Origin of the sequence: Halodesulfovibrio sp. (assembly GCF_025210605.1) — a bacterium.
Classification (GTDB): Bacteria; Desulfobacterota; Desulfovibrionia; order Desulfovibrionales; family Desulfovibrionaceae; genus Halodesulfovibrio.
Genome location: NZ_JAOARI010000002.1, coordinates 115344 through 173014 on the forward strand (window position 1 = coordinate 115344; position 57671 = coordinate 173014).

At 44.1% G+C, this 57671-nt stretch carries 48 protein-coding genes (1 of these 48 only partly in view); 24 read left to right on the top strand and 24 right to left on the bottom strand.

Annotation, left to right across the window (positions count from 1 at the left end; all coding sequences use genetic code 11):
* The 3 genes in view from N4A56_RS00595 to N4A56_RS00605 are tightly spaced (at most 40 nt apart) and all read right to left on the bottom strand, a layout consistent with a single transcriptional unit that may run on beyond the window.
* A protein-coding gene (locus tag N4A56_RS00595) for a TPM domain-containing protein (protein WP_293671238.1) crosses the window boundary here: on the bottom strand, positions 1-243 show its beginning. Its footprint begins 264 nt before the window's first position; only the first 243 of its 507 coding nucleotides appear in the window; its start codon is at positions 241-243; the stop codon falls past the left edge of the window.
* 40 nt (positions 244-283) lie between these two features.
* A complete protein-coding gene (locus N4A56_RS00600) occupies positions 284-2044 on the bottom strand; it encodes an aldehyde ferredoxin oxidoreductase N-terminal domain-containing protein (protein ID WP_295544275.1) in 1761 nt (586 codons plus the stop codon).
* A gap of 9 nt (positions 2045-2053) precedes the next feature.
* Positions 2054-2473 (bottom strand): 4Fe-4S binding protein, encoded by a 420-nt coding sequence (locus N4A56_RS00605; RefSeq protein WP_293671240.1) that lies wholly within the window; start codon positions 2471-2473, stop codon positions 2054-2056.
* A 180-nt stretch (positions 2474-2653) separates the two neighbouring features.
* Between N4A56_RS00605 and hflK the strand changes: the two genes are divergently transcribed.
* The 6 genes from hflK (at position 2654) to N4A56_RS00635 (ending at position 11302) form a co-directional block, all read left to right on the top strand.
* Complete coding sequence (gene hflK, locus N4A56_RS00610; RefSeq protein WP_293671241.1) at positions 2654-3733, top strand: FtsH protease activity modulator HflK; 1080 nt, start codon at positions 2654-2656, stop codon at positions 3731-3733.
* Positions 3733-4581, top strand: coding sequence for a protease modulator HflC (hflC, locus tag N4A56_RS00615; RefSeq protein WP_293671242.1), 849 nt, complete (start codon positions 3733-3735; stop codon positions 4579-4581). Before hflK ends, hflC begins: the two co-directional genes overlap by 1 nt.
* 476 nt (positions 4582-5057) lie before the next feature.
* The gene (locus N4A56_RS00620; RefSeq protein WP_293671243.1) at positions 5058-5765 is read left to right on the top strand and encodes a helix-turn-helix domain-containing protein; all 708 of its coding nucleotides are present in this window, start codon (positions 5058-5060) and stop codon (positions 5763-5765) included.
* 221 nt (positions 5766-5986) lie between these two features.
* Complete coding sequence (locus N4A56_RS00625) at positions 5987-7948, top strand: response regulator (protein ID WP_295544279.1); 1962 nt, start codon at positions 5987-5989, stop codon at positions 7946-7948.
* Positions 7949-7969: 21 nt separating this feature from the next.
* Positions 7970-9838 (top strand): ATP-binding protein, encoded by a 1869-nt coding sequence (locus N4A56_RS00630; RefSeq protein WP_295544281.1) that lies wholly within the window; start codon positions 7970-7972, stop codon positions 9836-9838.
* 9 nt (positions 9839-9847) lie between these two features.
* Positions 9848-11302: a sigma-54 dependent transcriptional regulator gene (locus N4A56_RS00635; RefSeq protein WP_295544283.1), complete on the top strand. Its 1455-nt coding sequence runs from the start codon at positions 9848-9850 to the stop codon at positions 11300-11302.
* A gap of 561 nt (positions 11303-11863) precedes the next feature.
* On the opposite strand, the gene N4A56_RS00640 is transcribed toward N4A56_RS00635, so the two are convergent.
* The 4 genes from N4A56_RS00640 to murI form a co-directional block, all read right to left on the bottom strand.
* Complete coding sequence (locus N4A56_RS00640; protein WP_295544285.1) at positions 11864-12616, bottom strand: PAS domain-containing protein; 753 nt, start codon at positions 12614-12616, stop codon at positions 11864-11866.
* Between the two features lie 148 nt (positions 12617-12764).
* A complete protein-coding gene (locus tag N4A56_RS00645) occupies positions 12765-12923 on the bottom strand; it encodes a rubredoxin (protein ID WP_293671248.1) in 159 nt (52 codons plus the stop codon).
* Positions 12924-13010: 87 nt separating this feature from the next.
* Positions 13011-13835: an arylesterase gene (locus N4A56_RS00650; protein WP_295544288.1), complete on the bottom strand. Its 825-nt coding sequence runs from the start codon at positions 13833-13835 to the stop codon at positions 13011-13013.
* Positions 13836-13973: 138 nt separating this feature from the next.
* Positions 13974-14804 carry a glutamate racemase gene (gene murI / locus N4A56_RS00655; protein WP_295544290.1) on the bottom strand — a complete coding sequence of 277 codons (831 nt, stop codon included), beginning with the start codon at positions 14802-14804 and terminating at the stop codon, positions 13974-13976.
* A gap of 278 nt (positions 14805-15082) precedes the next feature.
* Between murI and N4A56_RS00660 the strand changes: the two genes are divergently transcribed.
* Positions 15083-16750: a FapA family protein gene (locus tag N4A56_RS00660; RefSeq protein ID WP_295544292.1), complete on the top strand. Its 1668-nt coding sequence runs from the start codon at positions 15083-15085 to the stop codon at positions 16748-16750.
* Here N4A56_RS00660 and N4A56_RS00665 read toward each other — a convergent pair.
* A complete protein-coding gene (locus N4A56_RS00665) occupies positions 16747-17700 on the bottom strand; it encodes a DUF362 domain-containing protein (protein WP_295544294.1) in 954 nt (317 codons plus the stop codon). The two genes, N4A56_RS00660 and N4A56_RS00665, sit on opposite strands and share 4 nt — an antisense overlap.
* 169 nt (positions 17701-17869) lie before the next feature.
* Complete coding sequence (locus N4A56_RS00670) at positions 17870-18742, bottom strand: class I SAM-dependent methyltransferase (protein ID WP_295544296.1); 873 nt, start codon at positions 18740-18742, stop codon at positions 17870-17872.
* Positions 18743-18886: 144 nt separating this feature from the next.
* Between N4A56_RS00670 and N4A56_RS00675 the strand changes: the two genes are divergently transcribed.
* The 3 genes from N4A56_RS00675 to N4A56_RS00685 all read left to right on the top strand — a co-directional run bounded on the left by N4A56_RS00675 (position 18887) and on the right by N4A56_RS00685 (position 21472).
* Positions 18887-19780 carry an AraC family transcriptional regulator gene (locus tag N4A56_RS00675; protein WP_295544502.1) on the top strand — a complete coding sequence of 298 codons (894 nt, stop codon included), beginning with the start codon at positions 18887-18889 and terminating at the stop codon, positions 19778-19780.
* Positions 19781-19866: 86 nt separating this feature from the next.
* Positions 19867-20700, top strand: coding sequence for an AraC family transcriptional regulator (locus N4A56_RS00680; RefSeq protein ID WP_295544299.1), 834 nt, complete (start codon positions 19867-19869; stop codon positions 20698-20700).
* Positions 20701-20872: 172 nt separating this feature from the next.
* On the top strand, positions 20873-21472 hold the full coding sequence (locus tag N4A56_RS00685) for an HD domain-containing protein (protein ID WP_295544301.1): 600 nt from the start codon (positions 20873-20875) through the stop codon (positions 21470-21472).
* A 157-nt stretch (positions 21473-21629) separates the two neighbouring features.
* Here N4A56_RS00685 and N4A56_RS00690 read toward each other — a convergent pair whose 3' ends face one another.
* Positions 21630-22658, bottom strand: a complete 1029-nt coding sequence (locus N4A56_RS00690) for an ethylbenzene dehydrogenase-related protein (RefSeq protein ID WP_295544303.1) — start codon at positions 22656-22658, stop codon at positions 21630-21632.
* Positions 22659-23130: 472 nt separating this feature from the next.
* Here N4A56_RS00690 and N4A56_RS00695 point away from each other — a divergent pair, with 472 nt between their 5' ends.
* Positions 23131-23340 carry a rubredoxin gene (locus N4A56_RS00695; protein WP_293669223.1) on the top strand — a complete coding sequence of 70 codons (210 nt, stop codon included), beginning with the start codon at positions 23131-23133 and terminating at the stop codon, positions 23338-23340.
* A 257-nt stretch (positions 23341-23597) separates the two neighbouring features.
* Here N4A56_RS00695 and N4A56_RS00700 read toward each other — a convergent pair whose 3' ends face one another.
* From N4A56_RS00700 to N4A56_RS00725, 6 genes are all read right to left on the bottom strand, one after another.
* On the bottom strand, positions 23598-24356 hold the full coding sequence (locus N4A56_RS00700; RefSeq protein WP_295544307.1) for an ABC transporter ATP-binding protein: 759 nt from the start codon (positions 24354-24356) through the stop codon (positions 23598-23600).
* A 1-nt stretch (position 24357) separates the two neighbouring features.
* Positions 24358-25203, bottom strand: coding sequence for an ABC transporter permease (locus tag N4A56_RS00705; RefSeq protein ID WP_295544310.1), 846 nt, complete (start codon positions 25201-25203; stop codon positions 24358-24360).
* A 69-nt stretch (positions 25204-25272) separates the two neighbouring features.
* Positions 25273-26418, bottom strand: coding sequence for a CmpA/NrtA family ABC transporter substrate-binding protein (locus N4A56_RS00710; RefSeq protein ID WP_295544312.1), 1146 nt, complete (start codon positions 26416-26418; stop codon positions 25273-25275).
* 22 nt (positions 26419-26440) lie between these two features.
* On the bottom strand, positions 26441-27601 hold the full coding sequence (locus tag N4A56_RS00715; protein WP_295544315.1) for a double-cubane-cluster-containing anaerobic reductase: 1161 nt from the start codon (positions 27599-27601) through the stop codon (positions 26441-26443).
* A 540-nt stretch (positions 27602-28141) separates the two neighbouring features.
* Positions 28142-28909 (bottom strand): acyl-CoA dehydratase activase, encoded by a 768-nt coding sequence (locus N4A56_RS00720; RefSeq protein WP_295544317.1) that lies wholly within the window; start codon positions 28907-28909, stop codon positions 28142-28144.
* Positions 28910-28911: 2 nt separating this feature from the next.
* Entirely contained in the window at positions 28912-30189 is a 1278-nt protein-coding gene (locus tag N4A56_RS00725; protein ID WP_295544319.1) for a double-cubane-cluster-containing anaerobic reductase, read from the bottom strand.
* An 826-nt stretch (positions 30190-31015) separates the two neighbouring features.
* Here N4A56_RS00725 and N4A56_RS00730 point away from each other — a divergent pair.
* The 5 genes from N4A56_RS00730 to N4A56_RS00750 all read left to right on the top strand — a co-directional run bounded on the left by N4A56_RS00730 (position 31016) and on the right by N4A56_RS00750 (position 37256).
* On the top strand, positions 31016-32854 hold the full coding sequence (locus tag N4A56_RS00730) for a sigma 54-interacting transcriptional regulator (protein WP_295544321.1): 1839 nt from the start codon (positions 31016-31018) through the stop codon (positions 32852-32854).
* Between the two features lie 231 nt (positions 32855-33085).
* Positions 33086-33427 (top strand): hypothetical protein, encoded by a 342-nt coding sequence (locus tag N4A56_RS00735; RefSeq protein WP_293669208.1) that lies wholly within the window; start codon positions 33086-33088, stop codon positions 33425-33427.
* A gap of 56 nt (positions 33428-33483) precedes the next feature.
* Positions 33484-35055, top strand: coding sequence for a flavocytochrome c (locus N4A56_RS00740; RefSeq protein ID WP_295544323.1), 1572 nt, complete (start codon positions 33484-33486; stop codon positions 35053-35055).
* A 33-nt stretch (positions 35056-35088) separates the two neighbouring features.
* A complete protein-coding gene (locus N4A56_RS00745; protein ID WP_293669204.1) occupies positions 35089-35547 on the top strand; it encodes a cytochrome c3 family protein in 459 nt (152 codons plus the stop codon).
* Positions 35548-35570: 23 nt separating this feature from the next.
* Positions 35571-37256 (top strand): cytochrome b/b6 domain-containing protein, encoded by a 1686-nt coding sequence (locus N4A56_RS00750; protein WP_295544325.1) that lies wholly within the window; start codon positions 35571-35573, stop codon positions 37254-37256.
* 255 nt (positions 37257-37511) lie between these two features.
* Here N4A56_RS00750 and N4A56_RS00755 read toward each other — a convergent pair whose 3' ends face one another.
* Positions 37512-37820 (bottom strand): hypothetical protein, encoded by a 309-nt coding sequence (locus N4A56_RS00755; RefSeq protein ID WP_295544327.1) that lies wholly within the window; start codon positions 37818-37820, stop codon positions 37512-37514.
* 338 nt (positions 37821-38158) lie between these two features.
* Between N4A56_RS00755 and N4A56_RS00760 the strand changes: the two genes are divergently transcribed.
* Both N4A56_RS00760 and cooS read left to right on the top strand, forming a co-directional pair.
* Positions 38159-38722, top strand: a complete 564-nt coding sequence (locus N4A56_RS00760; protein WP_295544329.1) for an Hsp20/alpha crystallin family protein — start codon at positions 38159-38161, stop codon at positions 38720-38722.
* Positions 38723-39355: 633 nt separating this feature from the next.
* The gene (cooS, locus tag N4A56_RS00765) at positions 39356-41371 is read left to right on the top strand and encodes an anaerobic carbon-monoxide dehydrogenase catalytic subunit (RefSeq protein ID WP_295544331.1); all 2016 of its coding nucleotides are present in this window, start codon (positions 39356-39358) and stop codon (positions 41369-41371) included.
* Between the two features lie 98 nt (positions 41372-41469).
* On the opposite strand, the gene N4A56_RS00770 is transcribed toward cooS, so the two are convergent.
* On the bottom strand, positions 41470-41601 hold the full coding sequence (locus N4A56_RS00770) for a hypothetical protein (protein WP_295544333.1): 132 nt from the start codon (positions 41599-41601) through the stop codon (positions 41470-41472).
* A gap of 5 nt (positions 41602-41606) precedes the next feature.
* Here N4A56_RS00770 and N4A56_RS00775 point away from each other — a divergent pair, with 5 nt between their 5' ends.
* Positions 41607-42416 carry an HPP family protein gene (locus N4A56_RS00775; protein WP_293669192.1) on the top strand — a complete coding sequence of 270 codons (810 nt, stop codon included), beginning with the start codon at positions 41607-41609 and terminating at the stop codon, positions 42414-42416.
* Positions 42417-42474: 58 nt separating this feature from the next.
* On the opposite strand, the gene N4A56_RS00780 is transcribed toward N4A56_RS00775, so the two are convergent.
* Positions 42475-44085: a sigma 54-interacting transcriptional regulator gene (locus N4A56_RS00780; RefSeq protein ID WP_295544336.1), complete on the bottom strand. Its 1611-nt coding sequence runs from the start codon at positions 44083-44085 to the stop codon at positions 42475-42477.
* Positions 44086-44567: 482 nt separating this feature from the next.
* On the opposite strand from N4A56_RS00780, the gene N4A56_RS00785 reads away from it, so the two are divergent.
* From N4A56_RS00785 to N4A56_RS00800, 4 genes are read left to right on the top strand one after another with little or no spacing between them, the layout of a single operon-like run.
* Positions 44568-45797: a paraquat-inducible protein A gene (locus tag N4A56_RS00785; RefSeq protein ID WP_295544338.1), complete on the top strand. Its 1230-nt coding sequence runs from the start codon at positions 44568-44570 to the stop codon at positions 45795-45797.
* Between the two features lie 3 nt (positions 45798-45800).
* The gene (locus tag N4A56_RS00790; protein WP_295544340.1) at positions 45801-47399 is read left to right on the top strand and encodes an MlaD family protein; all 1599 of its coding nucleotides are present in this window, start codon (positions 45801-45803) and stop codon (positions 47397-47399) included.
* Complete coding sequence (locus N4A56_RS00795) at positions 47399-48004, top strand: PqiC family protein (protein WP_295544345.1); 606 nt, start codon at positions 47399-47401, stop codon at positions 48002-48004. Before N4A56_RS00790 ends, N4A56_RS00795 begins: the two co-directional genes overlap by 1 nt.
* Positions 48005-48059: 55 nt before the next feature.
* The gene (locus N4A56_RS00800) at positions 48060-48581 is read left to right on the top strand and encodes a hypothetical protein (RefSeq protein WP_295544348.1); all 522 of its coding nucleotides are present in this window, start codon (positions 48060-48062) and stop codon (positions 48579-48581) included.
* A 57-nt stretch (positions 48582-48638) separates the two neighbouring features.
* Here N4A56_RS00800 and N4A56_RS00805 read toward each other — a convergent pair whose 3' ends face one another.
* Positions 48639-49037, bottom strand: a complete 399-nt coding sequence (locus N4A56_RS00805) for a helix-turn-helix domain-containing protein (protein WP_293669181.1) — start codon at positions 49035-49037, stop codon at positions 48639-48641.
* Positions 49038-49197: 160 nt separating this feature from the next.
* On the opposite strand from N4A56_RS00805, the gene N4A56_RS00810 reads away from it, so the two are divergent.
* Positions 49198-49815, top strand: a complete 618-nt coding sequence (locus N4A56_RS00810) for a flavodoxin family protein (protein ID WP_295544350.1) — start codon at positions 49198-49200, stop codon at positions 49813-49815.
* Between the two features lie 117 nt (positions 49816-49932).
* Here N4A56_RS00810 and N4A56_RS00815 read toward each other — a convergent pair whose 3' ends face one another.
* The 4 genes from N4A56_RS00815 to N4A56_RS00830 form a co-directional block, all read right to left on the bottom strand.
* On the bottom strand, positions 49933-51129 hold the full coding sequence (locus N4A56_RS00815) for a phosphoglycerate kinase (protein ID WP_295544352.1): 1197 nt from the start codon (positions 51127-51129) through the stop codon (positions 49933-49935).
* A 105-nt stretch (positions 51130-51234) separates the two neighbouring features.
* Positions 51235-52230, bottom strand: coding sequence for a type I glyceraldehyde-3-phosphate dehydrogenase (gene gap / locus N4A56_RS00820; protein WP_293669175.1), 996 nt, complete (start codon positions 52228-52230; stop codon positions 51235-51237).
* Between the two features lie 1321 nt (positions 52231-53551).
* A complete protein-coding gene (ald, locus tag N4A56_RS00825) occupies positions 53552-54664 on the bottom strand; it encodes an alanine dehydrogenase (RefSeq protein WP_293669173.1) in 1113 nt (370 codons plus the stop codon).
* 1416 nt (positions 54665-56080) lie between these two features.
* The gene (locus N4A56_RS00830; protein ID WP_295544355.1) at positions 56081-57526 is read right to left on the bottom strand and encodes an APC family permease; all 1446 of its coding nucleotides are present in this window, start codon (positions 57524-57526) and stop codon (positions 56081-56083) included.
* Positions 57527-57671 lie beyond the last annotated feature (145 nt).

Below are 57671 nucleotides of genomic sequence, written 5' to 3' on the forward strand. Positions count from 1 at the left end.
ATGGGTTTCACGTAGAGCTGCTGCATAATCACGCAGCGCCGCTTTCTGGGTTTGAGTCAATGTTTCTGTTTGATCGTACACAGTGCCGCGAGATCGAATCTCTTTAAAACTGTGTTCAGTCTGGTACCAAAAGGCGGCAGCTACAGCAACGAATACTGCAATCAACAACATGGCACGCAAAAAGAATTCACCAGAAGATTTGGAGCGAATTAACGGTCCCCGCTTATTTCTAAAAAATCCCATCTGCTCTCCGGTTCTACTGTGGCACTATCAGTGCCGCAGGCTATTCTACTTCTTCACACTGAGCCATCTCTTTAATGGCTAAGGCATAGCGCCTTGCTACTTCGTTCATGTACTCTGTGTCAATTGCACCTTTCCAAGTTACTACTTCTGTAAAGCGTTTCGGAATTTTTACTGCATCTACATCAAACCCTGTTTTGCATTTCAATTGCCAACGCAGATTTTGAACGTATTTACCTGCTGCTTCGAGGTTATCAGCAATGTTGGCAAACCCTGCTGCGGTCAGAGCTTCTTTCAATTTTTCCGCACCGTAAGTCCCACGCGCAAAAAGGCAGCCCATCATTGTATTAATATAGATACGCTCTCGCTCATCTTGAAGCATGAACTCAATAACCTTATCCGCATCTTTTTCAGTAGTATTCTGGTCAAACGCATATCCGCCTGTATCAAGGTGCGAATGCCGGAAGCCATATGCTGATGCAACAAAGAACACTTCGCCTGTGGCATACCCTGCCATCTCCTGTCCTAATACGCAGGCAAAGTCTTCGCCGCCGTACTGTTTTGCCGCTGCCATGGAGCCACGGGAGAGTGCCTGATAGAATTCGTTTTCACCCGAAGAGATGAATTTAAGCCCTTCGATGAACCCTTTCATATCGCCAAATTTAAGATCAACGATGGTTTCATCTTTACTGATTATACCTTTTTCCGTTGCCTCTGCCGCCCATGCGAGTGCAACTCCCGCGCTCATACAATCAAGCCCAAGTTTTTCAGTTTCATCCAACAATGCCAGAACATCGGCAGCATTCGTTATGCCCAGCATGCTGCCTTGCGCAAAAATTGGCTCATAATCGTACGAAACCTGCTTGTAGAGAAATTCATGCTCGCTCGCGAACTGCTGCCGCAATAGACCTATATGGATACAACCGACCGGACACCCAGCACATGCCGCTTGCCTCAATAAAAGCTGATCTGCAAAGGTTTCACCAGAAATATTGTCCACACGGTCATCATGCGTTTTTTGTAGATTATTCCAAGGCAGCGCTTGCAATTCATTCAATGGTATCAAGTTTTGGGGCGTACCTAAGTCATGGTACTTTTTCATCTTACCAGTTTCAGTGATATCCTGATAAATTTCTTTCATCAGATTTGCGTATGCCTTCCCTTCCGGTAAGTCATATGAACCGTCTCCTGAAACTACGATACCTTTGAGATTCTTATACCCCATTGCAGAGCCGGACCCCATTCTACCGAAATGGCGGAAAGAGTCTACGTTGATGCAGGCATACGCGACGCCACGCTCCCCTGCCTGACCTATACGGATTGCTGATCGATGCCCCGCATTTTTTTTATCGAACCGACGCAAAAATTTTCCTGTAGCAAAAACGTCTTTTCCACGAAGGTACGCAACATTTTTAACCTCACAGGAACGGGAACCGATGACGAGCGCACTTAGCTCCTTCGCTTTTCCCGTAATCATCAGTGCATCGTACCCCGCAAAACGGATTGATAGAGCCAACCGCCCACCCGCGTGGCTCTCTGACCATTCATCAGTGTATGGAGACCGGAACCCGCATACAACCTTGCTCATCAGTGGATAAAATCCTGTTAACGGACCTATGGCAAAAATAAGTGGCTGGCGAGGATCATTCGCCGGAGCGTCGTTAACGCCATACTGTTCATATAAGACAGCAGCCAGTCCACTTCCACCAATGTGCATATGGCGGTCTGGAATCATTCGGACTGTACTTTTTTCAGTATTCAAATCTACATGTAATACACGAGAGAAGTCTGGATTTATTTTCATAGCAAGCTCCTAGTCTTCTTCGCGTGCTGGTATTTCACGCAACTCGATACAGTTATGGGGACAAAACGGCACGCATCGCCCGCAATGAATACATAGGTAAGGCAAATCGCTTTCCGTTTCGTAATAGATAGCGTCCACAGGGCAAACCTCAGCACACTTACCGCACTTAATACAGGTATCGTGCTTAACTATAACGCCACCGCCCTTACGCTGTTTGAGGGCTTCAGTAGGGCACACTTCTGCACACGGCGCAGGATTACACGCCACACACAATTGCGCCTCAAAGCCAGTGCTTAACCCACCAGCAGAAGTGATGCGAATTCCAGCTGTGTTCCACGAAAGCTTTTTATGAACAAGCCGCGCACAGGCAAGCGAACAGGAATGACACCCTATGCATTGCTCCATGCGGACTGCTTCAAGTCTTTTCATACTTGCCACCTGTTATTTATCTTCTAATCAAAAAAGGAGTATCTCCGTAATTCATCAGAACCATATTCCCCTATACACGCCCTAACGTGAATCCTATAGTGAAACTTATACAGCAGGTTATCATCGATACGGGGAAAGCAGCTTGACCTATTAAGACAACTGCCCTAGATTTCATATATTATGAATTGGGATTGGGAAAAACTGCAAGAAAAGCGGCAGAGGCAATCGGGTCATGGTCCAAACTGGGGTGGAACACCTCCAGATGGCGATAATCCTGACCCGGTCAGCGAAGGCCTGAAGAAACTTCGGGGATTAAACTTCCCTGCGGGCAAGTTCATTCTTGCCTTACTTTTACTCTTCTGGCTCGCATCCGGCATTTATATCGTGCAACCAGATGAAGAAGGCGTTGTGCTCCGGTTCGGCAAATATGTTGCCACTACAGGTCCGGGTCCACACTACCATCTTCCTTATCCTATTGAGACAGTTTACAAACCTAAAGTGTCTCAAATCCGCCGTATTGAGGTCGGATTCCGCTCAACTGGAAAATCATCATCTTTCCAGCAGGGACAGTCACGTACTGTTAAAGCGGAGTCACTTATGCTTACCGGTGATGAAAACATTGTCGATGTTCAGTTTATTGTTCAGTACCGCATCAGCAATGCTGTAGATTACCTTTTTAATGTCACACAGCAGTCAATCACTGTTAAAAGTGCCGCAGAAGCCGCCATGCGCGAAGTTATCGGGCACAACCAGATTGATAATGCTCTGACTGAAGGTAAATTGCAGATTCAGAACGATTGCCGCACGTTGTTGCAGGATATTCTGAACCGCTACAAAGCGGGTATCCACATTGTTGCAGTACAAATGCAGGACGTACATCCACCACAAGAGGTTGTTGACGCATTTAAAGATGTAGCCAGTGCCCGAGAAGACCGCAGCCGTATTATCAACGAAGCTGAGGCATACAGTAACGATATTTTGCCGAAAGCACGCGGTGCAGCAGCAGAAATCGTCAACGAAGCACAGGCGTACAAAGAATCCACTGTCAACAAAGCTCAGGGTGATGCGTCACGCTTCCTCGCAATCCTTGCTGAATACAATCAGGCAAAATCCATCACCAGAAAACGTATGTACTTAGAAGCTATGGAACATGTTTTCAGCGGTACGGGAGTTAACAAAGTCATTGTGCCAAACAAAGGCGTTTCACCGACTATTCCGTTTTTACCGCTTGGCGACAGCAGCATGAAGGAGAGTAAGTAATGAAAAAGACAACTACTCCTATTCTTATCTTACTTGTCCTTATCATCGCTGTAGTTTTCCAGTCTGCTTTCATTGTTAAGCAGACAGAAAAAGCAATTGTTCTCCAGCTTGGTAAGCCGGACAACAATGTCTATGGTCCCGGTCTGCACTTCAAAATCCCGTTCATCCAGAACGTCATCTATTTTGATGCACGCCTTCTGGAGTATGATGCACAACCAGCTGAAGCCCTCACAAAAGATAAAAAAGCTCTTGTGCTGGACAACTACGCACGTTGGCGCATCATTAACCCGCTCCTCTTCTACCAGACCGTTCGTACCATTCCAGGTGCTCAAGCGCGCCTCGATGACATTGTATACTCCCAGCTCCGTGCAGCGCTTGGTCGCTACACACTTACTGAGATTGTTTCGACAGAACGTGACAACATCATGCAAATGGTTACCAAACGTTCTTCAGACTTAATCAAGGCATACGGTATTGAAATTGTTGATGTACGCATCAAACGCACTGACCTTCCACCGGAAAACCAGCGCGCTATTTTTGGACGCATGCGTGCAGAACGTGAACGTCAGGCAAAACAATACAGATCTGAAGGACAACAACAGTCCATTACTATTAAATCACTTGCAAACAAAGAACGTACAATCATTATTGCAAAAGCAAACAAAGAAGCTGAGATCATTCGTGGTCAAGGCGACGCTATTGCAACGAAGATTTACGCAGAATCGCTTGGGCAAGATGAAGAGTTCTACAATTTCCAGCGATCATTAGAAGCATATAAAGACAGCTTCAAAGATAATACTCGCATCATCGTGACTCCAGAAAACAAGTTTCTGCACGAAATGCAGTAGCCAGCCACCATCAGGGAGCGTAGCTGCATATTCTTTCTATGCCGCTACGCTCTTTTTTACATTTACATTTTTTCTGATGTAATTTTCCCTATTTTACTCTACTGTTCCGCATGAGTTAAAAAGTTATGAACTTTTAGTAGAATAAAGAGTTCATAGAGTTCAATATCAATGCAATTAGGATTTTTTTACAATTTTTCGGCAATATCGAGTCACATCCATATTGACAAAACATTGCGAATCCGTCCAAAAAGAATGGTTGCATCCACTAAAAGTAAAAACTTTTGGTCATCTAAAAACATACGCTTTATGTTTTATGATGTTTTTTTGCATTGGGACATATTCCCAACGTTTCCCTGCTGCCTTACCTGTCCTACACAGGTACGTCGCAGAATTACTCAGACAACCCAGCAATTTTCAACGACAAGACTTATTTTCATAAGCCTATGCTTATTCTAATGTCTTGGCGGGAGAGACACGTGTCCAGCTTTGATGAAGTTTTTGAACGTATTAAGTTAGCTACAAATACGAGAACTCAGGTTGAACTAGCGGAAGTACTAGATATTCGGCAATCCAGCATTTCAGATGCCAAACGTCGAGATTCTGTTCCTTCAGACTGGTTCATGAAGCTATTTGAAAAATTTGGTCTTAATCCAGACTGGCTTAAAAAAGGTGTCGGTCCAATGTACTTACGTACAGAGGAAGAAGGCTACCAACCAGTAGAAGGCCCTGCTGCCGGACGGGTTTTTGAAAACCCTGCAAAATTTGGTGATCCAGATGCCCGCAGCGCTGTTGTAACAATCCATTCCATGCAAAACGTTGAAGTTACTGAAGAAGGTGAAGAGGCTCGCCGCTTTACCAGCATTGGTAAACTTTCCATTCCACAGTCGTTTGCTGGTGCCACAATCCAAGTTTTCCGTGTTGATGCAAGCAGCATGGAACCTCTCATTAAAAAAGGGGCATACGTTGGATTAGACACTGCACAAACCAATATCCTTTCTGGCGAAATCTATGGTGTATACGTTCCGTACGAAGGTATTTCCATTAAACGTATTTTCTTAGATGCTGCCAACCAACGCTTTATCCTGCGTAGCGAAAACCCTGCCCATCCTGAGCAATACCTGCCGATGGATCGCTGCACAGAAGATGTTATAGGTCGTGTTGTCTGGAATCTTCAGACAATGTAGTCCTTCAAATTTCGTTTTTTAAAGGCGGTCATTATGACCGCCTTTTTTTGTATTTCCATCCCGAAATCCCCCCAAAGCACAGCTAGACAACCACATGCTTTTATAGCATATACTTTGAGAGCTTTTTCTATTTATTTTTTGCATATCGGCAGTCTTCTGCTGTTCGAAATCCATACGCCGTTGCACCTAATTAGCCCGCACGCGGCAGACCGGAGAAAAACATGCCTTCTATCAGTATACTTGTGGTTGACGACGAACGTATTGTTGCTCTTGACATAAAAGGTACTCTGGAAACACTCGGCTACTGCGTTTGTGCTGTTGCCAATGCTGCGGAACCTGCTCTTGAGGCTGTGAAGGTGCACTCCCCAGATTTAGTGCTTATGGATATCAATCTTCGAGGAGAAATGGATGGTATAGCCATTGCGCATATCATCAATGCTAAATATTCCACTCCGGTTGTATTTCTTACCGCATATTCAGATAGAGATACCTTTGACCGCGCCAAGTCTGCAAATCCTTACGGATTTATATTAAAACCTTTCGATGCACGAAAACTGCATTCAGCCATTGAAATAGCACTCATCAAACATTCTGAAGAAGCACGGCTGACAAAAGCACGACACAAAGCTGAACTTGAAAACAACGCAAAATCGAGTTTCTTCGCTAACATGAGTCACGAAATCCGAAATTCATTAAACGGAATTGTCGGCATGACAGATTTAGCACTGGAAACAAAGCTTGATGCAGACCAGCAAGAATATATGACAACCGTGCTGGATTCTGCCGAAAATCTTCTCGATATATTGAATGATATCTTAGACTTATCTCGCATTGAAGCACAAAAAATGTCGCTGACACCAAAACGGTTTGATCTGGAAAAACTCATCAATAAAGTGGTGCGGACTCAAATCCCCAAGGCACACAAAAAAAAGCTTACGATTACTTATGACATTCCGGCTTTTGTCCCCAGAATGCTCAAAGGAGACCCCACTCGTGTTTCACAGATCATCACGAATCTTCTTTCCAATGCGATCAAGTTTACTGAGCAAGGTACTATTTCATTAGAAATTGCAGACCTTGCAACGCTTGGAGCCTATGCAGAGCACCAACTGCTACTTCCGACTCCCAAATACCGTATGCTCTTATTTTCTGTACGAGATACAGGCGTAGGTCTTACGGAAGAAGAACAGAACTATATTTTTGAGCCGTACAAACAAGTGCACGCAGAAGAAAAAACGCCAATTCGCGGAACCGGTCTTGGGCTTGCTATCTGCCGAGAACTTGTTGAGCTAATGAACGGTACAATTTGGGTGCGCAGCAAACCCGGAACCGGCAGTACCTTCCATTTTACAGCACAATTTGAACATGGTGAATTGGTTGAAGAAATACCAGAACCGGAAGCAATACCAGAATTTCCTTCCGGACTGCACGTTGCAGTTGTTGACAACAATATAGTCGGTCAAAAACTGCTACATGAATTGCTAGAAAAGAAAGGGTTCAAGTGTCACATTACTTCAAATGGAGCTGAACTGCTTGAACTTCTCGCTTCAGAAACTATTGACCTTGTTGTGACAGAAATAAAACTTCCGTTTCTAACCGGCTTAGAAGCCATGCAGCATATACGCTCTGGAACTATTCCCAATACTCCAAAGAATTTGCCGATTATTGCCGTAACAGCGTTTGCACTTAAGGGTGATAAGGAACGGTTTATTGAAGCAGGAATGGACGGTTATGTTGCAAAGCCAATTCATGCAACCGAGTTCTACAGAGAACTTGCACGAGTTCTGCAACCAGCAGAATTAGCTGCCCAGCCGGAGCAACAAGCTGAAGAAACTGACATGACGCAACTGCTGGATGTAGAAGGAACACTTATGAGGTTAGAAAATGACACCGACCTCATTTGTCGTCTTTACCTGCTCTTTGTAGACGAAGTTGCAGAACGTCTGTATGGGTTGAAACTCTTTTTACAAGAGAATGCTTATGACAAAGCTGCATTACATAGCCAATCGTTTGCAGCATCCGCTTTTAATATCGGAGCCAACAGTCTGGGTAACGCGCTCATGCAGGTGTATACAGCAGCAACGCATAAACAGCCCATTTCTGCCGACCACCTAGCCCAGCTAGAACAATTAAGCATGCTGACCACAACAGAAATCAAGCGCAATATGGAGAAACTCTCTTAATATTGCCATGCCGGAGACACCATGGCGCAGCTACTGCAAGCACCCACTGCATCCTATACTTCTTCCCCGCTACCGGACGCCGTATCCACATTGTTGCGGCAACTCAGCGATACGTGTTCGTCAGATCAAAGTCTTGATCTTGACTATGTACGGGGATTTTTGTCTTCTGCTCTTGGGTGGCCCCGCAAAGATGTGTTGCACTATTTACAGGCGCAACTTCTTGAAACAGACAACCTTACCACCATTTCGCGTCAACTTCAGCTACAGACAGCGGGTAAACTCCATTCATTCCCTCTGCATTTTATAGATATGCATCAGCAGCAGGTAACTGTTTTAGTGCACCCACGCCCGTTACGTTTTGCCGATGGCACCAAAAGGATAAGCAGTACCCTTTCTCTTGAATCGAATTTTCCGGCACAAGAGCGCTGCAATCGCCAACATTTAAACCTGTTGGCTATTCTGGATAAGCTTCCTGAATTTGTCGCGTTGGTTACGCCACAGTTTACACTACGATACATCAACAAGCCCTTTCGTGAGCAAGTACAGCTTACAGAAGGAGATTGTTGCTACGGAGCATTTACGGGGCATACAAAGTCATCCGCAGAGCCAACCCATCCGTACCTGCCACCTTTTGATGTCTTTGAAACAGGTTCACCTTCATTCTCTGCGTGGAAAAGTCCCCGATCAGGTCGTTCATACCGCTTTTTAAGCTACCCTTTCACGGACTCTGACGGTGCTCAGCTTATCTTGCTTATGGGACTTGATATCACGCAGTTAACCCGTTTTCAGGAAAAACTTGCCATTACAGAGCGGCAATACCATCTCATTACAAACAACCTGTCACTTGCCATTGCTGTAATAGATAAACAACGCAACATTACGGCAGCAAACCGGCAGTTCCGCAACTGGTTTGCTATTAATACAGAATCATACCCTGTCAGCTGCCCTGCGGCACTTACAGAGGAAGATGAAAGCGGAGAATGTATTCTTGATAAGACTACAAGTCTCACCATTCAAGACGGCAAAGAACATGAATGCGAATTTTCTACTGTCCGTAACGGAGCGCACATAACATTCAGAATTACGGCATGCCCACTGCACCGGACAAAACTTTTTTCCTCAGCAATTATTCTTCTGGAAGATATTACCGAAAAGAAAAAGATTGCTCAGCGAACCCAGCAAATGCGTAAGCTGGAAGCCATGAGTACTCTAGCAGCAGGCATTGCGCATGAAATTAACCAGCCACTTTCAGCGTTGCGCCTGTATGCAAGCGGACTTGATCTCATGGTGGAACAACGCGGTTCTGTTCCTGTGGATATCCTACAAGAACGTCTTGAATGGATTTTGCGGGAAACGGGCACAATTGAAGATATCATCACGCATATGCGTTCGCTTGTTCGCCATCAAGGCTCTTTTCCTTTGCAACGCTCCGATCTCAATCACGCGGTATCGCAAGCCCTGAACCTGCTGCAAAGTAAGCTTGATACCCGCGCTGTTCGCATCGAAACACAATTGCAACCGGATCTGTCTCCCGTGCTGGCGCTGCCGATTCAACTGGAACAAATTGTGATTAATATTGTAATGAATGCGGCACATGCCCTTGAAAGTATAGAAGAGGAACGACGTATTATCATTACGACCTACGACTCTGAAGATGGGTATGTCCGTCTCAGCATCGAAGATAACGGTCCGGGGTTACAGGGGCTTGGAGAAAAAATTTTCGACCCGTTTTTTACTACCAAAGAATCCGGAAAAAACATGGGGCTTGGACTTGCACTGGTTCACACCTTTGTTACCAGTTGGGAGGGAACAATTACAGCCACCTCCCCTCTCTGCGAAAACAAAGGAACAGTAATAAAAATTTCACTTCCGCAAGCTCCGGCTATTTAAGAGATCTGTATGCGAATACTCATTGTTGATGACAACCCCACCAGTTTGCAAAGCTTAAGTGTTGTTCTAACAGACTTAGGACATCAGCCTACGACATTCAGCGACCCTGTTGCTGCACTCGATCACGCAAAAGAAAATTACTATCCACTTATTATTACAGACATTAAAATGCCTGCACTGGACGGTCTGTCACTGCTTGCCAAACTTAAAGCATGCGATATGTGCCGCCAGAGTGATGTCATCATCATCACTGGTCACGGTGACATGGATACTGCAATCACAGCATTGCGAAACGGCGCATACGATTACCTGAACAAGCCTATCAACGCTCGAGAACTTGCAGCAGCAGTTGAGCGTAGTTCCGAACACCAGACGTTGCTGTTTGAAAATAATGACCTGAAGCAAAATATGGAGCAGCGTGTTGCGGAAGCGAAAGAGTCCTTGCAGGACGATTTAGAAAAAATGCGTTCGCAACTTCGAAAAGTTTCCGGCATTGGGCAAATTATTTCCGGTTCGCCCCGTATGCAGACAATTATCCGTGACGCCACCATTTTTCATCATTCTCCAGATGTACCTGTCCTTATTGAAGGTGAAACCGGCACCGGTAAAGAAGTTATCGCACGGTTGGTGCATCACGGTGACACTCATTGTGACACTCCGTTTGTTGCCCTTAACTGTTCAGCTATTGCAGAATCATTATTCGAAAGTGAACTCTTCGGCTATGAGGCAGGAGCTTATACAGGTTCTCGCGCTGGTGGCTCTGCCGGAAAACTGGAACTGGCAGGAAACGGGACTCTTTTTTTAGATGAGATTGCAGAAATGCCACTGCATTTGCAGCCCAAACTGCTCCGTGTACTGGAAGACAGAACATTCTACAGAGTGGGGGGATTGCAGAAAAAAGAATTTACCGCACGCATTGTCGGTGCTGGTAACAAAAATCTTGAGCAGATGGTTGAAGATGGGCTATTTCGTCGCGACTTATACCACAGGCTTACTGTAGGGCATCTGCGTCTACCGCCATTGCAGGAACGTCAGGAAGATCTCATTGAAATGGCAAAGCTCTTTTTGAAAAAACAGGCAAAGCGTAAGGGCAAACAATTTTCTTCCATTGCGCCAGAAACACTCACTTTGCTATGCGGATACTCTTGGCCGGGTAACGTTCGAGAACTTGAAAACACCATCGAACGTGCAGTGCTCATTCATGACGACACAATACTCAAGCCTGAGCACATTGAATTTATTAATGCCTCTCGCTCTACAAGTGCAACGCCTACGACACCATCACAAGCGCCGTCAGTGACTATCGAAGCGTCAACTATTACGCTACCGGAGCATCCGTTCAAACTGGAAGAGCTGACACAGTCAATTATTCAAGAAGCACTAGCAAAATTTAATGGAAACAAGACAAAGGCAGCTGCCTATCTTGGTATTTCCAGATACGCACTATATAGAAAGTTATCGTAGCACTCTAACCGCTGTGCGTTTTCGCACATTGTGCATTTTCGCACGTTCGATTTCGCACACTATTTTCGATAGCCATGTCATTTTCTTGAACAGGAAAATGACGACTATTTATAACACGCTGTTTTTATAATGTATTTTTTATTTTGTAAAATTTTAACCTTTTGGCACGAACAATGCTATATTGTTTGCGACGGTTGGATTGCCAGCGATTAGGCGTCCCCCCCCCCAACGTACCAACCGTCGTGCTTAGGTTCTGAATACGGTAAAGATTGTAGCTAACTTCCCCCCCTATGGCTGCAATCCGGATACCGAGGCGTAGATTCAGACCAACCTATCTTGCCCCCTGTAATCTCCCCCCGATTACAGGGGGTTATCTTTTGCAAAAACAAAAATAGCAAACACTTAAAAGTAGCTACCTACCTGAACGCCACACGCAAAGAATACCGTTTTTAAAGACAACAACTTGCCAATAAAAAGCAATATTGCGCACATAACGCGTGACAAAATATTATCTCAATTCAGAATAACCACCGCACACCGTCAAAATTATATAGCCCAACGCTATGACTGATATGAGGGTGCAATATTTGTCTTTATGACTTCAGATATATCAAGACGGGATTCAATGGCTGCTGTCAATTCACCGGTTGTATCAAAAACTGGAGAAACACTTACAAGCCATAGTGCCGCAGTGCCATCAGGGTACATGCCCTCTTCAGTCACCACAACAGGCTCTTGAGAAATAAAGACCTTGGCAACGGGGCAGTCTCCACCGGGGAACTCGCGAGTACATACATGGCGACAGGAACGACCTTCTGCAATGGCAAACGTCTCCATAAACGCGTTATTCGCATGAACAATTGTGAAAGAGGTATCTACAACAGAAACATACCCCGGCATCTCTTTAAACAGGGATTCAAAATAGGAACGCCGCTCAGTAGCATTTTGCATACGCCTGCTGAAGACTTCACCAGAGCGCACCAATGCCATCGCAAGCGCATCAAGCTCTAGTTCTTTAGGTATTTCTGTTGGAAGAGGAGCACTGCCAAGCTCTGTGGCAGTATGAGTAAGTGCTTCCAGTGGACGACAGAGAATGGACTTACATAACTTGTTGAAGAGATAATAAAAGCAGGGAACCGTAATTGCCGCACAACACGCCATGAGCCATAGAATGTCCACAGGTGTTAAAGGAGAACTTGCTGCAAGGGTAAGCAGTGCAAAAAGCACCAGCAAGCCGGAGCAACTGAAAAAAATAGCTGCCGCAACAGCAAACTTGGTCGCTATAGAGAATTTGGCATTACGAAAAAATAACAAGACAACTCTCCCCGTGTGTTTATCCACAAGATATAGCACAGCGCCGTACAGGAGCAAAATCAAATTATAATGCCGCAATATCAGCATAATAAAAAAGCGATCTCAGTTGCGTACACAAACTGAAATCGCTTTTTTCTCATAGTATTATTTAGTCGATAGCTTCGAAGTATTCTTTCTCAGCTCCACAGAGCGGGCAAACCCAATCTTCCGGAAGATCTTCAAATGCTGTTTCTGGCGGAATATTGTTATCCATATCACCAAGTTCCGGATCATACACGTATCCACAAGGGCATTCGTACTTTTTCATTTATTCCTCCACAAGGATGTCAGTTAACTATGGAAACACTATGCACATAACAACTCCCCTTAGCAAGCGAATTATCCTTGTACGCTTCTAGTGAGTACTCTTGCAGATAGCTCCCATCAACTTAACAACATAAGGTACAATATTTCGCACAATAACTTTTACCCCTGCTGCATTAGGATGATGCCCATCTTTCTGATTCAACGAATGATTCAGCGCCACCCCTTCTAAAAAAAAGGGATAAAACACCACGTTATATTTCGCAGCAAGGTCAGGAAATACCGCATCAAACTTATCTGCATACCGCTTACCGTAATGAGGAAGAGCATACATGCCAGCAAGCAATACTTTTGCATCTGCATGTTTAATTTTGCGTATCATTGCTGAAAGATTGTTTTTCATCCGAACAGTACTGCGGTGCTGCAACATATCATTCGCACCAAGTTCGACGATCACAATATCAGGACGCGTCATCAAAACCTTAGGCAGGCGAATCCGAGCATCTGCGGTTGTGTTTCCGGCAATCCCATCATTCTCAACTACAACGGAATATCCTAATTCGCGTAGCGTCTGTTGCAATACTGACGGAAACGCATTCAAACCACTGTCCAAGCCATAGCCTGAAGTTAAGCTGTCACCAAACGCGGAGATAAAGAAAATTTTCCCCGGCGGGCATACTATGCCCTGCGCTTCAGGCGTATAGTATTGTAACCCTGTTTTTGGATATATAGCAGAACGCGCTTTTTGGCTGGCATAGCTTGCTTGCGGTGTTGTAAGAGAAGAGGCTTTAGCCGGAACAGCCACTGCAATCATCTGCGAGGCAGATTGCGCACAATATGCTGCGCTACATGCAGTCACTATAAAAAACAATAACACGCCAGCATAGACGTGCCCCAACCGTATATAATGTCTCATCATCTTCTCCATAATGCTATCGTGCTGGTTCACTGTTTCAAACAGTATACACCTGACACTATGAATAAAAATGATATGAACGGAAGTTTTCGCCCTCTATTGTGCTGTTATTTCCATACGGAAAAAACATTCCCCCTGCTATAAATCTACTAATTCCACGTCATCTATTTCAATTGGTAACCCTAAGAACAGACTGCCTGTTCTGGCGAAACGGGAAACATCATCTGTCGTGAGAAACTTTGTTCTGCCGCAGGTTTCTTCGTGACGAACCAGATTGTTTTCCTGAAGGACTTTTTTTACTGCCAGCGCTGTTGTTTCTGCGGAATCGACAATATGAACAGAATCGCCGACCACATTACGAATAGACGCAGCAAGCAGAGGAAAATGTGTACAGCCAAGAACAATGGTATCCGGTGCTTTCTGCTGGGCGGTATCAAGCGGCGAAGCAAAAAGCGGATCAAGATACCGCGCGACGATACCTTCTACAAGCTCCCCATTTGTCCAGCCTTCCTCTGCAAGCGCAACAAACAGCGGACAGGGTACGCCTGTCACCTGTGCATCAGGTTTCAATGCATAAATTTCCCGCTGATATGCGTTACCGCGGATAGTGGACTCTGTTGCAAGCACAACAATGCTGCCGTTCTCTGTTGCAGCACAGCTGGCTGCCGCACCCGGCTTAACAACGCCCAGCACAGGAATATTAGGGAAAGCCTGTTGCAACGGTTCAATGGCAACAGCGCTTGCAGTGTTGCAAGCGATAACAAGCATTTTGACGCCGCGTTCTACTAGCTTTCCAGCAGCCTGCACCGCGTAGCGGACAATGGTTTCCTGACTTTTGGTTCCGTAGGGCAAACGCGCTGTATCCCCAAGATACAAAATTTCTTCGCACGGCAAGGAAGACCGCATTGCTTTGAGCACGGTCAACCCGCCAACACCGGAATCAAACAATCCAATAGGAAGAGTGGTCATTATAGTATCTCCAACATCAATGTATGTATTGATGATTTCATCTTGTCACCCTGTATGGTTGCGCTGAACTTACTCCTGCTATTCAAAAAGGCAAGCGTACCGTAGGCTACCCCAACCACTACACCATGTAGCACTATTTCTTTTATTATCAGTGCATAAGGCTCAAATATATACACGGGATACATAGAACCGAAGAACAAAATAGCGCATACTGAACACATACTACCGACTAGTATTATTGCGTATTTCAGACAAACGCCTGTACGCCGGAGGACAGTATGATGTCTATCAATGAACCCGTTCTTACTGAAGAAGAATCTATTTTTTCACGCTATATTGCTCTCGCGGGAAATCCGCTTCTACCTGTCACACCGGGAACATGTATAGGAAAAGCACTGCGCCTTGGACATTTTCATCTATCTTCGGAAATAGGCGACGAACAGGAAAAGCAAATCCTATCACACAATTATTCTATCGATTTTACCACGAACAAAATTTATGCAACTTCACTCGGTATGCTTCACATCGATAATAACAAAATCGTCGTGCGACCTATTCTATATCCTGCCAATGACGGCATGACCGTCTATGCTGACATCTACCACAAAGACTTTTCGGGAAATTCATTATTACTCAGCCACTATGCATCCGCGTTATGGCAACTGAATGTTAATACACCTATCGATACTGCCCGTTTTACTGCTGCTGCAAACAAAGCAGTCGCAAATGGCAATCCTGTACGCATGGTGCCTATATGCAAAGGTAAACCGCCAATTCATGAAGAACAGCCTGCAATCCTACCGTTATTGCCGGAGCGGGTTCTGCGCACAATGCAATCTCCATCTGACCCGATCAATTTTAAGGACAGAGGCTTTTTTGCAGAAGTTCCAGCGCACACACCTGTTGCGGTTAAAGTGCCTGCACCTGAGCCTTCAAATGGATTTGATGTATACGGCAACGCCCTGCCTGTTATGAGTCCAGATGACACAGAAAATACCACAGCAGAAGAAAAACACCTGCAAATTGGTAAGAACCTATATGGAATCATGCAGCATGGCGGACATACGGTATACTATTCCTCATGCAAAGGGTTATTGAATGTTCGTAACGATATTCTGTCCATCACAGACGTCTTACATATAGATGGCGATGTAAACATGAAGACCGGTAACATCATCGTTCAACGCGGCTCCGTGCATGTTACAGGTTCAATTACAGCTGGCTTCACAGTGGAAGCGCCACAGCATGTCATTGTTGATGGAGATATCGATCAAGGCAGTGTGTCCTGTGGTGGGGATATTTTTGTATCTGGTGCAGTCATTATGAATGAGGCAAGCACAATTACCTCTAAAGGATCAGTCTACGCAAATCACATACACAATGCAGACGTAGTTGCAGCACAAAATATTATCACAACAGGTTCGATAGTAAATTCAGAACTGACCGCCGGTAAAGCAATCCGGACATGCACAGAAAAAGGAACAGTGCTCGGAAGTACGCTTGTAGCGGGAAGCGAAATAAATATCGCAGGGGCAGGAGGAGAACACGGCACACCTCCTATCCTGATTATCACAAATGAAGCTGCCGCACAGCGCGGGGTATCTACAGCTGCGGCAGAAACAGAAGAAGCCTTAACGCAATCTATTTCAAAGCTTGATGACTGGATTAAAAGAAGTCAGGAAAAAGAGCTGACAGGAGCCATGCGTCAGCGTGCTGATACGTTATTACAAAAAGCAAAACGCATACGGAAGTCTATTGCGAACAAGGTCACCCCGCAATTCACTCATCCTGCGCATCGTGTTATTATTCGCGGCACAGTTGCAGCCGGAACGCTTGTAACAATGCATGGACAAACGCTCACTATTGAGCACCCTCTTCCCAAATTAACGATGGAGCTAGAAAACCATAAACGTGCCGTCAGAAGCCAGCAGGCTACGCAGAGCTAAGAGCAAATATAGCGTTTCCAGAACCTTTTGATGCCGCTGCGCATGAGACGGATAGGGTGAAAAGTTTCCGGTGTAAGTTGCGCTGGAAGGATAAATCCGCTCGCATCAAACTCCTGCGGCGTTGCCAAAACATATTCCAACTGCTCTTCAAACGCACCACGTACATTACGCCGTCGAAGCTCACGCCATAGCGGCATTTCATCAGCCTTAGTTCCCAAAAGAGTGTACAGTGCCGTATCAAGCGAAACCGGATCGCCAGCTGCGCCAATCAACCCCAAAGCATACGGATCGCCACCGCTGGGTCCTGTTTTATGCATACACGTAATGCCATCAACAACGCTCACCGATTGCGGCAAAGCCAATGCAACATCCACGAGTAACTCTCTAAATGCATTTGCCTTGTCCCCATGCGTCGAATGCGCAATTGCTTTGCGGACACCGCTCACACATCCAAATAGATTTTTCACAGCAAAAGTCGCACGCATTTGCGTATGTGCTTTAATACGCGGCACATTCAGTAGCAAATCGCACTCAAGCGCATTACGGGATATGCCAATAGCATTCCCGCTTGGAAATTTAACACAAACAGGAGAGTCCAAGGTTATAAGCGGCACACCGAGTCTATCTAACCCTTCCATAAGCCCAATACTTTTTGCAACCGACAGCGCAGAGCCAAACGCAGGCGAATCACCCACGGTAACCGAACAATTTTGCTCTAACAGAACTTCACATACAGCTTCAACAACAGTTGGATTTGTACAACAAAGTCCCGTGCTATCTGCTTTAAGAAAATTCGGTTTAACAAGTACTTTTGTTCCAGCTGATGGAAAAAACTGTATGCCCTGCAAACAATTTCGCACAGCCTTCAATACAATCTCGTATTCGTATTCCGCACAATGAGCCAACGTAACCGGAATTAAGCCGGTCATCTGCTGTTCTGCTTTAGTCAATCACAACCTCGCACTGTACTAAAAATCATACTACTGATTAGCCGTAGCCCACAAAGCACTCCATTAGGATAGAGCATACATATTATTACTCTCCCCTGCCCCCCTTTGTCATCAAAAAAGCACTTACTTCCTTTTAGTTGCCTTCAAACTCATTTCGGAAGCAAATTGACTATTTCACTTTTCTCGCAATTACCGCGATCTCAGGTGATTCAGAAGAAAAAGGTGAGCCTGCAACATCAGAATAGAATTCTTCGACGATAAATCCGTTTTCTTCAAACTCGTTCTTTAACAACTCTTGATTGAAGTATTGAAGCCAATTGTAGACAACACGGCATCTCGTTTCTTCGAGTATTGTGTATTTATCTAAGGTAATTTTCTCGTTGGTATATTTAAACGTGTTCAGGAATGCATAATATTTTTCAGGCGACCAAAAATGATCGTACTGATTTAGCTCATATGTTGTAATTTCCTCTTTTTTATCGAACTCAGTTAAGGAATACACATCTAGTAACACTGCTCCGTCAGGCTTCAACTGCTCACGAAACGTAGCAAGTAACGTTTTCCTTTGGACAGGACTCAATGCACAGTAATCACAGAAAATCATCATGATGAGATCGAACCTTTTTTTCGTTTCAAACTCTAGATAATTTTTCCGGATATACTCAATATTCAGATCTTTTTTATCCGCAACCATTCTAGCATGTGCGATTGATCTCTTTGAAAAGTCAATTCCTGTAACATCAGCGCCATTCTCAGCAAGCAAGGTTGTATACAAACCCGGCCCGCACCCAAAATCAGCAATACTTGTGCCCATATTTATTCCAAAATGAGACACTATCCATTGCACAGAGCGGACAATAAAATCTTTGTTTCGGGACGACAGGTCAACAGAATCGTTTAAGTGGCATTCAAGCATTTTCATCGACGTATGCTCATCAGTCCACAACTCTTCCGCTGTATAGAACTCAAACGGTTCAGGCTTGTTATTAATGTCTTCCAAAAGTTGATATAGATGCGACTGTGCTTCACTACTTTTTGACATGCTACTCTCCAGTACTCTCGATCAAAAAACTAAAATTTTTTGTGACTGACATTATAACTGTAAGATCATACAACAGCTGCATAATTCTTACGACTTTTACGTACGATATTATCAAGTTCAGATAAAAGAGAGTAGGTGCAATTTATGAAGCATACTCAATACATAGACACATTAATCCTTAAACAACTCACTCCAGAAAGACATACCATTGGGGCAATTAAAGACACAAATATTGTGGAAAATGTTGTCTGGCACCAGCATAAGGAAACAGAAATCATTTATATGGAACGTGCGTATGGCACCTTTTTTCTAGGCGACAGTCTGATTTCGTTTAACCCAGAAGATGAATCCAGCATTATCATTTTGCTAGGAAGCTTGCTTGCGCACTCATTCTTCTACCATCCGAATAGAACACTAGACCATTCTGAAGAAAGTAATGTCATCTCAATACTTTTTCATACTGAAACACTAGGTGAAGGCTTTTTCGACTTGCCTGAGATGCAGGCTGCAAAGCAACTTATTGGCAAGGCAAACTGCGCGTACATAGTTACGAAAGATGCAGTGGGGGACATAGCTATTTTAATGGAAGAACTTTGCAAATCAGAAGGAATACATAGGCTGACTTGCTTTCTACAGATACTAGATCTGATTACAAAACAAGATACCATTACCCAACTTACCGGACATACATTAGCAAATGAAAAGATCGGAAATGACCTCCTGACCAATATTATTCAGTACATACACGAGAACTACCAAAAAGAACTTTCTCTACGTGAAACTGCCAGCAGGTATCATATGTCTGTTTCTGCGTTCTGCTCATTCTTCAAAAAATACACAGGTCAAACGTTTGTTGAATTCCTCAATCGACTGAGAATAAGCAAAGCATGTGAAAAAATGTTGACTTGTAATGACGACATCACATCTATTGCTTATACCTGTGGCTTCAACAACTTATCCAATTTCAACCGTCGTTTTAAACAATTTAAGGAAGAGACCCCACGCAGCTATCGATCACGCTACAAGGTATCGGAATAACCACCTCAGTTGACCATCTTGTTTGTACTCTTCATACTACGGATACGACGTATCATTTTACTTCCATTCAGAATTTAAAATAACTAATGAGCACAAACCAAAAAGACTGGGCTAAGCTATGGAAGCCTGTAAAAGAAAGTAGAGTTTCGCTCTATAAAGCGAAATTCCAGACGTTTTCATTCAAAAAGCACAGCCACGAGCATTATGCATTGGGTGTCATAGAAGATGGTGTCCAGCAATTCCGTCTTAAAGGTACCAAATGTGTTGCCCCAGCTTCGGCGATAATTGCTATAAACCCAGATGAAGTTCATGACGGAGAGTCTGCTGTTCCAGCGGGGTGCCGGTACAGAGTCGCATATTTTAATGATGATATGCTCAGTGAAATCCTATTCGGACTATACAAAACCAGACGCTATGCGTCCTACTTTAAGTCTCCAGTGATTGCCGACCAGAATATCTCTTCTGCCTTACTTAATGCTCACCTGTTTATGGAAAAAACAACAGATATTTTGGCAGCTGAAACGTTAATGATGCAGGTAGTCGCAGAATTCTTTTTGCGTCACAGCGACAACCGCCGATCACCACGCCCGATCAGTCGAAACACCTGCGCCGTGAATAACGCTATACAATACATACGCCAGCACGCCGCTGACACTATTTCTCTTGATGACATTGCGTCTGTGGCGGGGCTTTCCCCTTACTATTTTTTACGCCAGTTCAAAGCGATAACAGGGCTTCCACCTCACGCCTATCTTATGCAGTGTCGTGTATATCTGGCGAGGCATGCAATCGACCAAGGATGTTCACTTGTGGACGCCGCTTTTAATGCAGGCTTTGCAGACCAAGCACATTTCTCCCGCAGTTTTAAAGCAATTCATGGCTTTTCCCCAAGCCAATATAAAAAATGCCTACAAGGCTAGCAGATCTTTTTTCTGATCAAAAAAAAAAGCAATTTTATTCAAGAGTATTTTTCATCCAAAGACTATTCACAGGAGCAAGCAATGCCTGCACTCTGCATAACTTCAGATATGGCAGACCAATCTGTGGCATGCAGCAATATACAACTTTGATTTACCATAAGGTTGATTTACGATGAAAAATACTATCGATAGAGAATCTGCAATTGTACTTTTACAAAAATACGTTCGATCTAAAACTGTGTACTTTCACTCCATAGAAAGTGAAGCGATCATGCGCAATGTTGCACAAAAATTACAGGCTACCCACCCCGAAGAAAATATAGACATTGATTTATGGGCGATTACTGCGCTGCTGCACGACTTAGACAGCGAACTCACCACTGAAGACTTAGCCAGACATGGGGTTGAAACAGTCGAATTACTTCAAAAAGAAGGCTATGAAATTCCAGAAATGTTCCAAGCCATTCTGGCTCACACAGAAGCTTTAGGGTTTTCTGAAATAAAACGAACCACCAAGATGGATTATGCGCTTGCGGCTTCTGAAAACATGACTGGTATCATCTCTGCCTACGTCAAAATGCGTCCAACCAAAAAGATTGATGGGCTTAAAGCAAAATCAATCACAAAGAAAATTAAAGACCGCTCATTCGCTGCCTCTGTCAACAGAGAGTTCATTAATGACGTCGACAAACACCTCGGGCTTGACCGAAGTGAGTTTGTCACCCTTTCAATAGACGCCATGACAGAAATAGCAGACCAAATTGGAATGTAGCACTCTGCCCGCACTGCCGGTGTGTAACTCTCCATATTACAACCCCAATGCGCATGGTGCTAAGGCAGAGTAATCGAGCATACATGCCGCGAACTATATTTGATAAAAAAGCAGGTCTCATAATACGTAATGAGACCTGCTTTATATTGCTATCGTATTACTTGAATCGTAATTCTAGCGTATTGTTATGGAACAAGTGGTTAATTTGTGAGTTATCAAAAACGGCGATGCCAAATGGATATGCTTTGGATTTATCGACAAACTGTACATCCTGAGTATCTGCGTTTTCGCCTTCAGTTTTTAATGCGCGCACAACTTCAAGTGTCCACTGACCATCTTTGTACTCAATGCGCGAAAGGATGTCTGCTCTACCGCCTCGCATCGGGGAAATGGAAATCCCGGGAACAACATCTCCTGCTTTAAAGTTATCCACAAATGGTACTTTTTTATCTGGAGTTACGTAGTAACGCTCATCTGCTGTCGGGTTTAAGTTCATGAATGCCGGTGCGGACTTATCCGCGTTATCGTTATTTTTGTAACCGCCCTTTCCGGTATCCCCTTTTCTACCCCAGCTTTTATTCTTTTTCGGATCAGTATTGCTGTCCACGTACTGGTCATCAAACATTCCCATCGGCATAGATCGAACATATTTTGCATGCCACATATCGATGGTTTCCCCCTCAGACGGAGTGAACTTTCTGCCCGCAGACTTGTCCCCTTTGATGTCAAGATGGCAGGAGATCATACACCCTTCATTTTCGAAGCCTTTTGTATTGATATTCCAGTAGATAGAAAACTTATCTTCGTAAAACGTGTTTTCATGTCCAGTTGTATCTTTGTTAGCTAACTTTTTCCAACTTCCATCTTTTTGCTTCACCCAAGGAAAACGAGCAAGGCTTTGGGTCGGGTCTTTATAGGTAATAAGGAAGTAGACATTCTTATCGTCATGCAGCGATTTAATATGAACATCAGCTTCCTGCATCCCCTTATACCCGTTGTTTGGCTCATACACGAGATTATCAACGGTAACCACAATCTCTTTGGCTTTATCCCAAGCCTTTTCAGCCGTTCCATCAAGTACAATTGGCTTATCTGTTCGAGTACTGAAAAGAGTCTGGTCAGCAGCCATAGCTGAAGTACTCAACACAACCAAAGCCGCAGCAAAAAATAGCACTAATTTTTTCATACATTCTCCACCTAATTTATTTCTCAATTCCACCTAGACAGAACGACTCATCTTTTTTTTGAAGAGTTGACCGCCTCATCAAATGATATTGACTTTCAAAATCGAGTGAAGAGCTAGCAAGACTTATTTAGACTTTCAAGCAAAAATATGAACACATCTTCATACATAAAATTAATAGTTCAATTTTATTACCTGTTTTTTTTGTAATCAGTTGAAAAAAAGATGTTAACAAAGAAAGCACTAACTTTAAAACGTTACCGTGAATACAACCTAGCAATGCAAAATCAAAAAAATGTATAAATCTGTAATCATCTTTTATTATTACAAGATTAATGAACGAGATACGCTGAATTAAAGCACTACGAATAATTTGATTACACTTGACCGCTAACAATCTGTTTGTAATAGATAATTAGTGGATTATCCTCAAAGAACATTCGTGTTACAATCCAAGTAAGATAGGAGACTGAACATGGCTGATTTAAAAGATATGTATCAATGTCAGGTAAGTAACTGCGGATACGTATATGACCCTGATAAAGGCGAACCAAAGACAAACACTCCTCCGGGAACAGCATTTAAAGATCTTCCTGCTGATTGGAAATGCCCTTTCTGTGGATCTTCCCCAAAAACATTCAGACCGTTGGCAGGTCCCGGTTCCGTTATTGAAGAAGGCAGTTAACAACTGTCAGTGAGTGGACAAATTTTTTACCTGTTCGATGCTGACACTCCTTCCTAGTCTACCACTCCGCAGCCACTGCAACTTCAGTTTCGCCATGCGATATCTGCACACAGTTTCGATAGACTTCAGTGTACTGACCTCACCTTACTTAGAAGCAATTAACGACAATGCTTCACACTGCACACAAAAAACTCCATCGAAGTTACGATGGAGTTTTTATTTACAATGCCCTAATCGGCTGCCTTGCCCTACCTCTCTTATTCTAAAGCAGACAAAATAGAATCCGTCAGCTTGCCAAACTCTGGCATAGCACGCGAACGAGGACGTGGCATATCGACTGTCAGTACATCACGAATCGTACCGGGGTGATGCGACATTATCACTATCCTATCAGCAAGATACACGGCTTCATCAACACTATGGGTCACAAAAAGAATCGTTTTTTGTGTCACTTCCCAAATCCGCAATAATTCCCGCTGCAAAAGAATACGAGTATGGGCATCCAACGCACCGAAAGGCTCATCCATGAGAAGAACATCCGGATCGTTTGCAAGGGCGCGAGCAATAGCTACACGCTGACGCATGCCGCCTGAAAGTTCATGCGGGTACGCATCTGCAAAATCGGGCATGCCTACTATATCCAGATACTCTTTCGCCTTTTCCCGTCTCTCAGCTTTGGATATACCGGCAAATTCCAACCCTGCGGCAATATTATCAAGAACCGAAAGCCAAGGAAATAGTGAGTATTCCTGAAAAACCATCCCCACTTCTTTCCCCGGTTTAGTCACCGGTTCACCCCGATATTGAACAGTACCGGCGGTTGCCTTTTCCAAACCGGCAATAATGCGGAGTGCGGTGGACTTGCCACAGCCGGACGGTCCTACAATGCACACAAATTCGTTGGCTGAAACATCCAGATCAATGCCATCGACAGCTGTAAGTTGCTCGCCTCGCTCCGTTGTAAATGCTTTCGTCAGCCCTGTAACATGGATAACGCTATTTGCTGTATCACACATACTACTTACCCTGTCTGCGCCATGAATATTTCTTTTTTTCAAATTTCCGGAACATCAAATCCATTACGGCACCGACAACACCAATTGATATCATACCTGCAATAACAATATCTGTAGAAGCCAACGTATACGCATGGGTAATCAAATACCCCACTCCGGATAGTGACCCCGGAAGCATTTCCGCAGACACAAGGCACATCCATGCAATGCCAAGTCCAATGCGCATACCGGTTATTATGGATGGCATAGCCGCTGGAATAAGCACCTTAATAAATATCTGCTGTTCGCTGGCACCAAGGACGCGTGCAGAGTCAATTAACGTCTTATTGACTCCTGTAACACCGTGCAATGTCGCAGTGAGAATAGGATAAAACGCTCCGATAAAAATGATGAACACCATGGAAAACTTGATGTTGTTCAAATAGATGTACGCCTGCCCTGTTTCAACGCCGAGAACGGTTGCGAAGCTGGAAACACCGCACCACGCCATCACCAGCGGAACCCACGCTAACGGCGGAATTGGTCGAAATAGATTAAGGAAGTTATTGAAAAGCTTAAAGGCAATACCATAATACCCCATAACCACCCCCAACGGGATGGCAATCATAGCTGCGACCAAGTACCCAATGACAACGCGCACAAGGCTGACCAAAACATTTTCAGCCAGTGACCCCATGCTGATAACATCCGCCAGCGGCTGCATCAGCAAATCCAACACTTGCTCTACTGATGGCAAAATAACTTGGTTGCTTATCTGTGCTGCTGCCATCATCCAAAGCCCAATAAACAATATGGGGGTAATAAACGGTACTACCTGAGGGATAACAAGCGCTCTGCTCCGCTGCATAATACTGCTTCCTTCAATAAAGAACGGCGGCTCCCGAAAGTGCCGCCGTTCTTTTGTGGTTTCTGAGAATTAGTTCTCGTTCAGTGTCTTTTTAATGAATCTGAAGTCAAACAATGTAGGGGTTGCAGCTGTAAGATCCGCACTTTTTAAAGAGCCTTTCAGCTTTTTCATGCTCTGCAACATGTTGAGGAACATGCCCTCACCTTTGAGCCATTTTTCTGTAGGATTAGCAGAGTACACAATGGTAGATTTTTTCACTGCTTCAACAGGAACACCAATCCAGTTGCCGGAAATTTTCGCGGTTTCAACTTTGTGCTCATTAGCCCATGCACAAGCATGCGCCATCAAATCTGTGATTCCCTGAACAACTTCCGGGTTAGATGCTGTAACTTTTTCGCTGGCTCCCATAACGCAACATGGAAAATCTTCCCACTGTCCTGCTGGAGGAAGCTCACGGGAGTTCAAGCCAATGTGCCCAACATGTTTGTGTTCTGATACTACAGGGTGCGGAGCAGGTCCTACCCAGCAATCAACCTGATTACTTACGAGTGCAGGAATAAGGTTGGATGTAGATTTGAGATCAACAAGAAGGATGTCTGCATCTGCGTCGTTAGCATTCTGGGAAATTTTGTACCCAGCATTGTGGAGCGCACCTTCAAAAGCGATGCGAGGAGCGCTGGTTGGTGAATGGTATCCAATTCGGACTGGTTTCTTAGAGTTTTCGATAAGAGCTTTCACATCATTCCAGCCCTTAATTTTACTACCCTGCGGGAAAACCATGCTCATGCCGTCAACATGTAACGGGCAGAGAATTTTCATTTTGGTACCTTTATCAATGCCGCTCATGAAAGCAGTACTGGATGCCAAACCGAAATCAAGACGTTCCTGAGCAAAAAGAGTGGTTGTTTCAGAACCACTCTTAGAAACAATCAAGTTGATAACAGCAAGTGACTTACCGTCTTTTGAAATAAGTTCGTACTTCTGCTTCGGAACCATTTCTTTAAAATATGCGCCAGATTCTTTGAACGCCTCACCTTTCATTGCCGCAACCATCAGCGGAGTGTGGTGGGTTGTAAAAATATACCCCATGTACAAACGAGGTGTTTTTTTAGTCGCCGCAATGGAATTGTCTGCACTAAACATAAGTGCAGAGCAAAGCACCGCAGCAAGCAGAATAAGCATTTTTCCGCGTTTCAAAAGTGTGTTGCCAAACATACTACTTCTCCGAATGTTAGAGTTAAAGATCGATCAATTCCAAGTAAGCTTCAATACGAGTTCGCAATTGCTCCACATCCGAATCTGAATAGTCCGTTTCAAGATGTAATGAAGGGACTTCCAGAGATTCTTCCACCCATTTTTGAACTGAATACGCTTCAGTATTATAGGTGTGACATCCCAACCATGAGAGGTCGATTACGCCGTCAACCGCATACTGAGTTCCAAGCTCCCTGATGCTCTCCCTGCGACCGGGGTTAGGCGACATACAGGAACAAGGAATACCAAGGTACCGTTCAGCGAGGGCTTCGTAAGGAGATGAATTTTCATCTACGAGCAGATCAAGCCCCTTAGCGCCAGTACAGTTTTCCATACACACAACCCGAGCGCCCAGCTCTTCAGCGATGCGGATAACTTTTTCCGACCCTTTACCCACAGGAACACCAGTAAGCATGATACGAGGACTACGCTTAGGCGCTGGCTGCGGTTGCTCCAAGTACGCACACAGCTTCTGTTCAAGCGCATCCAGCAGTTCAAGATATCTTTCGACATCTACAACAAAGCCCTTGCTCTCCTGAACCGCCAAAAGATCAGCACCACGCAGCGGTGAATGCTCAGCAGCAGCCAGAAGCATCACCTGCGAGAGTTTGGTTCGCATTTGGTTATGGAGTTCGATTTGATGCTGAAGTTCTTTTGGATCAATTGAGCTTGCACCGTGTTCGACGAGGAACGTTTCCAGCTCATGCAACGAATCGACCCAGTAACGACGCACAGCTTCGCCTTCCTGAGTGTGGGGCAGTTGCATTACGTGCATAGGTTTTAACTCACCCATCAACTCGTACATTTTCTTTTTACCGTCACAGGTAGATTCAGCAGCGAGTACATCGGACAAGCTGAAAAATGGGCAGTTGTCGGTGATGGCGTAGCCGTAGCTGGACTTGATAAGCGGGCAAAGGCTGGCTGGAAGGTGGTTTTCCGCTGCCTGAATAGGCGCGTGACGCTTACCGCAAAGCCCTACCGGAATAGCACCAGCAGCGCGAATAAGCTCACTTGGTGCATAGATACAGTAGACTCCGACAACAAGTCCGCCTTGTTCTTTAAAGTCGTCAAACTCAGCGATGCTTTGTTCGGGAATAGATTTGAATCTGTCGATGCATGCGAATAATTCTTCGGTTGTAGACATAGTGTATTTTGCCTTTGATACTAGGGTGTGTTCCTAGATTGTATACACTGAGATACTAGATAACTTTTTTGCCCTTGCAGGGCAGAAGTGAAAAATATGTTGAAGGCGTAGCAAGGCTACTTGCAAACAGATTTATTGCTGATAGCGCAGAGGCAAAAAGGAAGCAGCACACGTTTGCAATTTAGAAACACACCCTGGTAGTCTGGAGGTTTTTTGTCGAATGCAATTGACCAGATAGGGCACCATAAATCAAATACATAGAATTAATAGCAAACACTGAATCGTATTCACCCTTTCTATCCATACCTACTTGTAACATTTGACAATATATCTTTGAGTTGAGCTTACGTATTCTCAATGCGGACATTCCGTAGCGGCCCCTCATTTCAAAAGAAACATGATAATTTTATATTTTTTTACATAACTGTTTTCAATTCTATATGAAAATGCAGGCTGAATCACTTCAGCCTGCACCGTATTGTAAACCCTATCTATGGTTCAGTTGCCACAGTAAACATCATGGCATCTTTGTAAGAGATGTTATGCGGAGTACGCCTGCTCTGCCCAAAGGCTCGCCCCAAAGGCGCCGCACATATCGGGCTGGTCTGCTATGCACACAGGTGCTTCGTCACCAAGTTCCTGTTGCAGCAAAGTGCGGATGCACACATTGTTTGCGACACCGCCAGAAAAGACCAGCGGAGTCTTCAACCCTATGCGTTTCAGCATAGTGCTAGTGCGCCGCACAACTGCCTGATGCAAAGCCAACGCAATATCGGAAGGTGAAACACCTTGCGCCATAAGCGACGTAGCTTCTGTTTCTGCAAACACGGTACACATGCTGTTAATTACAGGCGGGTTAGTTCCCTCCATCGCATAGGTACCAAACGCCTCAACATCCATTTGAAAAACCGTAGCAGTGTATTCCAAAAACTTTCCAGTTCCCGCTGCACACCGGTCATTCATCTCAAATTTAAGCACCTTGCCCTTATCATTGAGTGCGATTGCCTTTGTATCCTGTCCGCCAATGTCGAGAACTGTACGGGCTTCTGGAAAGAATGCGTGAGCACCAATGGCATGGGCTTTTATCTCCGTAATAGTTTGCACTTCATACGGAAGATCAAGATTCTTCACTAACTCGCGACCATAGCCAGTTGCCGCGAGCATTTTGGGTGCGTGCCCGCGCAATATTTTTTGGCATTGCTCAAGTGGTGAAAACGTGGTGGGCATACGAATGCTGTCGATAATTTTCCCATCCTGCTGCATCACCAACTCAATAGAGCGTGAGCCAATATCTATTCCGGCAAACATGGTTAGTCTAACATCTCAACGAAGGCTTCTACGCGAGTTTTCAACTGCTCAACATCTTCCATGCTGTAGTCAGTTTCGATGCTCAACATAGGGATACCCTTTTCTGACAGCACAGTATCAAGTTTAATTGCTTCGTGTGCATATGGCTGACAGAAAGATAAGGCATAGTGAATGACACCATCAGCATTGAGTTCTTTTGCCATGCGCTCCACATTATCCATGCGTTCATTGTTTGGAGTAAAGCATGCACAGTCAATTTTCATGTAGCGCTCAGTGATTGCATCCATCAAGCCATCAAGAGTATCTGGAGACTCATCAACCAAGTCTCTGACGTTACGTGAACCGATGCAAGACTCTTCGCCGACGATTACAGCATTGGAACTTTCCATTACGTATGGCAATTTCCAGTTAGGAACAGCCATTGGACAGCCTGACACTAATAAACGCTTTGTTCCAGCTGGTGCAATGCCTTCATTTTTAGCAATGCGTTCTTCAATCTGATCACAAAGGGTGTTGATTGACTGTGTGAAACGCTCAGGATCATCATAAAAAGATACCTGATTGATAAGCAGTGCGTCGCGTCCTGAAATCGGAGCAGGATCAGCTGCACGCAGGCGGGCAAGACGCTGCAACGCTTTGCGTTTTGCATTCACGATAGCGATTGATTTTTTCAAATTTTCTACGGTTATTTCTGTACCAGTCAGTTCTTCCAGCATTTTTTTGTATCGAAGAACTTCTGATTTAAACAACGCCGTTGCATCTGCGGTTTTTGTCTGCGGCACTTCCATAATATGCATAGGAACATGCTTGCTGAATGCTTCATATGCTTTTTTCTTGCCGTCGCATGTTGTTTCGCCAACAACCACATCACAAGATTCAGTATACGGACAGATACGTGCGAGCTTAAACCCTATGAAAGATTTAATGAGTGCGCAGGTGTTACGCGGAACAAGCTTTTCTGCTTCTTCTGTTCCTGCATCTGCACCAGAGCACAGTCCTACATGCACTGCGTTTGCCGCCAGAGTGAGCTCTTCAGGAACAAATACGCAAAAAGTGCCAATAACTTTTTTACCCGCAGCTTTTGCATCCTGAAGCTCTTTAATACGCAAACCATGTACTTCGGAAAGAACAAAGTCGAGGTACTCCATACCAGTCAATCTATTTTGCTGGGAAAGATAAATATCCCCATAGAATTTCCCCAAAACTTCAAGCAATCCGTCATGGGCAGATATGTCCAGATTCAATTTTTCCCACATGGCTGTGTATGCAGCTTCGCTCATTTTTCCTCCAAGGTAGTAAATGTTCCACCCGCTATACATCCGCAAAACCACTTGAACAAATTGATAAAACAAATAGAAAGTTATTTGTTTTATCAAAAATCATAATGATGAAAACCAGTTATTATGCTTCATAACCAATCAACTACGAAAGCTAACTAAAGCCTTAATCATCTAAAAAGGGGATAAGCGACAACTTTATCTATCCCTTTTTTAGATATTTTTGGTATTGCAACTGTAGACAACCATTATTGACGAGTTCCCCTGTAAAGCTTACGTAGAACCTTTAATTCCTCACGCTACACTACTATCTATAGCCGAATAAACATCATGCTGTGCTAAAAGCATGTTGCTGAAAAAGCACAAAGCTATCGGGTGTACTTCTCTGCCTGCAAATAAAACAAAAAGCGCGACCAATCTTACTCTTAACTAAACGCACCTGCCTCATCTTCTTCTCTGTCATGCAATAGAATAAAGAGGTTCTTAACTCATGCTCAATGCATAATTGTGTTCAACCGTGCATAATATTTCGTAATAATCCTATTTCTCGATATACCAACACAATATTTTTTGCTCTCTATTTCCAACCACTAGTTTTACTACAACAGATTATTAATCAGCATCATACGTAATTGATGCAGCAATATGTTATACCATAGTTTTTTGCAGTACGTATCCATATACCATGTGGTTGTTGTAAAAAATTATGGCCTGCTTTAAGAAGTGCATACGTTCGCTTTATAACTATAGCTTATTAGTAATTGGTACTGACAAGGCCATTTTAGACAAGCAATGAATCACAACATACTAGGACACAGGTTGGCTCTGTATGATTCAACAGGTAACTACTGAAAATTCTTTCGCTGAATACCAAGCGCTTACCGAAAAACTTTCGAAAATCATGCTCTGTCTCGATGAGAGAACGCATTTAGATATCGAAAGTGTCATATTGGATGCGCTGGAACAACTCACCGACCTGCTTGGATGTGAATACGGACGTATGGCGGCTCACGGCAACGATATCAGCACAATCAATCAAGAATATTATTCCGCATCAGACGGCAAGGTACATGCAGCCCCCGAAACTGCAAAAGAAATCGAGCAATCAGCACTCAAACAATTACGTACCTACTCTTTTGTCGCCAACGATATATCTATTACGCTTGAACTTACTGATTGCCCTTCTCATAGGTACACATCAGCAGCTCTTGAAGATTTTTTGCATAAACTGTCACTCCTGCTGAAATACAAACAGCAACAAAAAAGCTTTGCTGCTATCAACAAAGAAATGCAGCGCTATCGACTCAGTATTGAGTCGGCATTTGACAGCATCCCTGATGGTATCGTCATATTCTCACGTAATTATGCAATTACGTACGCAAACAAAGCGTTCCTCCAGCAGACCGGAAAATCATTCGATCAGGTGCAAAACCAAACATTGGAAGAATGCATGGGCGCAGCGGCTATGCCGTTTTTAAGTGTTTCCAGACAGACAATGGAGCTTGGTCGTCCGACAACACATTTTAGAACCACCCTGCTTACACTTCATGGGGAAGAGCGTAAATTTGAGTTAAACGCCGCACCCATTGGGGAAAACGAGCTGAGCGTTGACGGCGTAATTCTTGTAATCAAAGACATTACGCGGCTCGTTGCCTTGGAAGAAAATTTAATCCCGCACTATGAATGCGGGGATATGATCGGAGAAAGCAAGGCGTTCTCCAAAGTCGCAGCTATTATCAACAGACTTAGCGAAACCGACACCACTGTACTTGTCACTGGTGAATCCGGAACCGGTAAAGAACTAGTTACAGAAGCGTTACACTTTAAAGGCCCGCGGGCAGATCACCCTCTTATCAAAGTGAACTGTACAGCACTGTCCGAAGCATTACTGGAAAGTGAACTTTTCGGGCATATTAAAGGAGCCTTTACCGGTGCAATTCGAGAATCTGAAGGACGAATTGCTGCCGCCGAGGGTGGTACACTTTTTCTTGATGAAATTGGTGACATTTCACCTCAAATTCAAATCAAGCTCCTCCGTTTTCTTGAAAACAAGGAATACGAGCGAGTGGGTTGCACTGAAACACGCAAAGCTAACGTTCGAGTTGTAACCGCTACAAATGCCGATCTGCTGGCAAAAGTGCGGGAAGGAACTTTCCGTGAAGATCTTTATTATAGGTTGAATGTATTCCCTATCGAGCTTCCGCCTCTACGTGAACGTAAAGAAGATATCCCGTTATTAGCACACCACTTTTTAGAATATTTCAATGTTGAATTCGGCAGATCAGTTTTATCTATCTGTCCTGAATGTATCCGGTCACTTGTAGAATATTCATGGCCGGGGAACGTACGTGAACTACGCCATGTTATAGAATATGCATTTGTACTGTGCACAGGCAGCACGCTTAACGCAAAGCACTTCCCTCTTCCAATTATTGAGCAGCGAATCGAAGATGTTGTTATAGAAGAGAAGCCAAGCCATACACCAGAACAAATGGTTGTAAAACAACTACTTAGCAGTCCCCCTGCTCAAGTAGAAGAAAAACAGACGCTCAGCATTGAATTGGTGCAACAAGCTCTGGATGCAGCTGGTGGCAAGAAAGCAAAAGCTGCCAGAATGTTAGGTGTCAGCCGAACAACTCTGTATCGTTGGTTACAGAAGCAAGCCTAGCACAACCCCTCGATTTACAAACGAATTCATACAATTTCTTTTTTTGCTTTTTAAAGTGTAACCCCCTGTAACATGTATGTTACAGGGGGTTACACTTTTGAAACACTTTACAGTTACACTTTTGGGACACTTTTAAATCTCACTGTATAACTCGTTAAAAAAAAACAACAAACACTGTCAATTTTTTTGGAATACTCCTTGCTTAAGGTAAGTAATCTTCGGAGGTTGGAAATGTCAGGACAATATTGTCAAAAGCTAACACCCAATCAGTACAGTTCGTTTCTTGAAAAAAATACCGGACTCGTTGTTATTGGCTACCTTTCGACTGACCTGCTCGCCAGTCGTCAAACTCAAATACTAGTCAATACAGCACAGGCGATGGGAGGCAGAGCACGCTTTGCCGTTCTGCACCCTGCTTACAGTGCATATTTTGAAAATGCACTGAAGCTGGAAGGCAGCCCTACCTATCTGCTGTTTTTTTCAGGCGTCGAACAGCGCAGATTCCTTGGCGCAGTAGATTACGAGGACTTACGAGAACTCATCTACGGTCCAGCGGGTGATGTAGCTGTGTAGACACAATTTTTGAGTGTTCTATCAAGTTATTTTATATGCAAGGGAGTGTTCATTTAATGTCTGTTTTTAAAGATAAAAACAAAATCGAGGCTATGAGTCGACGAAAGTTACTCAAAAATGGTGGGGCAATCGCTGCCGGTAGCCTGCTTTTCGGCGCAGGTACTGCACTGGCAAGCGAAAAATCTCCATCTGTTCGTTCTGAACTTCCTACTACTAAGTGGGATGCAGAATTTGACGTGCTGGTTGTAGGTAGTGGCTTTGCTGCTCTTGCTGCTGCTATCGAAGCGCGTCGCAAAGGTCTTGATGTTATGATCGTGGAAAAAATGCGCGTAGTTGGCGGCAACTCATGCATTAACGGCGGTCTGTTTGCAGTAGCCGGAAGTGATCTGCAAAAGAAAGAAGGCGTACGCGACAGCATCGACACCATGGTGAACGACATGCTCGCTGCGGGACGCGGTATCAACCACGTTGAGCTTACCAAAACTATCGCTGAAGGTTCTATGGAAGCTTACAACTTCGCGGTAGATTGCGGCGCTATCTTCAAACCAAAACTTTCCTGGCTCGGTGGTCACTCCGTAGCCCGTACATATCTCACACACAATGCATCAGGTTCCGGCATTGTACGCCCTCTTGTTAACACTGCTCGTGCAGAAGGCGTTGTGCTCCGCACCGGATGTAAAATGTTAGACTTCATCGTAAACGATGACAGCAAAATTGTTGGCATGCGTGTACGAGACAACTACCGCTTCCCAGATGAAGAAAGCGGACAGATTCGTTACTTCAAAGCCCGTCGCGGTGTTGTTCTGGCATCCGGTGGTTTCAGTCAGGATGCTAAGTTCCGCGCAACACAGGATCCTCGTCTTGCTGGTGAAATTGATAGTACAAACCAGCTCGGTGCAACTGGCGAAGCAATGCGTGCTGCATTCCGCGCTGGCGCTATTCCTGTGCAGATGTCACTCATTCAGCTTGGTCCTTGGGCTTCTCCTGATGAGCAGGGCTTTGGTGTTGCTTCCATGTTTAACATCCAGTCCGGTTTCCGTTACGGGGTAATGGTTGAACGTGCTACAGGTAAACGTTTTGTAAACGAACTTGCTGACCGTAAAACCCGTGCTGACGCTATGCTCACAAAAATCAGTGACAGCGGCGAACCTGACTACCCAATCATTGTTGTAGACAGTAAAGGCGCAGAAGCATGTCCTACACTCGACCGCTGCTTGAAATACAAAGTTGTCGGTGAGTTCTCTACAATCAACGAGTTAGCGAACTTCTACAAAGTTCCTGCGGATTCTCTCGAAAAAACAATCCAGAATTACAACAAGTATGTTGCTGACAAGCATGATCCAGAATTCGGCAAGCCGCTTTCTACTGCTACACCTATTGTAAAAGCACCTTTCTACGCTGTTCGCGGCTGGCCGAAGGTTCACCACTGCATGGGCGGTGTACAGATTGATACAAAAGGTCATGTGCTTCATTCGCAGACATTCAAACCAATCGACGGTCTGTATGCTGCTGGCGAAGTTACCGGTGGTCCTCACGGTGCAAGCCGACTTGGTAGCTGCGCTATTACCGACTGCCTTGTAATGGGACGCATTGCCGGTAAAAACATTGCCGACAATGAGCCTAGTTAGTCACTGTTGTAACTGCATTGAAAGAGAAGAATAATGAGTAAAAAAGTAATAGTACTATTGGCACTTGTACTTGTTGCAGTATGCTGCATCGTGGCAAATGCAAATTCAAACAAGGAAGCCGAGAAGCCGACCAAGGCTGAAGTTGTATTGAAAAAAAATCGTGTTCGTCAGAACGCAATCACATGGATGGACAGCAATTTGTTCGGCAAATTACCTGTGAAAAAATTCCATGAAAAAATTCACCAGAACGGTGCTAACTGTGAATACTGCCACGGCGTAGTTTCACCAGTAGAACCAGCAGACATCAAAAATTGTTTCCAGTGTCACGGTACACCGGAAGATATTGCAAAAAGAACAGAGAAGTTAGAGCCAAACCCTCACAATTCTCCGCATTGGGGAACAGAGCTTCCATGTGATTCCTGCCACAAAGAGCACGGCAAATCAGAGTTTTATTGTAAGAATTGTCACCACTTCGACTATCAGGTTCCTTAAGCAAGAGTACAGGAGATATGCAAATGGTAAAAAGAGCATTTGCCCTGTGCATAACATGCTCGCTGATAGCCTTCTGGTGCTGTACAGCTTTGGCTGTACCAACAGAACCTGATGAAACAGCGAAGTTTTATGCCAAGGCCAAAACATTACAGCAGAATGCTGACATCGCGAATGAGCGCTGTATGTCGTGTCATGGCGACAGTTCAATCAATGATAAGTGGAGAACCGACAGAGGTCGCAAGCTACAGCTGTATGTGGATCCTGTAGCATACCGCAACTCTGTCCACGGTGGTCAGCAGTGCCAAAGCTGCCACCTTGGCAAAAACGAAGCAGCATTCGATACCGCTCCTCACCAGTTTAAAGGTAAGCCAGCGGAAAAAGAATGCAGCACCTGTCACGGTAAGTTTTTCGAAGATATCTACAACCAGACACACGAAAGCTACCACTACAAAGCTATTGTTAAAAAAGGTAAGGAATTTACCTGTTCATCATGTCATGATGCACACGTATTTACGCTTCCTTCCCGTACAGAAGACATTCCGGCAAATATAGAGCAGGCAAACAAGGCATGTATTCAATGTCACTCTGATTTGCGCGGATATGAAAAACTGACTGACAAAAAGCTTCTCGATCAGGATATGTCTCACTGGTTCTTGCCGAACAAAAAACAGCATTTCGCTTCAGTACGATGTGTTGATTGTCACGGTATGATGGGCGGAACAGTTGTTCACACCATTGAACCAGTAGAAAATATCAAAGTCGATTGTGGTCGCTGTCACACCGAAAAAACTGCCATCACTTCAACTCTGTACAAGTACAGAAGTGAACAGCGCGCATTCTCGCTGTTAAACAAAAATGTTTTTGATGATTCCGAACTCGTCAAAAAGAACAAGGATGCGATTGCCGAACGTAAAGACCGAGCAGATTCCCCATTCGGCTTTATGAACGCCGGTTTGCTTAAAAACGAATATGTAATTGGAATTACCCAGTCCACAATGCTTAATGAAGGCTTTTTCTCCGCCGTTATTGCATTGCTTCTTGTCATTGCCGCCCACACAGCAGCTCGCGTGCTCGGCACCCGCGCTGTCTACGGACATGGTAAAGAAGAATTAATGTTCCCTACAGCAATCCGCGTATGGCACTGGTTGAACGTACTGTTGTTTGCAGCTCTCATTGTGAGTGGTTTTGCAATGCATTACAGCTCCATAATGGGCTTCAAGGCAGCGCAATACATCCATAACCTGTTTGCACCTGCACTGGTTGTTCTGTGGATATGGCAAGTACTCTACTTGGCAGCATCTGGACAGATCAAGCAGTACGCTCCGGGTAAAGGATTTATTGGAGCTTTGCTTAAACAGACCCGTTACTACGTATGGGGTATGTTTAAAGGCGAACACAGCCCTGCGGGACACAGTGTAGACAACCGTCTTAACCCATTACAGAAAGTAGCTTACGTGAGCGTCTTCTTCGTTGCACTGCCTGTACTTATTCTTTCAGGTCTTGCACTGATGTTCAGCGCGCACCTTCCTGAAGTGATCATGGGATACGACGCGAAATGGTTAGTCTCAACCGTACACGTCGGAGTATCATTCTTCTTGGTATTGTTTGTTGTTGTGCACTTATACTTATGCACAACAGGACATAGCGTTTTCGCTTTAATCAAGAGCATGGTAACCGGCAAGGCTATCACTCACCATCCTAAAAAGTAATCTTCAGCCTCGCTAAGCAGAAGATACCTTCATCAAATGCCCGCCATGGTCTCATGGCGGGCATCGTATTTTGATATGCCGTAATAAAAAAGAGAGTATCCAATCTGCATCGCCTGCGGTCTATATCACACTCCACTGGATACAAGACACCATCAGCAGCCAAATCATTCTATGAAACATGTACCTGTGCCGGGTCTTCTCCTTCCCGACATCAACTCAATTCTTTTTTACAGCAGAAACCTTGCGGATAACGTCTTAAGATAATCCACGTTTGGAAGCTTTAAGCGGGTTAATTTTCTTAGTGGTCGTTGTTACAAGCTTAATTTTGTTTCTGTTCTCTTCAAACATATCCAATGGAGAGAAACCAAGTTTTTCCAGCTTCTCTACAACATACGTACGATCTTTTGCATAACGGTTCGTATCCGCAAGTCCGGTATCAATCCGCTCTTGAGTCGTGAAGTACAATCCATTTGAATCAATCGCGACAAACAATGACTTACCGTCTTCTTCGATTGTCTGAATAATCATATCTTGTGTTGTTCCGAATCGATTTATTCGTGCCATATGAATCTCCCACGTTTTTTTATACGGATATTGAAATTGATAATCAAAGTCAACCAGAAGTAGAGACATAAAACAAACCAAAAACAGAGTGCAGTGCACCTGCACCCAGCTGTTATCTAATACTAAAGATACTGCCGAAGACAATTATAGTACGTATTTTTTCTACACAGAAAAGCGGCATATCCGCTTGAAATAAGAGCATGCGGCAATACCGCGGCAAAGCGTGGAACCCGTTATAGCTGGTGGATTAACATTGACACTAAAAGGCATCCACATACTATATTGGTTATCTCTGTTGAATCCAAAATTCTAGACCCAATATAGTTATGGAGAGTATTATGGATACAAACAAGTTAAATCCTTGGAACTGGCTTAAAAAAGAGGATGAAGAAATAGCTACGTTGCCGACAAAACAGCGTAAATCAGGTCAGCAAGACAGCCCAATGCCATCATCGTTGCGGAGTCTTCATGATGAAATAGACAGGCTCTTTGACAAGGCTTTCCATGGAATAAATTTTCCGTCTTCATTATTCGATAAAGAATCTTTCTCTATGCTGAAAGAAGGCACATTGAAACCTAACGTTGACATATCCGGCACTGATACTGAATATACCATTACTGCGGAACTTCCCGGTATGACAGACGAAGATATCTCCATTGAACTGAAAGGAGATGCATTGGTTTTGAAAGGTGAAAAGCGTCAGGAAAAAAAATCGGAAGAAGAAGGGTACTACAGGGTTGAACGAAGTTACGGTTCATTCCTGCGTGTACTCAATATTCCGCAAGATGCCGATGCTGAAGGCATTAAAGCCAAATACGAACATGGCGTGCTCGCTATCACCTTACCTCGAAAGGTTGAAGCAATTCCTGAAACCAAAAAAATTAGCATTGAACAACAGTAGGTAGAATTCATCAACACGAAAGCAGGCAGATCGCTGCCTGCTTTTTTATTGTCTTCTACTTTGCCTAGTTAGCAGACATCTGTCTCCATCTTCCGGCTAGCACATGCTGAACAATGCAACCAGTGCGGTTACTTCATTGGTATTGCGTACTAAACAATCTTGTCTAATTTTATGGTAGAGCAGCATATCTCTTTCTAATATCTTTGCTGCTATAAATCTTCGTTCAAAAAAAATATCTTCAACAGCATAAAACTACAGACAAAATCATCCCTTCAGCCCCTTCTTTATTTTCATATTCTCATTACGAAAAATCACGAAATTTTGTGATTTAGAATCACGGAATATCGTGATTTACCAAATTTACGTGATGCGTATTTCTGCAAAATCGCTGCAAACCAGCGGTTTTCCCTATCAAACAGAATGGCATGCACATTGCTCTTATAGAGTAACTACAGCTGACACCCGAATGCTCACTTTCAGGAGTATACGCCATAGGAAGGACTCCCTACGTTCCATCCACTCCTGAAAGTAAGCACCATTCAGCTAAATCAGGTGCCAACCCCCAATGCACAAAGCACCTGACGTCCAGCGCAACACCTTTCGCAAGGCTTAACCTAAAGAGGAGTTTCGAACATGGAAAAAAAACACACCCATAGCCACGATCATCTTGGCTGCGATCACGACCATCATCATGACCATTCCCACGATCCAAACGATTTTACAGATTATATGGCTGCGGTAAAAGAATACCGTGATTCTTTTGCCACTAAGCAAGAAGTGATGGAACAGGCTCCAGACCCTGCTGTTAGGGAAATGGTTGCCTATATGGACAGTATTGGTTGTGAAAACTGTTTCGACCGTTTCGATAAACAAAAACCACACTGTACCTTCGGACTGGCGGGGGTATGTTGTAGAATCTGCTCCCTCGGTCCTTGTAAAATTACTGCAAAATCACCTCGCGGTACATGTGGCGCTAACGCTGACCTTATTGTAGCACGAAACATGGTACGCGCTGCTGCTGGTGGCGTTGCCGGACATGGTGCACGCGCACGCGAAGTAATGCTTACCCTACGGAAAGCTGCCTACGGTGAAATTGATCTTCCTATTGAAGGAAAAGACAAAGTCATGGCTGTTTCCAATCTGTACGGTCTTGATACCGAGAACAAGACTGTGGAAGCATTGGCTGGCGAAATCGCAGATATCCTTCTTGAGGATATGAGCCGTACCGTTCCTGGTAAGCATAGAACTCTTGAAGCTCTGGCTTCTCCTGAAAGAAAAAAGGTATGGGAAGAGCTGGGTATTATTCCTGTCGGTTCTTATCATGAAGTGTTCGAAGCACTCCATTCGACTACTGTTGGAACACAGGGTGACTGGCGCAAGGCGATGGATCAGTTCCTCCGTCTCGGATTGACCTTCTCCATGAACAGCGTAGTTGGCGGCTCCATCGCGAGTGACTGTCTCTACGGTATTCCTACACGCAGTACAGTAAAAGCAAACGTTGGTGCGTTAAAGAAAAACCACGTAAACATAGCAGTTCACGGCCATGCTCCAATGCTTGCAATGGAAGTAGTTAAAACTGCCCGTACCGATAAGTTTATACAAATGGCGAAAGAAGCTGGCGCTGATGGAATTCAGTTCTACGGCATCTGCTGCTCCGGTCTTTCAAGCATGTACCGCCTTGGCGGTGTTATTCCTCTTTCCAACGCTAACGGTTCTGAACTGGTTGTTGCTACTGGTGCTCTTGACCTTTGGCTTGCAGATATCCAAGAAGTTTTCCCGGGTATTATGGATGTTGCTAACTGCTTCAAAACTGTTGTTGTTACAACAAACGAATCCAACAGATTGCCTGGTGCTGAGCACATTGGATACAAACGAGATTTGTCCGACATGGACAAACTCCCTGAACTTGCGGATAGAATTGTTACCCGCGCCATCGAAAGCTACAAAAACCGTGTTGATGTAAAACGCCGCATCCCTCCATTTGAAGTAGAAGCGGAAGTTGGATTCGGTCTTGAATATCTTTCAGAATACTATGGTGGCAGCGTGAAGCCGATTGCCGATGCATTAAAAGAAGGCAAACTCCTCGGCATTATTAACCTTGCAGGCTGTACAAACACACGTATTGTTTTTGAAAAAGCAATTGTTGATATCGTGGACATTCTGCTTAAAAACAACATTCTCGTGTTTGCAAACGGTTGTGCAGCATTCCCAATGACCAAACTGGGCTACTGTTCCGTTGAAGGACAAAAGTACTGTGGTCAAAGCCTTAAAGACTTCCTCGGTTCCGATATGCCTCCTGTATGGCATTTCGGTGAATGTATCGACAACGCGCACGCTGTCGCCACCTTCGGTACACTAGCCGGTATACTTGAACAGCCGATTAAAAACTTGCCGTTCGCTGAAGTAACACCAGAATGGTCTAACGAAAAAGGCGTAGGTGCTGCCCTCGCATTCCGCATGCTCGGCTTCGACTCCTACCACTGTGTCCATGCACCTGTAGAAGGTTCTAAAAAAGTTAAAGAATTCCTCTACGGTGGCACAAGTGAACTGCTCGGTTCCTGCATGAACGTTGATCCTGATCCGGTCAAAGTTGCAAATATGATTATTGCTGACTTCAAAAAAGCTCGGGAAAAAATGGGATGGGACTAACCGGAAGTAATTTCGCTGCATCTTCCGACACAATAACCAGACACCATTGGTAAGCTGCATTCAGCTGTCACAGCTTACCCCATAGTGACAAAGTGCTTCTATAAACGTCCGCCTCCGGCAGTTTCTGCCAAGTACAGAACAACCTGTGGCGGACGTTTTTTAGCATCAAGAGCAGCCCCGAAAGCAAATGCTCTACCAGTCATCAGCATCATTTTTACATAGGGAGGCATGCGCCATGCAAACTCCGAAGTCAGTACAAATAAAAATGACCTCCTTTAACAGGCAGGCATTTTCTAAAGAGATCTATCGCCCCGGAGTGATCTCTTTATCACGTATTATATGGGGATCTATTGGAAGCGCTCTCCTCTTAGGGCTTGTTGCGCTATTATCTGGAATCACAGGTGTTGCAGTCCTTTTCCCACCACTGGCGGCGACGTGTTTTATTAATTCTACCTGTGTCTTTCTTCGTGTGGCACGACCAAAATCAGTCATTGTTGGTCACTTTGTCGCCTCGTATTGCGGGCTGGCAGGTGTCTGGACGGGAACAATGCTAGGTGCGGGAACCGAATTTGAAATCCCCCTCAAGCTGGGATTTGCCATGCTATATGCAGCAATATTTATGCAAATATTCGATGCAGACCACCCTCCTGCGGCGGCAACAGCAGCTATTCCTGCAATACTTCCGCTCCCGATGTCTGACTTCCTTTTCCCGCTTTACATGGCGTGGGGCGGAACACTTACAGTACTTTTCGCGCTGCTTTGGAATAGAGTCTGGATGGAATTTCCGGCAAAAGATATTGATAACACCACAAAGTGCGCCGGATTATTTATGGATAAGCCGCAAGTGGTTGGGATGAGCATCTGCATGCTGAGCTTCGCGCTCATGTGCTGCAAAGAAACTTTTGAAACAATATATGTGATAGGATTGGCAGGAATGGTGACAGGTGTACTGGTATTAGGCACGCATCATTTTTGGCATCTTCTTCCTATTAAAAATCTGCTCAAGCTGCTGGACAAAATCATGAAGCAACGAGTTCAAACCTAAAAAGCTAAACCAACCGTACTCACGAGCGAGCTAAACAACACAGAGGAAGCACACAATACTATTTTGCGAGGTTATATTTCTTGATTCGAGTCGCCAGCGTCGTTGCCTTGATACCTAACAGTTCCGCAGCACCATTAGGGCCGTAGATTTTCCAGTTACATCGTTCAAGGGCACGCTTTGTATTCTCAATTTGCAACTGCTTTACTTCCTGCTCAGTAAAAAGCCGCTCGTGATTATGCGACACATCGCGTGATGCATTTTTTTCCTGTAACGCTCCTGAAGCGTTAGGCAACTCAAGATGATTTGATTCAGCATTGCTGGATATTGCAAACCGCTCAACAATATTTTGTAGCTCTCGCACATTACCCGGCCAACGATATTCCATTAATTGCTGTATATGCTCTGAAGAAAACTGACGCGAAGGGCGGTTCATATTTTCAAGACACCGGGCAAGAAAATAGTTTGCAAGCGGCTCAATGTCTTCTGGACGTTCCCGCAACGGCGGAACCACAATCGGAAAAACATTCAACCGGAAATAAAGATCTTCTCTAAAATTACCTTTTTCAATTTCGAGATGTAAATTCTTATTGGTTGCCGCTATAATTCTTGTATCTACAGTACGGGTTTGCTCTTCACCCACGCGCTGATACTCACGCTCCTGCAACACGCGCAGCAGTTGCGCTTGATATTCTATAGGTATTTCCCCTATTTCATCTAAAAAGAGCGTTCCTGTATGCGCAGCTGCGAAAAGCCCTTCACGATGTGACACTGCTCCAGTAAACGCACCACGGGTATGCCCAAAAAATTCGCTAGCAAACAACTCTCTGGAAATTGATGCACAGTTCACTTTTATAAGTGGTTTATTCTTACGCTGGCTCCGTGCATGCACTTCACGGGCTACAAGTTCTTTGCCTGTGCCGGATTCTCCAAGAATAAGAACATTTGCATCCGTTGCGGCAACAAGCTCTATTTGCTTAAACACATGTTGCAGTGCCGCGCTTTTTCCGATGAACCGACCATATGATGATGTATTGGAAAGCTCTTTACGAAGAAATTCGTTCTCACCTTCTAACTGTTTTTTCAGTTGTGAGATTTTCTCGAAGGCTTCTGCATTCGCTAGTGTTGACGCGGCATGGTTTGCAATTATCCGCAAAACATCAAGCACCTGCGGTGTTAATTCTGACAAGGTAAAGACTGCAATAACACCAAGGACTTCTCCTTGAAAAAGCATCGGCTGCCCTGCAAACCCTTTAATACCCTCTTTTTTTGCCCATTCAGGGTGCGCAATCCATTTACTATCTTCTTCAATAGAAGGCACAACAACAGGCTCCCCCGTTGCAGCAATGTGCCCGACTTTACGAGCACCTAATGGGAAGCGTTTGTGTGCTCCATTAATTCGAGACCAGTCTTCTGAACCGTTGTATATGGATTTTCCGGCACTTGCGACTAAATGCAGACAAGAATTTTTGTCATAGCATTCATCAGCAACAAGGCATTCAGAACAAACATCTCCTTTAGCCTTCAGCCAGATACGAACTAAAGAAATATGTTTGAATTGCGATAACTTGCTCACAACTAGATCAAAAAGCGATTTAGTCGTACGCTGCTGTCCCATTTCGAGCAACAGCGATTGAACAGCGTCATTATTAAAATGAAAGGCATTGTCCATATTCATACTCAAAAGGTATAACAAGGTAATTGCTAATACAATAGGTAAAAACAATTCAACTGTACTTAACAGCATCACCATCAACAGATCTTTTCTAGTGCACCTAACTTGCTGCTTATTCTGCAATCAGCCACTCTTGTGCTTACTATTTTTCAAATGATAGGTGTTGCACACAAAAAAAACATCTGTAATACCCCCACCACAATAGTCTTTCTACCGCCGTACACCTACCAAAAACAAGTATTCTATACGGAATTGTAACAACGCATCATGTAAGCGGCATCGCAATCAAGACAAGTATTTCTCGTATAATCAACTGGCATTAATAGTTTATTTTCTGTATTGCAGTGGATAACCCCATCAGGTAATCCTTATCCATAAAAACTGATAGAGCTTTTTGCTGCGTGCAGATGGCATGAGAGCAAGAAAGTAGATATAACACGCACAGCAGCCTGAAAAATAGGGATCATAACTCGTATAAAATGACCACAAACACACCTACAACTGCCACCTGCCAATATTGCGGTTTAACGCAACAACTCCCCGCAATGGATGCAGATAGCAAAGCTGTGTGCATCCGTTGCCAATCTGTGCTGTATCATAAAACCAATGATACAAAACAAAGAACATTAGCACTTGCAATTACGGGTGTTATTCTTTTCATCATAGCCAACAGTTACCCGTTTCTTTCCATGGACTTGGAAGGACGTGTTCAGGAAACAACACTACTGACCGGTATGATCTGGCTATTTAAGCACAACATGCTGGGGCTTTCAGTTCTTGTTATTGGCACAAGTGTTATCGTTCCTCTTCTGCAACTTTCTTCATTGATATATATACTCCTGCCCATGCAATTCGGAAAATTAGCGCCTAAAACAGAAGTTGTCCTCCGAGTTCTTCGGCACGCTATGCCGTGGAGTATGATGGAAGTATTCTTGCTGGGTATCCTTGTCTCCATGATTAAGCTCACAAAAATGGCGATAATTACCCCCGGCATAGCTATATGGGCGTATTCCGCTTTGATTGTTGTTCTTATCAGCGCAATTGCAGGGTTCAATCCTGACAATGTATGGTGCAGGATTCCCGTTCAACCTTCGGATACAGATCAGGACGCATGTAGGGATTCCTGTACAATAACGTGCCATAGCTGCTCACTTGAAAGCACCGCATCGGTAGAACACAAAACAACCTGCCCTCGCTGCGGTTGCGGGTTACATCATCGCAAACCGAACAGTCTGCAAAGGACGACCGCCTTGGTAGTGGCAGCGATCATCCTATATATCCCTGCGAACCTGCTCCCGATAACTATTTCAAGCAAACTTGGTGTTGCTCACCCAGACACAATTTTAAGCGGCGCAATCCATTTTATGATGACAGGAGCATGGCACATTGCTCTCATCATTTTTGTTGCCAGCATACTTATTCCTCTTATCAAGCTGATTACACTCAGCTACCTGCTCATTTCCATACGGTTCCGGCATCAATGGAAACCTGAAGCCCGTACCAGACTCTACCGCTTCACAGAAGCTGTCGGACGCTGGTCTATGGTGGACGTATTCGTTGTCACCGTTCTCGTAGCACTCGTTCAGCTAGAGCCATTTGCTCTTGTTGAAGCTGGTTCCGGCGTTGCGTATTTTGCAGCCGTCGTTGTAATAACCATGATTGCAGCAGAAAGCTTTGACCCTAGACTCATATGGGATCAGAAGGATTAAAATATGACAGAAGAAAACACAGCCTCTTCACTTTCAACAGAGCTTCCGCAAGCTACTGTCTGTAAAAAGAAAAGCATATCTCTTATATGGGTTGTCCCGCTTGCTGCTCTGATTATCGGTATCGGGCTGGCTTACAATACAATGATGGCAAAAGGTCCCACAGTTACAATCACCTTTGCCTCAGTAGAGGGTGTTGAAGCTGGAAAAACCAAAGTAAAATATAAAGATGTTGAAATCGGTAAGGTCACGAACGTCGAACTGGCCGAAGATTTCAAGCGAGTCAGAGTCACTGTCTCGCTTGTAAAAGAAGCTGATGCCTACATGACCAACCACACCAGTTTCTGGATTGTCCGTCCCCGCTTAAGCGGTGGCAATGTTACAGGACTGGGCACACTGCTTTCAGGTGCCTATATTGCTGTCGATCCGGGGAAAGGTGAAACATCACAGTATGAATTTACCGGTCTTGAAATTCCTCCTGTAGTAACAGGCGGCACCCCCGGAAAATTATTTACCCTCAAAGCGCTTGAGTTGGGGTCTCTGGATTACGGATCACCCATTTACTACCGTGGAATCACCGTGGGACAGGTTGTTGGATACAATCTGCAAAAAGGTGGCAAAGGTGTTGATGTAACAATTTTTATTAAAGAACCTTACGACACCTATGTAAAAGATTCTTCCCGCTTCTGGCTGGCTTCCGGCGTTGATCTAACAATGGATGCCAACGGCGTCAGCGTTGATACTGCGTCAATGGTCAGCCTGCTTATAGGTGGAATCACGCTCAATAACCCAGATTACATGCAAGGCACTCCTGTTGCGGACGCGGGTGATATTTTTCAACTGTATCCAACCCGTGATGCTGCAATGACAAGGCAGTTTGCGCAAAAAGAATACTTTTTGCTTAAATTCAACCAGTCAGTTCGGGGACTTACCATTGGTGCACCTGTAGAATTTAAAGGGTTCCCAGTTGGACGCGTTGTTGATGTAGGCATCGAGTTTGACTGGACAAAAAAACAAGTACTGGTTCCAGTCCGTATTGAAATTGAAAGCGAACGGTTACGAAAAATTGCTGCTGAAACAGGTACAGATACGACAGAAGCTATGCTCAATCTTCTTGTTGAACAAGGTCTCCGCGGACAATTGCGTACAGGAAACCTGCTTACAGGAAAACTTTTTGTTGCGCTTGATTTCTTCAGTAAAGTCTCGCCAGCCAAGGTTGTGGTTCAGAATGGCATTACAGAAATTCCAACAACTGCAACACCAATTGAAGAACTCACAAGCAACATGACAGCCTTGCTTGAAAAATTGCAAAAAATTCCGATGAAAGAAATCGGAAACAACGCTATTGAAACGCTTCAGGGTATTAAAAAAGCAAGTAATAAACTGGAAAAGCTCGCTGACTCTGATGAATTACGCCTGACATTCCAACGCGCAAGACAGACAATGGAAGAAGCAAATTCACTGCTTTCAAAAGATTCTACCACTATTGTAGAACTGCAACGCGCTCTGCGTGAAATGAGTGAAGCTGCACGGGCTGTGCGCTCTCTGGCAGATCAACTGGAACGTCACCCTGAATCATTAATCCGCGGTAAGGAGGCAAGATAGTGCCCAAACAACTCACAGGTCTTATTCTTTTGGCAGGATTTTGCATGATGCTGACAGGCTGCGGGAAAGGTTCCCCGCCATCGTCGTATTATATTCTCACAAGCTCAAGCCAGATGACTTCTGCCATACAACCGATTGAAGACATTTCTGTCGGCGTTGGACCAGTGAGCATTCCCGGATACTTGGATCGGTCTCAGATTGTCACCACGACGGGATCAAACAGTATTACGATTCACGAATACCAGCGGTGGGGAAATTCATTTAAAGCACAGGTAGAAGAAACACTTGCAGAAAACATTTCTATCCTTCTGCAAACTCCGCAAGTTACTGTGTTTCCGTGGGAACGCGCTCTGCGCCCTAAGTATCAGGTCTTTTTAACTATCCGCAAGTTTGAAGGAGAAGCAACTGGCAACGTGACCTTGGACGCAATTTGGCAAATTGCGAATGTACGCACAGACAAATCGCTTCTTACACGAAGGTTTATGCAATCATTTCCGGTAGCAGGAAACAGTATGAGCGCCTATGTTCAGACACAAAGCAACGCGCTGGATGCACTGAGTAAAGAAATAGTGAAAGGATTGGAAGCCGTCGCTCACTCCAAGTAATCATTTTATATATGCAGAATCACAGGTTACGCAGCAATAAACACATGGAGTGCATATGATAGGAAGTCTGCTTGAATTTCTCCCTCTTACCATGTTTTTAGTTACAATGCGTAACCTACCCTCTTCATATGAAGACTATTGGTTATTCACCTACGGCATGAGCGCCATTGCGGCTATATTCTGTATTGGGTTTAAACTAACACGCCGTGAGTTTCAGAATAAAATTTTGCTTGGCATTAATTGCTATGTCATTTCCGGCGCTGTTGCCATTACTGCCAACCAACTATGGCTGTTACAGTTTTATAGCTCGTTGCAATCAGCTGCTATGTTATTATGGATAATGGGTACAGGCTGCTGCGCGCTCCTGTTTTCAAATTGGTTTCCAGATACGTTACGCCACGCTAAACATCTTCGCCTGTACGAAGCGCTGATGAGCCTTATGACAATTGGAGCATTCGCACTTGCGTTCAGCTATCCCAACGATCGCTTATTGTCTGAAACAATTCCATTTTCCAGTCTTTTCATCGCATATTACATGCTGGCATCCCGCTTAGTGCCTGCGCAAGCATCAAAATAGTTGATAAATAACAAAGGCAGCCTGAAAGTATTTCAGCCTGCCTTTGCTTTGAACATATTATTCTACATCTTCAATTGATTCATACTGCTCACCGACTATCTGCTTCCCTGCCATGCTTTTTTCAAATTGTATCCCCCACTCTTTCATTGCGGTAAAAATCGGGATAACTGACTCTCCAAGCTCCGTGAGGGCGTATTCCACTCGTGGTGGAACTTCATTATACGCAGTTCGGGAGATAAGATTATCAGCTTCCAGTTCCCGCAATTGCTTTGTCAGCATGCGCTGAGTGATTCCGGGCATTGTTTTGCGTAGTGCTCCGAACCGCAGCACTTTTTCAATCCATAGATGATATAATATTATCGGCTTCCATTTTCCACCGATCACTTGCAGAGTAAGCTCGAAAAAGCAACGATAGCTTCTGCCATCCAGTTCCTTCACGTCGCATCTTTTAATCATATTTTCCCCAACAGTACCCTGTGTGATACTAACGCACAAAAAAAACCGTACTTGTACATTTTCAAATATATGTCACTATCGCTTAATCCAGATAGTGTTTTTACCTCGTAGCAGCACTTCTTCATATAACGCATACTAAGTTAGATAAGGACAATAAACAATGTACGTACTTGCCATCAACGGAAGTCCTCGCAAAGGGGGCAACACAGAAATTTTACTGCAAAAGGCATTAGCTCCATTAGCAAACCAAGGTTGGGAAACAGAGCTTGTTCAAGTCGGCGGGAAAAAGCTCAAAGGCTGTATTGCATGCGGTAAATGTTTCGAAAACAAAGATAACAACTGTATTATCAAAAACGACATGTTTAACGAACTATTCGAGAAAGCGCTTCGCGCAGACGCGATTATCCTTGGTACTCCAACCTACTTTACAGACGTTTCCGCAGAGCTAAAGGGGCTTATTGACCGTATGGGAATGGTTGCCCTTGCTAATGGTCGCAAGCTTGCAGGTAAAATTGGAGCAGCAGTTGTTGCTGTACGACGCGGTGGAGCTACCCACGCATTCGACAGTATCAACCACATGTACCTTATGTCACAAATGATCGTACCTGGTTCAATTTACTGGAACCTTGGTGTCGGTCTTGCGCCGGGTGATGTGAAAAACGATGCAGAAGCTATGGCAAACATGGAAAGCCTCGGTGAGACAATTCACTGGCTTGGAACTGCTATGAAACCACATAAAGAGTCATTCCCTGTTTCTACATTCGGCAGCAGAGAATAAACTCAACCAGCTCTAAAAAAGAAAAAGCGGCATACTGAAAATTCAGCATGCCGCTTTTCTATATCATCAACGCTTTTTTTGCCGTGCAATGAGCAACCAGCGCACAAGCACAAAAGATTACGCTTTAGAAAGAGCTTCTACACCAGGGAGCTTCTTGCCTTCGAGGAATTCAAGAGAAGCACCGCCACCGGTGGAAACATGAGATACTGCTTCAGAAAGACCAGCTTTCTCAATAGCAGATGCAGAATCACCACCGCCGATAACGGTAATGCTGCCTTTAGTAGTTGCTTCTGCGAGTGCTTCTGCCACAGCAAAAGTACCTTTTGCAGATGCATCAATTTCAAAAACACCCATTGGACCGTTCCACACAACTGTGCCGGACTTTTCGATAATGTTTTTGAACACGTTCATGGTATCAGGACCGATATCAACAGCCATGAGACCTTCTGTAATTGCATCTTCCGCTACGATTGCTTCACTACCGATTTCGCGTGCATCGAAATCAAGTTTATCTGTCACAAGGTAGTCTGTAGGAAGAAGAATTTTACCTTCACCAAGTTCAAGAAGTTCTTTAGCGAGAGGCAATTTTTCATCTTCGCAAAGAGAATTACCGATTTCGCGACCTTGAGCTTTAAGGAAGGTACACGCCATGCCGCCGCCGATAATCAGGCTATCAACTTTTGGCAGAAGTGCTTTAATTACATCAATTTTACCGGAAATTTTTGCACCGCCGATAATGGCAGTAAATGGACGCTTAGGTTCAGCAAGAGCGCCACCGAGGAAATCCAGTTCCTTTTTAAGCAGGTAACCACATGCACAAGTATCCATGTACTGTGTAATACCTTCGGTGGAAGCATGCGCACGGTGCGCAGTGCCGAATGCGTCGTTAACGTACAGTTCTGCAAGCTCAGAAAGCTGTTTTGCAAATTCTGGATCGTTATCTGTTTCTGCTTTGTGGAAACGCAGGTTTTCGAGAAGAAGTACGTCGCCGGAAGCAAGCTTTTCTACTGCTTTTTTGGCAACATCACCAACGCAGTCATCAGCAAATGCAACTGGTTTTCCCAACAGCTCTGCAAGGCGCTCCGCAACAGGTTTAAGGCTCAACGCCTCTACACGCTGTCCTTTCGGGCGTCCAAGGTGAGACATAAGAATAACTTTTGCGCCCTCATCCACGAGATGGGAAATGGTTGGAAGAGCTGCACGGATGCGTTTATCGTTATCAACTGCGCCGTCTTTAAGCGGTACGTTGAAGTCTACGCGTACGATTACAGTTTTCTCTTCACAATTGAGATCGTTGATAAAAAGTTTGTCCATGTTCGATGCCTCGTAATAAGTGATAATTTAGTTGTGAACAGCCCGATATAAATCACAGCGGCTCACCTTTTACAAGGCAAGCCGCTGTGTTTATTTCATATGGAACTAGTTAGCAGCTACGTGTGCAAGCAGGTCGAGAACTTTACAGGAGTAACCCCATTCGTTGTCGTACCATGCGATAAGTTTAACAAAATTATCGTTAAGAGCAATACCAGCTTCTGCATCAAAAACAGATGTGCAAGGTTCACCAACAAAGTCAGTGGAAACAACAGCATCTTCAGTGTATGCGAGAATGCCTTTAAGCTCATTTTCAGAAGCTTTTTTCACTGCTGCTTTAATTTCTTCGTAAGTAGCAGGCTTTTCGAGACGGCATGTGAGGTCAACTACAGACACGTCTGGAGTTGGAACACGGAAAGACATACCTGTAAGCTTACCGTTAAGAGAAGGAATTACTTTACCAACAGCTTTTGCAGCACCTGTAGAACTTGGAATGATGTTCTGGCCAGCACCACGACCACCGCGCCAGTCTTTGCAAGAAGGACCGTCAACGGTTTTCTGAGTAGCTGTGGTAGCGTGAACAGTAGTCATAAGACCTTCCACAATGCCGAATGCGTTGTGTACAACGTGTGCAAGCGGAGCAAGGCAGTTAGTAGTACAGGAAGCGTTAGAAACGATGTCCTGTCCTGCGTATTCATTGTGGTTAACACCCATAACGAACATAGGAGTTGCATCTTTAGAAGGAGCAGAAAGGATAACTTTCTTTGCACCAGCTTTGATGTGACCACGAGCAGATTCATCAGTGAGGAAGAAACCTGTAGATTCTACAACGTATTCTGCACCGATTGCATCCCATGCAAGTTTGTCAGGGCAACATTCGCTGGTTACGCGGATAGTTTTACCATTAACAACAAGGTTGCCGTCTACAACTTCAACAGTACCGTTGAAACGACCGTGAGTGGAGTCGTACTTGAGCATGTAAGCGATGTAATCAACATCGATAAGGTCGTTAATACCAACTACTTCAATATCATCACGCTGAGTTGCAGCCCTGAAAACAAGGCGGCCTATACGGCCAAAGCCGTTAATACCGATTTTAATCATGGTGTTCTTTTTCTTGTGCTAAATGGTTACTTTCATACCGGAACAAATGTAACAGTACAATTCTGAAACATTACTGTAACAACGTATGGGCGAACACGTTTTACTCCGGCACCTATGCCTTACGTAGCTTCTTCATTATTGGAATTGCTAACAGCACAAACTCAAATGAACTTTTATCGCTACATGACCTAGGCCGCTTGATAAGAACAGTTCTTGTGAATTTTTATAGAGCATTTTTGGGACTTATTTCAACACAAAATAATGTAAACGGTCTTGTGACTGGCTGAGTTACGCCACACAACGTACAATACATAAATCCATTAATACCGAGCACTTAAACTGTATTTTTACCACATGTGTAAGCGGTTTTACCCATGAAAGATAGAATCGCAAAAACAGCACTGAAAATGATGTAATTTATTGTTATTATTGATATTTATATTATTTTATTTTTTTCTTTGCGTTGCCGGTGATGAAACCGTTTCATAGCGTCAGTTACATGCACATCAAACAACTATATCCCAAATTGCGCAACAACACCAAACGCACGTAGCCCCTGTATACAAGATACAGGGGCTACGAATTTTTGATATCAAATAAATGAAGGGAGCGGAAACGCCCTTCCACTCCCTTCCACAAGGATATGCAGTCCTATCCAGCGGACGCATCAGCGCGAAACAGGTACAGCCCACACTGTACCAACCAACCCTACCCAGAGTGGCTACAAAGGCACCCTACATGCCTCCGTCGCATCCTCATTTTTTGTCATTAGGACAAATCACCTTTCGGCTCATCATCCTGCGACTCCCGCCAACCCTATGCAAAAAGCCGACGGTTTAAAATATAGTAACTGCATTACAGCAGCGTGTTTCTCATATTTATTGGATAAGTTAACAGCGTTAACTCTACTTAGCTCCGATATAAAAAAAATCATCTCCAAAACGTTGCTATTATGGAGCATGATCTTTTTAGATAATCAACCAAAAAGATAACAAACTGCTTTAATTACATTCAAAAACAATGTTCATTGATGCCAATAACACATCAAGTCAAAAAAACAACGCCAAACAATAAAAAAATAATCATTTACTTGCTTTTAATGCGACTGTTTCAGTCAACTTATCAACCATTTACTACAAGGTCAAAAAAACAGTTACAGAAAACTAAAAAAAAGCAGCAGCATGTCTCCATGCCGCTGCTTATCTATTTGTATAGTATGACTATTTTTAATCTTTGTCCTTAGAACAAACCACCTAAAAACAATTGCTAGCGGGGTATACGCACTACAGTAACCCAAGAGCAACCGTTAAAGGCAGCTAGATTATAATACGTCTTCGACAGGAGTGTATTCAAATCCGAAAGCGTCACAAACAGCTTTGTATGTCAGTTTGCCTTCGTGAACGTTGAGACCAAGTTTAATTTCTTCGTTTTCCTGACAAGCTTTTTTCCAGCCCTTGTCTGCAATTTCGAGAGCGTAAGGAAGAGTAGCGTTTGTAAGAGCCATTGTAGAAGTCATTGGAACTGCACCAGGAATGTTAGCTACGCAGTAGTGAACAACGCCGTCTACTTCGTAAGTTGGATTCTCATGAGTAGTTGCTTTGGAAGTTTCGAAACAACCACCCTGGTCAATAGCAACGTCTACAAGAGCAGCACCTTTCTTCATAAGCTTAAGGTCGTCACGTGTAACAACAGCAGGAGCTTTTGCACCCGGAATAAGTACAGCACCTACTACGAGGTCCATTTCTGGAAGAAGTTCCTGAATAGCACCTTTGGAAGACATGAGAGTTGTGCAGTTAGCAGGCATTACGTCAGAGAGGTAACGGAGACGATCAAGGTTGATATCCATGAGGTATACCTGAGCACCGAGACCACAAGCCATTTTTGCAGCCTGAACACCTACAACACCGCCGCCGATAACCATTACTTTAGCTGGTGCTACGCCTGGCACACCGCCGAGAAGTTTACCGAGACCGCCAGTAGTTTTTTCAAGAGCTTTTGCGCCCTGCTGGATTGCCATACGACCAGCAACTTCAGACATAGGTGTAAGAAGTGGAAGTGAACGGTCTGCTTTCTGAACAGTTTCGTATGCAATGCAAGTTGCGCCGGATTCCATAAGACCTTTAGTCTGAGGCTCATCAGCTGCAAGGTGGAGATAAGTAAAGAGAATCTGACCTTTACGGAGCATGCCGTACTCAGAAGGCTGAGGCTCTTTAACGTGCATTACCATTTCGGCTTTTTCACAAATTTCCTGCGGAGTATCGATGATAGTCCCACCAGCAGCTACATAGTCTTCATCAGAGAAACCAGAACCGACACCAGCATTTTTTTCAACGAGAATCTCGTGACCACGGGATACCATTGTGGCAACGCCAGCTGGAGTCATACAAACACGGTTTTCTTTAACTTTAATTTCTTTAAGTACACCTACGATCATTGTCTTATCTCCTGAGAATATTGAATTTTTACGGATGCAGAAACAGATGCAAAATGCACCAATGATTTCATCAACTTCAGTATTACCGGCGATCAGTACGGGGCTGAAGCTAAGATTGCTGGTAGTTATCTGAAAGAAAGGCTCGTGCAATCAATGAGAGTGATTTCAACTGCATAACCTGCTACTATTCAAGCAAAACTGCTTTTAATAGATTCTTTCATGGCACAATCTTGTACCAGCTAAAGTCTCGCGGGCATCGGCGATAATGGAGTACTTGTCTTTCAATGTACCGAATTGATTCTGAAACCAGCGCTCATCTTTACAGCAGCTTAGAAGAGGCTTTTCTCAAAATACATCTTATACTGGTACATACAGCAGGCGCCACTGCGTTCATCCACCCAAGGTATAAAACGCAGACTGATGCACACATCAGATAAGATTACGGTAAATTGACCAAAAAATTGTTACGTAGTTACGGTGCAGGACATTCCTGCATAGACGGATACAATATCTCAAACTGTGGTTGCAATAACGCTCTCGCACTTAGCGTTACGATCCCTTTTCAGTTTGAGCCTGCGTTATCAACTCTAAGAGGTGTAAAAACACCACCGGAAAAATGATACCGCTTGCATCCTCAGATCACATGTCACCACCTTGGGCTGTTGTCCTTCGGCTTGCATCATTCTCGAAAAAAATGAGGTTTATTGCGACAAACGAACAGCAAATTTTTTTGAACAACACAGTTTTTTCAATTTCTGCGTTTTTCATTCGTTATGCCCTTCTAAAATAAAAATATAATAAAATATACCGTATTTTTTAGATGAGAATAACTTTTTTTCGCAATATACTAACGATTTCATCACTGAAAAAAGCTCGTTAGGTGCAAAAAGGCTCCCTATAAGCATATAACTACCTATTTTAATGAATATAAGTACGTAAAAAATATCCCTACCTATTTTTTATGCTAACCACTAAATAACTACTAGCAGACACCTCAATTCGTTCACTTTTCGAAAGATATTTGCTTTAACATCAATATGTTAGAAAGAAAAAATATTACGCCACGTATGTTTTTTTATTCAAACAAACTGTTTTTTGCACAAGACTACCTACCATACACACAGCAAAAGAGGATTAGGTAAGCATGATAGGGTACTGAAACCATTGTTTATTCGCTCAAACTAGACAGCAAAAATAAAGAGGCAATGGGGGGCTTGCTGAGATATGCAATAATTTCGTTATTCTTTACAGAAAAACGAACTATGCAAACGCAAAATTCTCCCCACTGCCTCTCAAAACTAACTCAAAACATATTTCGTAATAAAACCGCGATGACACGGTTCTACTTACGAAAAAAAGAGCGTTTTAACTCACCGTTAACTCTTTGTTTTAGTGCTAGTACTCATTCTGTCTCTTCTACTTTTTAAAAAATACAGGGCGATCTATGCCCCCCATCATCAGAGAACGCTGAGTTTCAAAATCAAGATTTTTGAATTCACCCATTTTTAATTTGTAAAAGAACGCTCCAAGAAGAATCCAAAAGACTAAAGCAATCCACGACTCAGTACCAATGGAACCCGGTGAACCCGGAACAGTTAAAAGCAAAATACACACAATAGAGCTAACCGAACCAATTGCCGCAAAAACTATCTTCTTAGAGCTTGATTCTTCGTTACGGAAGGCTACAGCGACTTTGTAAGCAGCCAGACAGGTGAAAAGGTAGCCGATAACCGTACCAACAGCAGACATATCCACAACCCAGTTAAGCATTTCTCGACCAAAAAACGGTGCAAGAATGGTAAGGAGAGTTACAAACACAATAGACTTATGCGGCGTGCCGTATTTAGGGTGAACATCTCCGAACCAAGCAGGAAGAATCTTCGCGCGACCGATACTGAACAAAAGTCGAGAAGACGCAATAAAAAAGCCGTTAATGCCAGTAAAGATTGCAGCAGAGACTGCTATGGCAAGAATCACACTTCCTGCTTTTCCAAGAGAGATAGAAGCAACATGCCCTGTTGCCCATGGCACATCCAGCGCCAACAATTCTTTATACGGCATTAAACCAGCTACAGCGAGGGTAACCATAGAATACAGAACCACACCGCATAAAATTGCAGTCACCATTAATTTTGTTGCCATCTCATGCGGAAAATCAAATTCTTCTGCCGCCTGCGGAATGGTATCAAAACCAACATAAAGCCAAGGGGCAATCGCTACGATAGCCATAATAGAAGCTATCGGGCTACGTCCTTCAGCATACAGAGGGATTAAATTCGCTAAAGAAGAAGTCTCATGTAATGTTGTTCCTGCAAACAAGGTAAACACGCCACCTACGAGAGCAAGCGCGAGAAAAACTTGAATTTTCCCGACAAGATTCGCACCGCGGTAGTTAATCCACCCGCAACCTACGAGAATAGCTATCAGCATTAGCAGCTCACCAATATACACATCCCAGCCGACAATGGTGTAGAGATATCCAACCTCAAAAACTCCCGGCAACAGGAAACGGAAAAGCAATGCAAGCGCCGATGCGTTAAGGGCAATGATACATATATATCCTAAAGCGAGTGCCCATCCGCAGATAAAGGCAGCAGTTGGTCCAAACCCGACATAGGCGAATACGAATTCACCGCCAGCCACAGGATACTTACCAATCATATCGCCATAGCTCATAGCTACGAAAAGCAACATCATCCCGCCAAGGGCAAAACCGATGCATGCTGCAAGAGGTCCAGCTGTTGGCAAAAAACGCAGCGCAGGCAGAACAAACGCGCCCCACCCTAAAATTGCTCCCAATGCAAGCGCCCATGCCTGACTGGGCTTAATTGTCTTTTTTAACGAGCCTTGTGTCTCAACCATGTGTTCTATGTCCTCCAAAACGTTTTTCAACGACAACAAGTGTTGTCGTGCCTGTTATTTTTCAGACGCAATTGTCTACGCCTGTGGTATAGAATGGTGCGACTCCTGCCCTGCGACAGGTAGTACAGCGTGCACCACACCCATA

What these genes read in the sequence shown, in the direction of transcription:
- ald (WP_293669173.1), bottom strand. Translation starts at nt 54,664, where the DNA reads ATGATCGTAGGTGTACTTAAAGAAATTAAAGTTAAAGAAAACCGTGTT.
- N4A56_RS00760 (WP_295544329.1), top strand. Translation starts at nt 38,159, where the DNA reads ATGGATACAAACAAGTTAAATCCTTGGAACTGGCTTAAAAAAGAGGAT.
- N4A56_RS00645 (WP_293671248.1), bottom strand. Translation starts at nt 12,923, where the DNA reads ATGAAAAAGTACGAATGCCCTTGTGGATACGTGTATGATCCGGAACTT.
- cooS (WP_295544331.1), top strand. Translation starts at nt 39,356, where the DNA reads ATGGAAAAAAAACACACCCATAGCCACGATCATCTTGGCTGCGATCAC.
- N4A56_RS00600 (WP_295544275.1), bottom strand. Translation starts at nt 2,044, where the DNA reads ATGAAAATAAATCCAGACTTCTCTCGTGTATTACATGTAGATTTGAAT.
- N4A56_RS00715 (WP_295544315.1), bottom strand. Translation starts at nt 27,601, where the DNA reads ATGTCTACAACCGAAGAATTATTCGCATGCATCGACAGATTCAAATCT.
- N4A56_RS00710 (WP_295544312.1), bottom strand. Translation starts at nt 26,418, where the DNA reads ATGTTTGGCAACACACTTTTGAAACGCGGAAAAATGCTTATTCTGCTT.
- N4A56_RS00730 (WP_295544321.1), top strand. Translation starts at nt 31,016, where the DNA reads ATGATTCAACAGGTAACTACTGAAAATTCTTTCGCTGAATACCAAGCG.
- N4A56_RS00740 (WP_295544323.1), top strand. Translation starts at nt 33,484, where the DNA reads ATGTCTGTTTTTAAAGATAAAAACAAAATCGAGGCTATGAGTCGACGA.
- gap (WP_293669175.1), bottom strand. Translation starts at nt 52,230, where the DNA reads ATGATTAAAATCGGTATTAACGGCTTTGGCCGTATAGGCCGCCTTGTT.
- N4A56_RS00720 (WP_295544317.1), bottom strand. Translation starts at nt 28,909, where the DNA reads ATGTTTGCCGGAATAGATATTGGCTCACGCTCTATTGAGTTGGTGATG.
- hflK (WP_293671241.1), top strand. Translation starts at nt 2,654, where the DNA reads ATGAATTGGGATTGGGAAAAACTGCAAGAAAAGCGGCAGAGGCAATCG.
- N4A56_RS00770 (WP_295544333.1), bottom strand. Translation starts at nt 41,601, where the DNA reads ATGCCTCCCTATGTAAAAATGATGCTGATGACTGGTAGAGCATTTGCT.
- N4A56_RS00745 (WP_293669204.1), top strand. Translation starts at nt 35,089, where the DNA reads ATGAGTAAAAAAGTAATAGTACTATTGGCACTTGTACTTGTTGCAGTA.
- N4A56_RS00625 (WP_295544279.1), top strand. Translation starts at nt 5,987, where the DNA reads ATGCCTTCTATCAGTATACTTGTGGTTGACGACGAACGTATTGTTGCT.
- N4A56_RS00780 (WP_295544336.1), bottom strand. Translation starts at nt 44,085, where the DNA reads ATGGACAATGCCTTTCATTTTAATAATGACGCTGTTCAATCGCTGTTG.
- N4A56_RS00790 (WP_295544340.1), top strand. Translation starts at nt 45,801, where the DNA reads ATGACAGAAGAAAACACAGCCTCTTCACTTTCAACAGAGCTTCCGCAA.
- N4A56_RS00660 (WP_295544292.1), top strand. Translation starts at nt 15,083, where the DNA reads ATGATGTCTATCAATGAACCCGTTCTTACTGAAGAAGAATCTATTTTT.
- N4A56_RS00685 (WP_295544301.1), top strand. Translation starts at nt 20,873, where the DNA reads ATGAAAAATACTATCGATAGAGAATCTGCAATTGTACTTTTACAAAAA.
- N4A56_RS00805 (WP_293669181.1), bottom strand. Translation starts at nt 49,037, where the DNA reads ATGATTAAAAGATGCGACGTGAAGGAACTGGATGGCAGAAGCTATCGT.
- N4A56_RS00750 (WP_295544325.1), top strand. Translation starts at nt 35,571, where the DNA reads ATGGTAAAAAGAGCATTTGCCCTGTGCATAACATGCTCGCTGATAGCC.
- N4A56_RS00725 (WP_295544319.1), bottom strand. Translation starts at nt 30,189, where the DNA reads ATGAGCGAAGCTGCATACACAGCCATGTGGGAAAAATTGAATCTGGAC.
- hflC (WP_293671242.1), top strand. Translation starts at nt 3,733, where the DNA reads ATGAAAAAGACAACTACTCCTATTCTTATCTTACTTGTCCTTATCATC.
- N4A56_RS00830 (WP_295544355.1), bottom strand. Translation starts at nt 57,526, where the DNA reads ATGGTTGAGACACAAGGCTCGTTAAAAAAGACAATTAAGCCCAGTCAG.
- N4A56_RS00605 (WP_293671240.1), bottom strand. Translation starts at nt 2,473, where the DNA reads ATGAAAAGACTTGAAGCAGTCCGCATGGAGCAATGCATAGGGTGTCAT.
- N4A56_RS00735 (WP_293669208.1), top strand. Translation starts at nt 33,086, where the DNA reads ATGTCAGGACAATATTGTCAAAAGCTAACACCCAATCAGTACAGTTCG.
- N4A56_RS00690 (WP_295544303.1), bottom strand. Translation starts at nt 22,658, where the DNA reads ATGAAAAAATTAGTGCTATTTTTTGCTGCGGCTTTGGTTGTGTTGAGT.
- N4A56_RS00680 (WP_295544299.1), top strand. Translation starts at nt 19,867, where the DNA reads ATGAGCACAAACCAAAAAGACTGGGCTAAGCTATGGAAGCCTGTAAAA.
- N4A56_RS00785 (WP_295544338.1), top strand. Translation starts at nt 44,568, where the DNA reads ATGACCACAAACACACCTACAACTGCCACCTGCCAATATTGCGGTTTA.
- N4A56_RS00800 (WP_295544348.1), top strand. Translation starts at nt 48,060, where the DNA reads ATGATAGGAAGTCTGCTTGAATTTCTCCCTCTTACCATGTTTTTAGTT.
- murI (WP_295544290.1), bottom strand. Translation starts at nt 14,804, where the DNA reads ATGACCACTCTTCCTATTGGATTGTTTGATTCCGGTGTTGGCGGGTTG.
- N4A56_RS00635 (WP_295544283.1), top strand. Translation starts at nt 9,848, where the DNA reads ATGCGAATACTCATTGTTGATGACAACCCCACCAGTTTGCAAAGCTTA.
- N4A56_RS00675 (WP_295544502.1), top strand. Translation starts at nt 18,887, where the DNA reads ATGAAGCATACTCAATACATAGACACATTAATCCTTAAACAACTCACT.
- N4A56_RS00775 (WP_293669192.1), top strand. Translation starts at nt 41,607, where the DNA reads ATGCAAACTCCGAAGTCAGTACAAATAAAAATGACCTCCTTTAACAGG.
- N4A56_RS00695 (WP_293669223.1), top strand. Translation starts at nt 23,131, where the DNA reads ATGGCTGATTTAAAAGATATGTATCAATGTCAGGTAAGTAACTGCGGA.
- N4A56_RS00705 (WP_295544310.1), bottom strand. Translation starts at nt 25,203, where the DNA reads ATGCAGCGGAGCAGAGCGCTTGTTATCCCTCAGGTAGTACCGTTTATT.
- N4A56_RS00755 (WP_295544327.1), bottom strand. Translation starts at nt 37,820, where the DNA reads ATGGCACGAATAAATCGATTCGGAACAACACAAGATATGATTATTCAG.
- N4A56_RS00700 (WP_295544307.1), bottom strand. Translation starts at nt 24,356, where the DNA reads ATGTGTGATACAGCAAATAGCGTTATCCATGTTACAGGGCTGACGAAA.
- N4A56_RS00815 (WP_295544352.1), bottom strand. Translation starts at nt 51,129, where the DNA reads ATGGACAAACTTTTTATCAACGATCTCAATTGTGAAGAGAAAACTGTA.
- N4A56_RS00650 (WP_295544288.1), bottom strand. Translation starts at nt 13,835, where the DNA reads ATGAGACATTATATACGGTTGGGGCACGTCTATGCTGGCGTGTTATTG.
- N4A56_RS00670 (WP_295544296.1), bottom strand. Translation starts at nt 18,742, where the DNA reads ATGTCAAAAAGTAGTGAAGCACAGTCGCATCTATATCAACTTTTGGAA.
- N4A56_RS00630 (WP_295544281.1), top strand. Translation starts at nt 7,970, where the DNA reads ATGGCGCAGCTACTGCAAGCACCCACTGCATCCTATACTTCTTCCCCG.
- N4A56_RS00810 (WP_295544350.1), top strand. Translation starts at nt 49,198, where the DNA reads ATGTACGTACTTGCCATCAACGGAAGTCCTCGCAAAGGGGGCAACACA.